Below are 52954 nucleotides of genomic sequence, written 5' to 3' on the forward strand. Positions count from 1 at the left end.
CAGCTTCCTGCTGACCAGGCTGCTCTCCCGCTACCGGGAGCTGGCCGCCGACCGGGCCGCCGCCCAGCTCACCGGCCGGCCCAGCGCGCTCGCCTCGGCGCTGACCAAGGTGACCGGGCAGATCGCCGCGATCCCCACCAAGGACCTGCGCCAGGCGCAGCCGTACAACGCCTTCTACTTCGCCCCCGCGCTGAGCGCCCGGGAGACCGCCACCCAGCTGTTCTCCACCCACCCCTCGCTGGAGCGGCGGCTGGAGCAGCTGGCCCGGATCTCGGCCCGGCTCGGCCGCTGACCCGCCGCTCCGGAAAGGGACCGTCGTGGGAATCCTGGACGCGCTGTTCGGCCGCACCAAGCCGGTCAAGCCCGACCTCGACCAGCTGTTCGGCGTGCCGTCGGCCGCGCTGACCCTGGAGGCGGCCTCCGGCTTCCGCCCGACCGGGCTCGGCTCGGTCTGCTTCGCCTCCGTCGAGGGCGGCGCCTTCGTCGAGGTGGAGCGGCAGGTGCGGGCACTGCTGGACGCCGACACCGGGCGCGGCGGCGTCCCGGTGGAGGCCTCCACGGACGCGTACGGCTACTCCTGGCTGCTGGTGCGGCACCCGCCGGAGGAACTGCCGGAGCTGGTCACCGACCTGCACGCGGTCAACAGCGAGCTGGAGGGGAACGGTTTCGGCCCGCAGCTGCTCTGCTCGATGGTCGGGTTCCGTGACGAGCAGGGCCGCTCGCTGGCACTGGTCTACCTCTACAAGCGCGGCACCTTCTACCCCTTCGCACCGATGCCCGGCGGCGGGGAGAAGCGCAACAGCCCGCTGGAGCTCCAGGTGAACGCCTCGCTCGGGAACGACCTGCGGCTGGAGAAGGACCTCACCCGCTGGTTCCCGGTGTGGGGCGCGCCGGGCCTCTGACGGGCCGTCGGCGCGGCGCGGCGACGCTGCCTATAGTCACCTGCATGCGAAGCCGCCAGAACGGACCCGATCTGACCCCGCCGTGGAAGACGCCGCAGCCCGCCCCCGAGGTGCCCGCCGAGCGGGACCTGGTGGTGGAGGAGGCGGTGACCGGCTTCTGCGGGGCGGTGGTGCGCTGCGAGAAGACCGCCGAGGGCTTCACCGTCACCCTGGAGGACCGCTTCGGCAAGCACCGGGTCTTCCCGCTGGTGCCGCGCGGCTTCCTGCTGGAGGGCCGCACCGTCACGCTGGTGCGCCCCGCCGGGCCGGCCCCGGTCCGGACGCCCGGGCGGACGGCCTCCGGGTCGGTGGCCGTGCCCGGGGCCCGCGCCCGGGTGGCCCGCGAGTCCCGGATCTACGTCGAGGGCCGCCACGACGCCGAGCTGGTCGAGCGGGTCTGGGGCGACGACCTGCGGATCGAGGGCGTGGTGGTCGAGTACCTGGAGGGTGTGGACGACCTGCCGGCGATCGTCGCCGAGTTCGCCCCCGGCCCGGGCAGGCGCCTCGGCGTCCTGGTCGACCACCTGCTCCCCGGCACCAAGGAGCACCGGATCGCGGCCCGGGTCACCGGCGAGGCCGTCCTGGTGGTCGGCCACCCCTACGTCGACATCTGGCAGGCGGTGAAGCCGGCCAGCGTCGGGATCCCGGCCTGGCCCGCCGTCCCGCGCGGGGAGGACTGGAAGGAGGGCACCTGCCGCCGCCTCGGCTGGCCGGTCGACACCCCCGCCGCGTGGAAGCGGATCCTCGCGAAGGTCGACTCCTACAAGGACCTGGAGCCGGAGCTGCTGGGCCGGGTCGAGGAGCTGATCGACTTCGTGACGGAGTAGCCCCGGTCAGCCGTAGGTCCGGAACTCGGTGGTGTCCAGCGTGACGCCGAGCAGGTCGACGGGGACCGGCTCGCCGAACTTGCTGGTCCGTTCGGACAGGTAGTCCGGCAGCCCGGAGGCGGTCGTCCGGCTCGGCTCGGTGAGCAGCACGCAGACCCCCTTGATCGGGTCGACGATCAGGTAGGCCGGGATCGCTCCGCCCGCGTACATCTCCCGCTTGACGTGGTAGTCCCGGTGGACGCTGGTCTTCGACACGACCTCCACGGCCAGGGTCACCGCCGGCGCCGGGAGCAGCTGCGCGGGAGCTTCGACCGAACCCCGCTCGATCACCACCAGGTCCGGCTGGGGTTCACTGGCCTCGTGGGTGAACCCCAGGTCCTGGGTCTGGAGCCGGTTCCAGCGGGCGCGGGGAATCTGATCGACGATCGACTCGACGATGAGGTTGTGGGCCAGATCAGGCCCGGCCATCATCACGATTTCCCCCCGGATGAGCTCGGCCTTGACGCCTTCCGGCACCTCCAGGTTCTCGAAGATCCCGGTCATCCGATCATCGATGGCGGTCATCGCGCGCTCCCTCCGACGGCTGACACCACGCTAACGAATGTCAGTCGACCAGGTCACGTACGACGGCGTCGGCCAGGAGGCGGCCCTGGAGGGTCAGGGCGGCGCGGCCGGCGGCGTAGGGGCCGGCGGCGAGCAGACCGTCGGCGAGGGCCCGGTCGGCGGCCTCCCGGCCGGTGGCGGTGAGCAGGTCGAGCGGGACGCCCTCGGCGAGGCGCAGTTCGAGCAGGATGCGCTCGACGCGGCGGTCCTCGGCGGAGAGGAGCTCGCGCCCCTGCGCGGGCGTGCGGCCCTCGGCGAGCGCCTGCGCGTACGCGGCGGGGTGCTTGGCGTTCCACCAGCGGACGCCGCCGACGTGGCTGTGCGCGCCGGGACCGGCGCCCCACCAGTCGGCCCCGGTCCAGTAGAGCTCGTTGTGGCGGCAGCGGCCCTCGGGAGCGGTGGCCCAGTTGGAGACCTCGTACCAGGAGTAGCCGGCGGCGGCGAGCGCCTCCTCGGCGATCAGGTAGCGGTCGGCGTGCACGTCGTCGTCGATCATCGGCAGTTCGCCGCGCTTGACCCGGGCGGCGAGCCGGGTGCCGTCCTCGACGATCAGCGAGTAGGCCGAGACGTGGTCCGGTCCGGCGCCGATCGCGGCGTCCAGGGAGGCCCGCCAGTCGTCGTCGGACTCGCCGGGGGTGCCGTAGATCAGGTCGAGGTTGACGTGCTCGAAGCCGGCCGCGCGGGCCTCGGCGACGCAGGCCTCGGGACGGCCGGGGGTGTGGTGGCGGTCCAGCAGCTGGAGCACGTGCGGGCGGGCCGACTGCATGCCGAAGGAGATCCGGTTGTAGCCGCCCTCCCGCAGCTCGGCCAGGTAGGCCGGGTCGACGGACTCGGGGTTGGCCTCGGTGGTCACCTCGGCGTCCTCGGCGAGCCCGAACTCCTCCCGGATCGCGGCCAGCATCCGCACCAGGTCGCGGGCGGGAAGCAGGGTCGGCGTGCCGCCGCCGAGGAAGACGGTCCGCACCGGCAGCTCGGCGGAGCCCAGCACCTTCCGCGCCAGCCTGACCTCGGCGACCACGTTGTCCGCGTAGGTCTCCTGCGAGGCGACCGCGCCCGAGGAGCGCAGTTCGGTGGCGGTGTAGGTGTTGAAGTCGCAGTAGCCGCAGCGGCTCGCGCAGTACGGCACGTGCAGGTAGAAGCCGAACGGCCGCGACCCGAGCCCGGTGAGGGCGTGCGCGGGCAGGGAACCGTCGGACGGCACGGGTTCGCCGTCGGGAAGTGCGGAGGGCATGCCCCCATTGTCCCGTACGGCCCGCGGAAGCCCGCGGGCCGTACCGGAGCAGGGCGGATCAGGCCTCGTTGGCCCCCGCGTACATGGCGGTGACGGCGTCGGCGTAGGTCTTCTCGACCACCGGGCGCTTGATCTTCAGGCTCGGCGTGAGCTCGCCGTGCTCGACGTCGAGGTCGCGCGGCAGCAGGTGGAACTTCTTGATCGTCTGCCAGCGCTGCAGGTCGCCGTTGAGCCGCTTGACGAAGCCCTCGATCAGCTGCTGCACCTGGGGCTCGACGGCCAGCTCGGCGTAGGACTTGCCGGCCAGGCCGTGCTCGGCGGCCCACGGCATGATGACCGCCTCGTCCAGGCCGATCAGTGCGGTGCAGTAGTTGCGGCCGTTGCCGATCACCAGGACGTTGCTGACGAACGGGCAGACCGCCTTGAACTTGCCCTCGACCTCGCTCGGCGCGACGTACTTGCCGCCGGAGGTCTTGAACAGGTCCTTCTTGCGGTCGGTGATCCGCAGGAAGCCGTCCGGGCTGAGCTCGCCGATGTCCTCGGTGTGGAACCAGCCGTCCGACTCCAGCACCTCGGCGGTCTTCTCCGGCAGGTCGTGGTAGCCGCGCATGATGCCGGGGCCGCGCAGCAGGATCTCGCCGTCCTCGGCGATCCGCACCTCGGTGCCCGGCAGCGGCCGGCCGACGGTGCCGATCCGGATGTCCTCCGCCCGGTTGACGGTCGAGCCGGCGCTGGTCTCGCTCAGGCCGTAGCCCTCCAGGATCGGCACCCCGGCGCCGAGGAAGAAGTAGCCGATCTCGGGGGCGAGCGCCGCACTGCCGGAGACCGCGCCGCGCAGACGCCCGCCGAACGCGGCCCGGATCTTCGCGTACACCAGCTTGTCGGCGAGCGCGTGCTGCAGCCGCAGCGCGGCCGGGACGCCGTCGCGGCCGGTGGCGATCCGGTTGGCCTGGGTGGTCCGGGCGTAGTCGCGGGCGACCTTGGCGGCCCAGAGGAAGATCTTGTACTTGGCCCCGCCCTCGGCCCGGGCCCGGCCGGCGATGCCGTTGTAGACCTTCTCGAAGATGCGCGGCGCCGACGCCATGATCGTCGGTCGGATCGTCGGCAGGTTGTGGATGATCCGGTCCACCCGGCCGTCCACCGCCATCACGTGGCCGGTCGAGATCTGGCCGGAGATCAGCGTCTTGCCGAACACGTGCGACAGCGGCAGCCACATGAACTGCACGTCGTCGGCGCGCAGCAGCCCGCTGGCCTCCTGCGCCCGGCCCTCGTACGCCCAGCAGTCGTGCACCAGCCGCACGCCCTTGGGCCGGCCGGTGGTGCCCGAGGTGTAGATCAGGGTGGCCAGCTGCTCCTTGTCGAGCCCGGCGACGGTCTTCTCGATCACGTCCGGGTGCTGTTCCAGGTACTCCGCGCCGCGCTGCTCCAGCTCGGCGAGGGTCAGCAGGTCGAGGCCGGCCGTCTCGGGGGCCTCCCCGGGGGCGTCGAAGAGGATCACGGTGCGCAGCTCGGGCAGCTGCTCGATCTGCTCGACGGCCTTGGCCAGCTGCGCGGCGTTCTCCGCGAACAGCGCCTTCGACCCGGAGTTGGCGAGGATGAACGCCGTCTCGTCCGCGTTGGTGCTCGGGTAGACGGTGGTGGTGGCGGCGCCCGCGCACATGTTGCCGAGGTCGGCGATGATCCACTCCACCCGGGTGGAGGAGGCCAGGGCGACCCGGTCCTCGGGCCGGATGCCGAGCGCCATCAGGCCGGCGGCCACCGCTTTCACCCGGACGGCGGTCTGCGCCCAGGTCAGCGAGCGCCACTGCTCGGCGCCCGGGGCACCGTCGGCCGCCTGCTCGTCCACCGGGGCGGGGTAGCGGTAGGCCTCGGCGCCGGGAGTGGCGGCGACCCGCTCGAGGAAGAGGTGGGCGACGGAGGCCGGACGCCCGGCGACGATGTCGGCGCTGCCGGAGCCGATCAGGGACTGCGCGGAACTCAACGAGGACCTCCGGTGGCGGGTGGCCGTCTGAGGGGTGGTCGCGGCTCCCGTGGGGGCGGTCGCCGGGCCCCGGGTTCACCGGTTCGATACCAGCGAGTAACAAGGGGGCCACCAGCAGCCTAGGGGGAAACCGGTCAATGCGTAAGGGGGCAGAGGCAGCTGGCACGCCCCCGCACCCCCGGTGCAGCCCCGTCCCGGCCCCCGCCGAAACATTCGGCAAAGGACTGGACAAACCTCCGGTCGCCGCATGCCCAATGGTCTGGAGAAGACCACCGAAGACCGAGAATTGGGGTGCGAATCCCACCGCCGACGACAAGAGTGTGCCAGTGCTGATCAGATTGCTCAGGGCGTACCTGCGCCCGTACTCCCGCCCGATCACCCTGCTGGTCCTGCTCCAGCTGGTCGCGACGCTCGCCTCGCTCTACCTGCCGACCCTCAACGCCGACATCATCGACGACGGCGTCGTCAAGGGCGACACCGGCTACATCCTGCGCGTCGGCGGCGTGATGATCGGCGTCACCGTCATCCAGGCGCTCTGCTCCATCTGCGCCGTCTACTACGGCGCCCGCACCGCGATGGCCGTCGGCCGCGACGTCCGCGCCGCCGTCTTCGACCGGGTGCAGGGCTTCTCCGCCCGCGAGGTCGGCCAGTTCGGCGCCCCCTCCCTGATCACCCGGACCACCAACGACGTCCAGCAGGTCCAGATGCTGGTCCTGATGTCCTTCACCCTGATGGTCGCCGCCCCCATCATGTGCGTCGGCGGCGTCATCATGGCGCTCAACCAGGACGTGCCGCTCTCCGCGCTCCTGCTCGCCGTCGTCCCCGTCCTCGGCGTCGTCGTCGTCCTGCTGGTCCGCGCGCTACGCCCCAAGTTCCGCGCCATGCAGGTACGGATCGACACCATGAACCGCGTGCTGCGCGAGCAGATCACCGGCATCCGGGTCATCCGCGCCTTCGTCAAGGACGACCACGAGCAGCACCGCTTCGCCGGCGCCAACCACGACCTCACCGACGTCGGCCTCCAGGTCGGCCGCCTGATGGCCCTGATGTTCCCCACCGTCATGCTGGTGGTCAACATCTCCAGCGTCGCCGTGCTCTGGTTCGGCGCCCACCGCATCGACAGCGGCGGCATGGAGATCGGCGCGCTCACCGCGTTCCTCTCCTACCTGCTGCAGATCCTCATGAGCGTCATGATGGCCACCTTCATGTTCATGATGGTGCCGCGCGCCGAGGTCTGCGCCGAACGCATCCACGAAGTCCTCGACACCCGCTCCAGCGTCGTCCCGCCCGCCGCCCCCGTCACCGAGCTGCTGCGCCGCGGCAACCTGGAACTGCGCGACGTCGAATTCCGCTACCCCGGCGCCGAGGCTCCCGTGCTGCGCGGCATCGACATCACCGCCCGCCCCGGCCAGACCACCGCCGTCATCGGCTCCACCGGCAGCGGCAAGTCCACCCTGCTCGGCCTCGTCCCCCGCCTCTTCGACGCCACCTCCGGCCGCGTCCTGCTCGACGGCGTCGACGTCCGCGAACTCGCCCCCGAGGCGATCGCCGAAACCGTCGGCCTCGTCCCGCAGAAGCCCTACCTCTTCACCGGCACCGTCGCCAGCAACCTCCGCTACGGCCGGCCCGACGCCACCGACGAGGAACTCTGGCACGCCCTGGAGGTCGCGCAGGCCAAGGAGTTCGTCGAACAGCTCGCCGAAGGACTCGACGCACCCATCGCCCAGGGCGGCGGCAACGTCTCCGGCGGCCAGCGCCAGCGCCTCGCGATCGCCCGCGCCCTGGTCCGCCGGCCCGACGTCTACCTCTTCGACGACTCCTTCTCCGCACTCGACTACGCCACCGACGCCAAGCTGCGCAAGGCCCTCGCCCGCGAGACCGCCGACGCCACCGTGCTCATCGTCGCCCAGCGCGTCTCCACCATCCGCGACGCCGACCGGATCATCGTCCTCGACGAGGGCGCCGTCGTCGGCAGCGGCACCCACCGCGAACTCATGGCCGACAACCCGACGTACCGGGAGATCGTGCTCTCCCAGCTCACCGAGCAGGAGGCGGCGTGACCACCGCGGACAAGAAGGCACCGGCCAAGCCCGCCAGCGGCCCCGGCCACCTGCCCGGCGACTCCCAGGCCGCCGCCGCCCGCCGCGGCCCGGCCGGCCCCGGCCGGTTCATGGGCGGCCAGGGCGTCGAGAAGTCCATGGACTTCAAGGGCTCCGGCAAGCGGCTGCTCGGCCTGCTGCGCCCCGAACGCCCCCTGCTCGCCGGCGTCCTCGCACTCGGCGTGCTCAGCATCGGCTGCGCCGTCACCGGCCCCAAGGTCCTCGGCGACGCCACCGACCTGATCTTCGCCGGCGTGGTCGGCCGGCAGACCCCGCCCGGCACCACCAAGGAGCAGGTGGTCGACGGCCTGCGCGCCCAGGGCAACGGCGGCGTCGCCGACCTCCTCTCCTCCACCGACTTCACCCCAGGCCAGAGCATGGACTTCGGCGCCATCGGCACCGTCCTGCTCTGGGTGCTCGCCATCTACGTCGCCGCCGCCGTCTTCGGCGTCCTCCAGGGCCGGCTCGCCACCAAGGCCATCCAGCGGGCCGGCTACCGGCTGCGCCAGGACGTCGAGGCCAAGCTGACCCGGCTGCCGCTCAGCTACTTCGACAAGCAGCCCCGCGGCGAGGTGCTCAGCCGCGTCACCAACGACATCGACAACATCAGCCAGTCCATGCAGCAGACCCTGGGCCAGGTGGTGAACTCGCTGCTCACCGTCGTCGGCGTGCTGGCGATGATGTTCTGGATCTCCCCGCTGCTGGCGCTCATCGCCCTGGTCTCGGTGCCGCTGTCGGTGGTCGTGGCCACCCGGGTCGGCAAGCGGGCGCAGCCGCAGTTCGTCCAGCAGTGGAAGTCCACCGGGCAGCTGAACGCCCACATCGAGGAGATGTACACCGGCCACACCCTGGTGAAGGTGTTCGGACGGCAGCAGGAGTCCGCCGCGACCTTCCGCGAGCACAACGAGGCCCTCTACCAGGCGAGCTACCGGGCCCAGTTCATCTCCGGGATCATCCAGCCCGCGATGATGCTGATCGGAAACCTCCAGTACGTGCTGATCGCCGTCGTCGGCGGCCTGCGGGTCGCCTCCGGCGCGCTGTCCATCGGCGACGTCCAGGCCTTCATCCAGTACTCGCGGCAGTTCAGCCAGCCGCTCACCCAGGTCGCCAGCATGGCCAACCTGGTGCAGTCCGGCGTCGCCTCCGCCGAGCGCGTCTTCGAACTGCTCGACGCGCCCGAGCAGACCCCCGAGCCGGCCATGCCGGAGCGGCCCGACGCCATCCGCGGCCGGGTCGTCTTCCAGGACGTCTCCTTCCGCTACGACCCCGAGAAGCCGCTGATCGAGGACCTCTCGCTCAAGGTCGAACCCGGGCAGACCGTCGCCATCGTCGGGCCGACCGGCGCCGGCAAGACCACCATGGTCAACCTGCTGATGCGGTTCTACGAGGTCAGCTCCGGGCGGATCACCCTCGACGGGGTGGACATCGCCGCGATGGCCCGCGAGGACCTGCGCTCCGGCATCGGCATGGTGCTCCAGGACACCTGGCTGTTCGGCGGCACCATCGCCGACAACATCGCCTACGGCGCCGACGGCGCCACCCGCGAGCAGGTGGTCGAGGCGGCCAGGGCCGCGCACGTGGACCGCTTCGTGCGCACCCTGCCGGACGGCTACGACACCGTCATCGACGACGAGGGCACCGGGGTCAGCGCCGGCGAGAAGCAGCTGATCACCATCGCCCGGGCGTTCCTCGCCCAGCCCTCGATCCTCGTCCTCGACGAGGCGACCAGCTCCGTCGACACCCGCACCGAGGTGCTGATCCAGCGAGCCATGGCCAGGCTGCGCAGCGGCCGCACCAGCTTCGTGATCGCCCACCGGCTCTCCACCATCCGGGACGCCGACGTGATCCTGGTGATGGAGAGCGGCTCGATCGTCGAGCAGGGCACGCACGACGAGCTGATCGCGGCCGACGGCGCTTACGCGCGGCTGTACAAGGCGCAGTTCGCGGAGGCGGTGGCCGAGGTCGACTGACCGGGGCGCGACCGGGCGGGGCGGTACCGGGCGACCCGCTACCGGGCGGGGCGGTGCCGGGCGAGGCGCTACCGGGCGGGGCGGTACCGGGCGGGGCGCGCGGCGGATGCACGCAGGAGCCGGAGCGGGAACCGAACACCCCCGCTCCGGCTCCGGCATTCCCGCCGGGGCCGGTCGGGCCGGCCCGGCTCGGGCGGGGTCGCTTCGTCCCAGCGATCGGGCTCGCCCCAGCCCGGTACCCGCTCTTCTTCCCCGGTGGCGGCGGGCGCTACGGTAGGCCTGTGAGTGACCAGCCGTCAGCCCCCGCACCGGATCCGGACGCCTTCGAGGCGAACCGGCGCTACCTGGGCTCGGTCGCCTACCGGCTGCTCGGCTCCTTCACCGACGCCGAGGACGTCCTGCAGGAGGCCTGGCTGCGCTGGCAGTCCGCCGACCGTACGACCGTCGCCGACCCGCGGGCCTTCCTGACCACCGTGGTCACCCGGCTCTGCTACGACCAGCTGGGCTCCGCCCGGGCCCGCCGGGAGTCCTACTTCGGTGAGTGGCTGCCCGAGCCGTCCGTCTCCACCACGGCCGCCCCCGCCTCGCCCGCCGAACTGGCCGAGCTCGGCGAGTCCGTCTCGATGGCGCTGCTCGCCGTCCTGGAGCAGCTCACCCCCGCCGAGCGGGCCGCATTCGTCCTGCACGACGTGTTCGCGGTCGGCTTCGACGAGATCGCCGCCACCCTGGACCGATCCCCCGACGCCACCCGCCAGCTCGCCTCCCGGGCCCGCCGCCGGGTCAAGGAGGGCGGCCGGCGCAGCACCGCCGACCCCGCCGAGCACCGGCAGGCGGTCGAGGCCTTCGCCGCCGCCACCGCCCGGGGCGACATCCTGGGCCTGATGAACGTCCTCGACCCTGAGGTGGTCTGGCACGCGGACGGCGGCGGCATCGTCCGCGCCGCGGCCCGGCCGGTGTTCGGAGCCGACAAGGTCGCCCGTCTGGTGCTCGGGCTGGTCGCCAAGTGGCTCACTCCCGACACCCGCATCGCCTCCGCCCTGGTCAACGACCTGCCCGGACTGCTCTTCCACAGCGCCTCCACGGGCGCCGTGGAGGGCGTGGTCGGCTTCAACGTCAGCCCCGGCGGCCGGATCACCGACGCCTACGTGGTGGTCAACCCGGAGAAGCTCACCCGTGTGACGCCGATCACCGTCACATCCTGACCGGTCGCGTCGTCCCCTTCCCGAGCAGGCGCACAGGGCGCCCCTCGCGGGCCCTTCGAAGGGGAGACGAGCACCATGACCAGCAAGGCGAACGGCAAGCACATCGTCGTACTCGGCGCGGGCTGCGCAGGCCTCCCCGCGGCCACCCGGGCCGGCAAGCACAACCGGGTGACCCTCGTCGCCCCCGAAACCCGCTTCCGGCACCGGGTCCGCCAGCACGAGACCGCGGCCGGCCACCCCGCACGCCGGCCCGCCGTCGCCGAGGTGGTGCGCGGCCGCGGCGTCCGGCACGTCCAGGCCCGGGCCACCGAGCTCGACCTCGCCGGCCGCAAGGTCCTCCTGGACACCGGCGAGACCCTCGCCTACGACACCCTGGTCTACGCCCTCGGCAGCCGCACCGCATGGCACGGCGTCCCCGGCGCCGCGGAGCACGCCTACGGTGCCGAACGGGCCACCGAGATCAGCGAGCGGCTGCGCACCGCGGACCGCCCCGGCACCGTGGCCGTGGTCGGCGGCGGCGCCACCGGCATCGAGATGGCCACCGAGATCGCCGAGGCGCACCCGGAGTGGAAGGTGCGGATCGTCACCGCCGGCCAGGTCGGCGGCTGGTTCTCGGCCCGCGGCCGGGCCCACGTCCTGGCCGTCATGGCCGGGCTCGGGGTCGAGGTGCACGAGCAGGCCACCGTCACCGCGGTCGACCCGGAGGGTCTGGACACCACCGGCGGCCGGATCCCGGGCGACATCGTGGTCTGGGCCGCCTCCATGGAGCCGCTCCCGCTGGCCGCCGAGGCCGGACTCACCGTCAACGCCGCCGGCCGGGCAGTGGTCGACGGGTACCTGCGGTCGGTCTCGCACCCCGACGTCCACGTGATCGGCGACGCCGCCGAGGTCACCGTTCCCGGCACCGGCACCCTCCGGATGGCCTGCGCCACCGCCCTGCCGATGGGCCGCTACGTCGGCCGGCTGCTCGCCGGGCGCACCGGCAAGCCCTTCGCGTTCCGGTACACGGCGCAGTGCCTGAGCCTCGGCCGGCGGGAGGCGCTGGTGCAGCTCATCCACGGAGACGACTCGATGCGGCCGCGCGTGCTCACCGGCCGGACGGGACGGCTCATCAAGGCCCTCATCGTGAACGCCGTGGTCTGGTCGCTGCGGTAGCGGGCGCGCCTGCCTGCGGGCGCGGGCGGGCGTGGGCGGGCCTGCGGGCAGGCAGGCATGCGTGCGGGCGGGGGCGTGCGGGCGGGCGGGCGTGCGGGCGGGCCTGGGGGAATGCGGCCCGCGCTCCTGCGTCACCGGAACGCGGGAGGGCCCGGGGCTGTCCGCCCCGGGCCCTCCCGTCCGTCGCCTGCCGACGCTACTTCTTGTCCTTCGGCGGCTCGGCGTCGGTGGACAGCGCGGCGATGAAGGCCTCCTGCGGGACCTCCACGCGGCCGACCATCTTCATCCGCTTCTTGCCTTCCTTCTGCTTCTCCAGCAGCTTGCGCTTACGCGAGATGTCACCGCCGTAGCACTTGGCGAGAACGTCCTTGCGGATCGCACGGACCGTCTCACGGGCGATCACCCGGGAACCGATGGCGGCCTGGATCGGCACCTCGAACTGCTGGCGCGGGATCAGCTTCTGCAGCTTCCCGGCCATCATGACGCCGTAGCTGTAGGCCTTGTCCTTGTGGACGATCGCGGAGAAGGCGTCCACCGCGTCGCCGTGCAGCAGGATGTCGACCTTGACCAGGTTGGCGCTCTGCTCGCCGATGGGCTCGTAGTCCAGCGAGGCGTAGCCGCGGGTCTTGGACTTCAGCTGGTCGAAGAAGTCGAAGACGATCTCGGCCAGCGGCAGGGTGTAGCGCAGCTCGACGCGGTCCTCGGAGAGGTAGTCCATGCCCTGCAGGTTGCCGCGGCGGGACTGGCACAGCTCCATGATCGCGCCGACGAACTCGTTCGGCGCCAGGATGGTGCCGCGCACGATCGGCTCGTGCACCTCGGCGATCTTGCCGGAGGGGAACTCGCTCGGGTTGGTGACGGTGTGCTCGGTGCCGTCCTCCATCACCACGCGGTAGATCACGTTGGGGGCGGTGGAGATCAGGTCGAGGTTGAACTCGCGCTCCAGGCGCTCCCGGATGATCTCCAGGTGGAGCAGGCCGAGGAAGCCGCAGCGGTAGCCGAAGCCGAGCGCGACGGACGTCTCCGGCTCGTAGACCAGCGCGGCGTCGTTCAGCCGCAGCTTGTCGAGGGCGTCGCGCAGCAGCGGGTAGTCCGAGCCGTCCAGCGGGTAGAGGCCGGAGAACACCATCGGGCGCGGGTCCTTGTAGCCGCCGAGCGGCTCGGTGGCGCCCTTGTTCTGCGAGGTGATCGTGTCACCGACCTTGGACTGCCGGACGTCCTTCACACCGGTGATGATGTAGCCGACCTCGCCGACGCCGAGGCCGTCGGCGACCTTGGGCTCCGGCGAGATGACGCCGATCTCCAGCAGCTCGTGGGTCGCGCCGGTGGACATCATCGCGATCCGCTCGCGCTTGGTGAGCTGGCCGTCGACGACACGGACGTAGGTGACCACGCCGCGGTAGGCGTCGTACACCGAGTCGAAGATCATCGCGCGGGCCGGGGCGTCCTTGACGCCGACCGGGGCCGGGATGGTGTTGACGATGTGGTCCAGCAGGTCCTCGACGCCGAGGCCGGTCTTGGCGCTGACCTGGAGCACGTCGGACGGGTCGCAGCCGATGATGTGCGCGATCTCCGCGGCGTACTTCTCCGGCTGGGCGGCCGGCAGGTCGATCTTGTTGAGCACCGGGATGATCGTGAGGTCGTTCTCCAGCGCCAGGTAGAGGTTGGCGAGGGTCTGCGCCTCGATGCCCTGGGCCGCGTCGACGACCAGGATGGTGCCCTCGCACGCGGCGAGGGAGCGGGACACCTCGTACGTGAAGTCCACGTGGCCCGGGGTGTCGATCATGTTGAGGATGTGCGTCGTGCCGGCGTTCGGCCCGGTCTTCGGCGCCCACGGGAGGCGGACGGCCTGCGACTTGATGGTGATACCGCGCTCGCGCTCGATGTCCATGCGGTCGAGGTACTGGGCGCGCATCTGCCGCGGGTCGACCACGCCGGTGATCTGGAGCATCCGGTCTGCGAGCGTCGACTTGCCGTGGTCGATGTGGGCGATGATGCAGAAGTTGCGGATCAGCGCCGGGTCGGTACGGCTGGGCTCTGGCACATTGCTGGGGGTCGCGGGCACCTTGGTCCGATTCTCCGTTGGTCCGGGGGCCGGGGGTGTCCGGGTCATCGCTGACCGGCCTCCCGGGGACCGGACAGTCGTCCGATCGAAATAGTCCCTCCCATCTTCCCACGAGCGCGGCGTGCGCCGCCGGTCAGCTCTCCGCTCCGTCCACGGACCTGCCCCGGCCGCTCCACGGGCGGCCCCTCCACTGCCGCAGCCGGACGGGCCCGCCGGCGCCTGCGCTGCGGCAGGATGGCGTCGCATGATCCTGGAAAGCGCCCTGCTCGACGTCGTCCCGGGCCAGGAGGAGGCGTTCCTCGCCGCCTTCGCCGAGGCCCGGCCGCTGATCGCGGTCCAGCGCGGCTTCCGCTGCCTGGAACTGCGCCGCTGCCTGGACGCGGGGCGCGGCTCGCGGTTCCTGCTCCAGGTGGAGTGGGAGCACCTGACCGACCACACCGAGGGATTCCGACGCTCCGCCGAGTACCAGCGCTGGCGCGAGCTGCTGCACCACTACTACGCGCCGTTCCCCGAGGTGGAGCACTACGGCGAGCCGGTGCTCAGCGCCTGAGCGGTCGCCCGCACGCGCGTGCGCGGTGCCCGGTCGGTTTGGGGCGAGCCGCGCGCCCCTGGTAGCGTTGGGCGCTGCACCTGGCCTCGGCATGCCCTCTCAGCTGGTCCGACGGCCGCCCGGTGCAGCCCGTTCCAACCAAATGACACAGACTGAGGCACTTTCGTGGCGAACATCAAGTCCCAGATCAAGCGCAACAAGACCAACGAGAAGGCGCGCCTGCGCAACAAGGCCGTCAAGTCCTCGCTGAAGACCGCTCTGCGCAAGGCCCGTGAGGCCGCTGCCGCCGGCGAGACCGAGAAGGCCGTCGTGCTGGCCCGCGCCGCCTCCAAGGCGCTGGACAAGGCCGTGAGCAAGGGCGTCATCCACGCCAACCAGGCCGCCAACAAGAAGTCGGCCATCACCAAGCGCGTCAACGCCGTCCAGGCCTGACGCCACCGGGGCTCCGGCCCCACCCCCTCGGGACGAACCGGCCCTCTACCCGGACTCCCGAGGCGAGATCGAGACTCGCACCGCACGCGGCCTGCGTTCGCCACGCGGGTGCGGTGCACAGGCAGTACGGCAGGCGCCGTAGCGGACCTCTTCCCCAGAGGCTGCTGCGGCGCCTGTCGCGTTCCGTGCTCCGACCGCTATGGTCGGTCACGGGTCACGCCGCCGATCACGTGCCGGTGGTCGAGGTTCGAAGGCTGAGGGGGGCACCACCGATGGCTACGCCACCGCCACCACCGTCCCAGGACGCATCCGGGTTCGCCGGACTTCCGCAGCAGCAACAGCCGCCCGCCGGGAACACCCCCGGATTCGGCCCGCCGCCCGGGCTGCCCGCCGCCCCCGGACTCCCGCCCGCACCGGGCCGGCCGCCGGTCGCCGGCAGCGCGACGCCCGGCGGGCCCGGCGCGCCCCGCCGTAAGGGTGGGAGCCTGCGCCGGAACACCGTCTGGGCGTTCGTCGGCGCCGTCCTCGCCTCGATCGTCTGGTCCGGCGCGGTGGCCCTCGTCCCGGACCTGGTGCAGAGCCGCCCCGCGGCGCAGAGCCTCCACGGCTACCACGCCGTCGACCGGATCTGCGACACCGGCAAGCTCACCGCGTTCCGGGCGAAGTACAAGATGGTCGACAACTACCCGCTGGACCACACCGGCCGCAGCGACTCCATGGACGTGATGCGCTGCTACGCCCTGATGAAGCGCACCGTCAGCGGGAGCGACTCCCCGGACTACGCCACGCTGGACATCCGCGTCGAGCTGCACAAGGCCGTCGACTCCTCGCCCGAGTTCGCCGCCACCCGGCACTACTTCGAGCAGCAGAAGTACGAGGTCGCCGACGTGCCGGACCTCGGCCAGGAGGCCTACTACGCCTACGGCGATGAGCCGACCAGCTCCGACAGGAGCTTCCACGACATCAACTACTACCTGCAGGTCCGCGACGGGGGCATGACCTACTCGCTGTACTGGACGGACAACTACCAGGTCAGCGAGAACCACACCCTGGACCGCGACAGCGTCCGCCGGGCCATGCTCGACGACACCCGGGACATCCTGAAGGCGATCGGCGGGAAGTAGCCGGCGGGGGGCGCGGACCGGAGCTCCGGGCTCGGTGTCGTCGGAGCTCGGTACGGCCCTGGCTCCGCGCCGCCGGAGCTCGGTGCGGGCGGAGCTCCCTGCCGCGGGGCCCCCTACGGCCGTGGTTCCTTACGGCCGCGGTTTCCCTACGGCGGGAGCTCCCTATGGCGGGAGCTCCCTACGGCCGGAGCTCCCTGCCGCCGCGGCTCAGTACTGGCGGGAGCCGGCCCGCGCGGCCCGGGCGACGGCGACGACGGCCCGCTCCAGCGCGAAGGCCGGGTCGTCGGAACCGCCCTTGACGGCAGCGTCCGCCTGGGCGATCGCGGTCAGCGCGGCGGCCACGCCGTCGCCCGTCCAGCCACGCATCTGCTGGCGGACCCGGTCCACCTTCCACGGCGGCATGCCCAGCTCGCGCGCCAGGTCGGCGGGCCGCATGTTCCGCCCGGTGGTCGCCAGCCGGCCGATGCTGCGGACCCCGGAGGCCAGCGCGTAGGTGATGCCGGTCGGCGGCTGCCCCACGGCCAGCGCCCAGCGCAGCCGCTCCAGCGCCTCGGCCGCCCGGCCCGTGACGGCGAGGTCCGCCACCTCGAAGCCGGTCGCCTCGGCCCGACCGCTGTAGTAGCGGGCCACCACGGTCTCGTCGATGGTCCCCTCGACGTCCGAGGTGAGCTGACTGCAGGCGGCGGCCAGCTCGCGCAGATCGCTCCCGAGCGCGTCCAGCAGCGCCTGGCAGGCTTCCGGCGTCGCGGACCGTCCGAGCGTGCGGAACTCGCCCTTGACGAAGGCCAGCCGCTCCGACGCCTTGGCCAGCTTGGCGCAGGCCACCTCCCGGCCGCCGGCCTTGCGCCCGGCGTCCAGCAGCCCCTTGCCCTTGGCGCCGCCCGCGTGGACCAGCACCATGATCACTTCCTCGGCCGGGGCCTCGATGTACGCCTTGACCTCCTTGACGGAGTCGGCGGAGAGGTCCTGCGCGGCCCTGATCACGATCACCTTGCGCTCGGCGAACAGCGAGGGCGTGGTCAGCTCGGCCAGGCTGCCCGGCTGGAGGCTGCCGGGCGCGAGGTCCCGCACGTCGGTGTCCGGGTCCGCGGCCTTCGCGGCCGCCACCACCTGGGCTACCGCGCGGTCCAGCAGCAGCTCCTCCTGACCGACCGCGAGGGTCAGCGGGGCGAGCAGGTCGTCGGGTGCACTCTTCCTGGCCATCGCCTACCAGCATCCCACGCGGCACGGACAGCCCTGCTCGGTGCAGCGCCCCGTGGGGTGCCGGCAGCCGGCCCGGCCCGGGGGTCTCCGTCAGGAGGAAGATCACGCCCTGGAGAATGGCCGGGTGAGTGAAGACCTGACCACCAACCAGCCGGACGCCTTCGACCCGAACGCCCGGCAGCTGCTCGTCCTGCCCGACCGCGATGCCGCCGAGGAGGCCGCCGAGCAGCTCAGCGCCGACCACGCCGACCTCGGAGAGCTGGAGATCGTCCGGGACGCCCTCGCGGGCGAGGACGACGCCGAGGACGCCCAGTGGCTCGTGGTCGTCGAGCCGCCCGAGGAGGGCTGGACCGCCGCCCTGCTGCGCGCCCTGGACGCCGTCGCCGCCGAGTACGACGGCTGGCGCGAGGAGAGCTGACGGCGCTTGCACGAGAAGTCGGACCGGCCGACTTCTCGTGCATGGGTGTCGGCCGGGAGCGAGGCGGCGTGCACGGACCTCGTGGCGCCCCGCGCCACCTGCATCCCCGCTCCGGAGGCCTCCCCGGCCGTCCCTGGCCGTCCCCGGCCGTCCCTGGCCATCCCTGGCCGTCCCGGGGGTCCTGGCCCTGGCGCCTCGCTCCCGGCAGGTCGGGAGCGAGGCGGCCCGTCCATCCGTACCGGGGGCCGCTTCCACCCGCGCCGGCCCCGGGCATCGGCCCGGGGCCGGCGCGTCGTCTCCTTGGGCCCCGCCCCGCCCCCCACCCCCCTCGCCCTCCCTCCCCACCTCCTCTCCTCCTCCTGGTGGGGAGGGCGAGCGAGTGAGCCGGGCGGGTGAACTCAGGCCGGCGGGCCACGCGGCCCGCCGGCCTCGGCAACGTCACGGGCGGCACGGGCACCGCGCGGGCCGTGGAGGGCGTGCGGGTGCACCGACGCGCCGAGGTGGGCCGGGCTGTCGCCCGTCACCGCGATGTCACCGGCCACGTCCGTCCGCAGCACGGTGGCCCCGAGAGAGCGCAGACGATCCACCGTCCGCGCCGACGGATGCCCGTACGGATTGCCCTCCCCGCACGAGATCAAGGCCAACCGGGGGCCCAACGCCGCAGCCAGGTCCCAGTCCTGATGCGCCGAACCATGGTGTGCCACCTTCAAAACGTCCACCTGCATCCCACCTCCCGTTCTCCCCAGCAACGCCGACTGAGCCGGTGGCTCGAGATCGCCCAGCAGTGCCAGCCGCAGCCCGCCCGCCACCGTCGCCAGCAGCGCCACACTGGCGTTGTTGGCGCCCGTCGCCTCCGGCGACGGCACGGTGTCCGGCCACACCACCTCCCATGACAGCCACGGCCCGACCGACCGGCGCTCACCCCGCCGCGCCCGCAGCAGCGGGACTCCGGAGGCCGCCGCCCACCCGGACACCTGGGCCGCCTCACCCGGTGGATCGTCCACCGTGGTCCCCTCGATCGCCCCCACCGCGCGACCCCGTAGCACCCCCGGGACGCCCTCCACGTGGTCGGCATGGAAGTGCGTCACCAGCAGCAGCGGCACCCGGGTGATCCCGAGCTCCCGCAGACACCGGTCGGCCGCGTGCGGATCCGGCCCGGCGTCGACCACGACTGCGCTGTCAGGTGGATCACCCACCGCCCCCGTCGCCGGCAGCACCACCATGTCGCCCTGCCCTACGTCGCACATGACCAGCCGCCAACCCGGCGGCGGCCAGCCCGTGGCCAGCCGCGTGAGCACGGGCGGCCGCAGCAGCACGGCCAGCAGCACCAGGAAGAGCAGCCCTGCCACCGCTGCCCTGGCCCAGCGCCCACCCCCGCGCTGCCCGCCCGCCGCGACCCGCCGCGGCACCAGCAGTGGCACCGTCCAGCAGACCGCCACCGTCCCCAGGGCGAGCGTCACCGTGCCGAGCAACCCACCCGGCCACGACAGTCGGGCCCCCGGCAGGTCCGCCCCGTGCCGGGCCACCGCCGCCAGCCAGCCGACCGGGACACCGGCCACCTCGGCGAGCAGCCGGGCCGGCGCCGGCAGGAGCGGCTCCAGCACCAGCACCGCGAATCCGAGCAGGGTCGCCGGAGCCACCGCCAGCTCGGCCAGCAGGTTGCACGGAACCGCGACGAGGCTGATGTGGCCGGACAGCACCACCGTCACCGGCGCGCAGAGCGCCTGGGCGGCGGCCGTGGCCCCGACGGCACCCGCCAGGTGCTGCGGCCAGCCCCGCGCCCGCAACGTCGCCGTCCAGTGCGGACCGAGCACCAGCAGCCCGGCGGTGGCCAGCACCGAGAGCAGGAAGCCCAGGGACCGTGACAGGTAGGGGTCGAGCAGGACGAGGAGCAGCACCGTCCCCGACAGGGCCGGCAACGCCCGGCGCGGACGGCCGGTGGCCAGCGCGAGGAGCCCGATCAGCCCGGTACCGGCCGCCCTCAGCACACTGGGCTCAGGCCGGCAGACGGTGACGAAGGCCAGCGTGACGCCGGTGCCGAGCAGCGCCGTGCTGCGCAGGGTGAGTCCGAGGAACCCGGCCAGGCCGCGCCGTTCAGGGGTGGCGGCCTGGCCGGGCGCACCGAGCAGGACGCCCAGGACGATCGCGAGGTTGGCACCGCTCACCGCGACCAGATGGGCCATGTCGGTGGCCCGGAAGGCCTCCAGGAGGTCGACGGGCAGGCGCGAGGTGTCGCCGACCACGAGGCCCGGCAGCAGCCCCCGCGCGTCCGCCGGCAGCCCGTCCGCAGCCGACCGCAGGCCCTCGCGCAGCCGCCCGGCGATCCGCTGGGGAAGGCTCGGTGGCTCAAGCTCACGGGGTGGGCCGTGCACGACCAGCAACGCGGCGCTTTCGTCGTCGTGCCCCTCCCCGGGCGGGCGGACATCGACCTCGACGGCAACCCGGGTCGACGGGAGCAGCAGCTGCCACCGGTCGATGTCCGGCCCGCGGGCGAGTACGGTCACCGGCGTGTGCGTCCGGGTCGAAGCTACGCGGGGTGCGGGTGTCGGCACGTCGGGGAAGAAGACCCGGTCCACCACGGCGTCCACGGTGAGGACGGTCTGCCCGGCAGCCGTCCCCCTGGTCCGGGAGGCGTGCGTCCTCGGGTCGCCGGTGACGGTCAGTTCGACGGTCACTTCGGGCGCGGTGCCCCCGGCCCGGGCGAGCGCGGGCACCGGCCCCCGGTGGAGGTCGGCCGTGTGGAGCAGGGTCACGGCCGTCGCGGCGGCAGCGACGAGGAGCACGGCGGCCACGGTGACGCCGGTCCCCGGGCGTCGGGCTCCTTCCCGGGTGGGACGTCCGCCCGGACGCCTGGTGAGCAGGACAGCGGCGAGCAGCACGGCGGCACCCGTGGCAGCGAGCAGCACCGGCCCGTGGCCCGGGCCCAGGCCGAGCACCCCCGCCGTCACGGCCCACGCCGCGACGGCGGGGAGCAGCAGCCGGAGATCCTCGGCGGTCGAAGGGGTGGAGGACGAGTGAGCGGCGGTCGGCTTCGCGGTCACGGACGGGCTGGTGATGAGGCACCTCCCTTCACGGCGGGCGGTCAGTGGGCAATCGGCGGCCGGCGGCGCGCGGCGAGCGGCGAGCGGCGAGCGGCCGGCGGCGGGCGGCGCGCGAACGGTCGACGCAGCGGATGGGCCGAGTCGGTCGGGCGGGGTGAGCCGGCGGGCTCAAGGGGGTCCGGGTACGGGCCGACCGGGTCAGAGGGTCAGCAACGGTCTGATCTCCGCGTAGGTGCGCTCGCCGATGCCGTTGACCTGGCGGAGCTGGTCGACGGAGCGGAAGGATCCGTGGGACAGGCGGAAGGCGATGATGCGCTGGGCGAGCGTCGGACCGACGCCCGGCAGGGTGTCGAGCTGTTCGAGGGTGGCGTGGTTCAGGCTGACCGGCTGCCTCGGCGTCACCGCCGCCGGCCCGCCGCCCGGCCCGCCGGCGGGCGGAGCCCCTTCGACCTCGCCGACCAGGATCTGCTCACCGTCGGTGAGCAGCCGGGCCAGGTTGAGGTTCCTGGTCTCCGTCCCGGGCAGCGGGCCGCCGGCCGCCTGCAGGGCGTCGGCCACCCGCGCCCCGCCGGGCAGCGTGTGGAGCCCGGGAGCGGGCACCCGGCCGCCGATGTCCACGACGACCGTGCCTGCCGGCTCGCCGGGGCCGTCCGTCGACCGGGGTGTGCCAGGGACGGCGTCCGACGGCGGCGCAGCGCCGGCACCGGGTTCCGACGTCGCGACCGCCACGGCGGGGACTTCGACCGGCCGGGGGCGGGCCAGCCAGAAGTGCTGCGCGCCGTAGCCGACGGCCAGCAGCACCAGGACGATCAGCCCCGCCACGGCCCGCCGGTCCAGCAGCACGGCCGGTCCGGGGCGGAACCGTGCGCGACCGAGTGGCCCGACCGCGGCACCCTCGTCGGGCGGCGCCGCGTCCCCCTCGTCGGACGGCAGCCCCGGCAGCGGCTCGGTGAGATGCCCGGACACGAGGTCCTTCCAGGCCTGCGCCGCCCCGGTCGGGAGTCCGGGCCGCGGCGGCCCGGTGGCGGACGGCTCGCCCGCCGCGCCTGCGCCGACGGCCGGAGGGTCGGCCGTCGGCGCGCCCGGAACCGGCCCGAGTGGCGCCAAAGCCTCCGTCACCGGACGTTCCGTCATCGGGCCCTGTGTCGCCTGGCTCTCCGGCGCCGGAACGTCCACCGGCGACGCGGGCAATCCCCCGTCCGCCGACGGGACAGGTGCCGTGTCCGGCTCCGCGGACCGCCCCTGCCCGGGGCCGTCGGCCGCCGGGAGCAGGACCGCCATCCGCGCCCTGGCGGTGCGGCTGATCGCCTGGCGCTTGCTCGCGCTGAATCTCGTGCTCGTCATGCGGGGCACAGTAGGAGCCCGTCCAGGACTGGCGGGGGAATTGGCGAAACCCTGTGGACAACCCAGGGGTTGTGGATAACTCAGGTCACTCACACGAGCGAGGAGAACGGCTCAGCGTTGACCGGGTCCCCCGCCTAGGTGACCGGTCGTCACCACGGACGCGACAGCGGCAGGGCCAACCACAGCACCGAGGACACCAGACGACACCGACCCCAGCACCCGGCACGGGCGCCCGGCCCCAGCGCACGTCACCGCCGCCCGGCACCGGCGCGAGCGCCGCTCAGCGCGGCGAGACCACCACCGCCAGCAGCCCCGGGCCGACGTGCGCGCCGATCACCGCGCCGACCTCACCCACGTACAGCTCGCGCAGCCCCGGCACCCGGGCCCGCAGGCGCTCCGCGAGCGGCTCGGCCCGCTCCTCCGCCGCCAGGTGGTGGACGGCGACGTCGACCTCCCGACCACCCGCCTCCTCGACGGCGATCTCCTCCAGCCGGGCGATCGCCCGGGACGCCGTGCGCACCTTCTCCAGCGGCTCGATCCGCCCCCCGTCGAGGTGCAGCAGCGGCTTCACCGCCAGCGCCGAGCCGAGCAGCGCACGGGCCGCCCCGATCCGGCCGCCCCGGCGCAGGTACTCCAGCGTGTCCACATAGAAGAACCCCGTGGTCGCCTCCGCCCGCCGCGTCGCGGCGGCGGCCACCTCGTCGAGCTCCGCGCCGGCCGCGACCGCCTCGGCCGCCGCCAGCACCCCGTACCCGAGGGCCATGCCGACCAGCCGGCTGTCCACCACCCTCACCGGGACGGGCGACTCCGAGGCCGCCAGCCGGGCCGCCTCCGCCGTACCCGAGAGCTCGCCCGAGATGTGCACCGAGACGATGCCCCGCGCACCCGCTTCGGCGGCAGCCCGGTAGGCGGCGGCGAAGGACTCCGGATTGGGCCGCGAGGTCGTCACGCGCTGCTTGCCGCGCAGGGCCTCGGCGACGTCCTTGGGCGAGATCTCCACGCCCTCGGTGAGCACGGCGTCGCCGACCACGACGCTCAGCGGGACCACGGCGACACCGTGGCGGTCGACGGCTTCCTGCGGCAGGTAGGCCGTGGAATCGGTGACGAGGGCGAGGTCGGCGGGCATGAGGCGGAGGTTACCCCGCGTCCGGCCCGGATGACAGCGGCCCGACCGGGGTGCCCCCGGCCCACCGGCGACGTGGCGCGTGCGGGCGGTTCACCGCGAAACCACCTGCTTCCCCGCCTGCTCAGCCGGCCGACGGACCCGCCGACGGCTTCCGCAGCCGCTCCGCCAGCTTGGCCAGCGGGTCGCCCAGGCCCAGCAGTTCCTCGGCGCTCGGCCGCCCGCTCTTCCCGTCGGTCAGCCCGGCCCGCTGCGGCGACGGCCGGCCGGACGCGGCGCCGCCGGACGCGGCCCCACCGGCAGCCCCGCCACCGGCAGCCGCACCGCCACCACGGGAAGCACCGTCCCCGCCCGGGGCGTCCCAGTGCCGCAGCGCCCCGGCCTCGTTCTCGCACTCCTGGCTGAGCCGGTTCAGCTCGTCGTCCGCGAAGCGGTGCATCCGGTCCTGGGCGGCCCAGCGCATCGTCTCGGCGGAGTGCTTGATCCGCTCGGCCCGCTCCCGCAGCTCGGGCAGCTTGGCCGCGATCCGGCCGGTGTCCGGCTCGCGCTCCAGGATCCGCAGCTCACCGTCGAGCTCGGCCGCGTGGGCGTCCAGCCGGCGCAACAGGGCGAGCGACTCGCCGAGCTGGCCGTCCTGGGCGAGGCCGCTCTCCAGGACCTGCCGGGTGCCGTCGAGCGAGGTGCGCAGGCCCAGCCGGACCGATGCGATCTGGCCCTGCGGGCCGGGCTTGGTGAAGGTCTTCGCCTTGAGCGTGGCGTTCTCCACGGCACGCCGGGCGTTGGCCTCGTGGCGCTCCACCTTCTCGCCGACCGCCTTCGCCGCCTTGACGACGCCGACCACCACCAGCGCCACCATCGCGAGTCCGAAGAGCAGGGCGAGGCCGACCATCACGCCGAGCACGTCCATCACGAGCCACCTTCCGCCAGCCGAACCGGCCCCCACCGGGCCCAACGCGGGCCGGACCGCCTTGGGTTCCACGGTATCCGCCCCACCGGGCCTCCGGCATCGCCAGACGGGTGCGGGCGCCCGAGATCAGGGACAGATCGGGGATCTCCCCCGGGAGCCCCGGAGGAGATCCCCGAGGTCCGGAAGGTCCCCCGAGGCCGCCCGGGCCGGCAGCCGGCCTGCCCCCGGAAACGCCGAAGGGCGGGTGCCCCGAGGAGCACCCGCCCGGCAGACCGTCGACCGACGGCCACAAACGGCCCACCCGGCCACGAACGGCCACGAACGGCCAGCGGCCAACCGTCAGCCGGTGACGACGTTGACCAGCTTCGGCGCCCGCACGATCACCTTGCGCACCGGCGCGTCCCCGATCGCGGCGACGACCGTCGGGTCGGCCAGCGCCAGCGCCTCCAGCTCGGCGTCGGAGATCGACGGCGCGACCTCCAGCCGGGCCTTGACCTTGCCCTTGATCTGCACGACGCAGACCACGGCCTCGTCGACGACGTACGCCGGGTCCGCCACCGGGTAGTCGGTGTGGGCCAGCGAGTCGCCGTGGCCCAGCCGGCGCCACAGCTCCTCGGCGATGTGCGGGGCCAGCGGGGCGACCATCAGCACCAGCTGCTCGGCCACCGCCCGCGGCGTGGAGCCGCGCTTGACCAGGTAGTTGTTCAGCTCGATCGCCTTGGCGACGGCCGTGTTGAAGCGCAGCCCGGCCATGTCGCCGCGGATGCCGTCGACGGCCTTGTGCAGCGCGCGCAGCGTCGCCTCGTCCGGCTCCTCGTCCGTGACCACCAGCTCGCCGGTGGACTCCGAGACGATGTTGCGCCACAGGCGCTGCAGGAAGCGGTAGGAACCGACCACGGCACGCGTGTCCCAGGGGCGGGAGACGTCCAGCGGGCCCATCGACATCTCGTACAGGCGCAGCGTGTCGGCACCGTACTCGTCGGCGATCTCGTCCGGGGCGACGGCGTTCTTCAGGGACTTGCCCATCTTGCCGGCCTCGCGCTTGACCGGCTCGCCCTGCCAGAAGTACCCGCCGTCGCGCTCCTCGACCTCGGCGGCCGGGACGGGGAAGCCCCGCTCGTCGCGGTAGACGTCCGCGGTGATCATGCCCTGGTTGAACAGCTTGTGGAACGGCTCGACCGAGGCGACGTGGCCCAGGTCGTGCAGCACCTTGTGCCAGAAGCGGGCGTACAGCAGGTGCAGCACGGCGTGCTCGGCACCGCCGACGTACAGGTCGGCGCCGCCGCCCGGCTTGCCGGCCGTCGGGCCCAGCCAGTACTGCTCGTTGGCCGGGTCGACCACGGCGGCGCCGTTGGTGGGGTCGATGTAGCGCAGCTCGTACCAGCAGGAACCGGCCCAGTTGGGCATGGTGTTGGTCTCGCGGCGGTACTTCTTCGGCCCGTCGCCGAGGTCCAGCTCGACGTTGACCCAGTCCTCGTTCCGCGACAGCGGGGTCTTCGGCGAGGAGGTGGAGTCGTAGGGGTCGTAGGTGTGGGGCGAGTAGTCGTCGACCTCGGGCACCTGCACCGGCAGCATCGACTCGGGCAGCGCGTGCATGACGCCGTCCTCGTCGTAGACGATCGGGAAGGGCTCGCCCCAGTAGCGCTGACGGCTGAACAGCCAGTCGCGCAGGCGGTAGTTGACGGTGCCCTCGCCGATGCCGCGCTCGGCCAGCCAGGCGGTGACGGCGGCCTTGGCGTCGACGACGCTCAGGCCGTTCAGCGAGATGCCGTCGGCGGTGCCCTCGTCGTGCGCCGAGTTGACGATGACGGAGTCGTAGGTGTCGAACGCGTCGTCCCAGGCGGCCGGGTCGTCGCCGCGGCCGTCGGTCGGGCGGACGACGCAGCGCATGGGCAGCTCGAAGGCGCGGGCGAACGCGAAGTCGCGGTGGTCGTGGGCGGGGACGGCCATGATGGCGCCGGTGCCGTAGCCCATCAGCACGTAGTCGGCGATGAAGACCGGCACGGGCTCGCCGCTGACCGGGTTGACGGCGTGGGCGCCGGTGAAGACACCGGTCTTGACCTTGGCCTCGACCTGGCGCTCGACGTCGGACTTGGCGGCGGCCGCGGCGCGGTACGCGGCGACGGCCTCACCGGGGGTGGCGGCGCCGCCGGTCCACTCCTCGCGGGTGCCCTCCGGCCAGGCGGCCGGGACGATCGCGTCGACCAGGCCGTGCTCGGGGGCCAGCACCATGTAGGTGGCGCCGAACAGGGTGTCGGGGCGGGTGGTGAAGACGGTGATCTTCTCGCCGTCGACGGCGAAGTCGACGCGGGCGCCCTCGGAGCGGCCGATCCAGTTGCGCTGCTGCAGCTTGATGGCCTCGGGCCAGTCCAGCAGGTCCAGGTCGGAGATCAGGCGGTCCGCGTAGGCGGTGATCCGCATCATCCACTGGCGCAGGTTGGACTTGAACACCGGGAAGTTGCCGCGCTCGGAGCGGCCGTCCGCGGTGACCTCCTCGTTGGCCAGCACGGTGCCCAGGCCGGGGCACCAGTTGACCGGCACCTCCTTGGCGTAGGCCAGGCGGTACTCGCCCAGCAGCTCGTCGCGCTCGGTGGCGGTCAGCGCCGCCCAGGCGCGGCCGTCCGGGGTCGGCCGGGAGCCGTCGGCGAACTGGGCGATCAGCTCGTCGATCGGACGGGCCTTCTGCGCGGCCTCGTCGTACCACGAGTTGAAGATCTGCAGGAAGATCCACTGGGTCCAGCGGTAGTACTCCGGGTCGATCGTGGAGATCGAGCGGCGCGGGTCGTGGCCCAGGCCCAGCCGGCGCAGCTGGCGCCGCATGTTGGCGATGGCCGCCTCGGTGGTGATCCGCGGGTGCTGGCCGGTGGCGACGGCGTGCTGCTCGGCGGGCAGGCCGAAGGCGTCGTAGCCCAGGGTGTGCAGCACGTTGTGGCCGGTCATCCGCTGGTAGCGGGCGTAGACGTCGGTGGCGATGTAGCCCAGCGGGTGGCCGACGTGCAGGCCCGCGCCCGAGGGGTACGGGAACATGTCCATGATGAAGCTGTGCGGCTTCGCGGAGACGTCGCCGGCGGCCGGGTCGGCCAGGTCACCGGTGGGGTTGGGGGCGTGGAAGGTGCCCTCCTTCTCCCAGATGTCCTGCCAGCGGGACTCGATCTCCGCCGCCAGGGTGGCGCTGTACCGGAACGGCTCGGTTGCGGCCTCGGCCGCGCCGGAAGCAGGGGTCGTCTCGCTCATGGTCCTTCTGGCTCCGTCGATGTAGTGGGCGAACCGCACACTCGGCCGGCCGGGCCCGGGAGGGCGGTGGCGAAGGCGGTGGAAAACAAAAAAGCCCCTCGCAGGAGGGGACGCCACGCCGACTCCGGCAGCCGCCCGAGAGCGGGGCCGGTCCTGGTCAGCGCGGCCGGCTAAGGAGCAGGCGCACGGTTCGCATGGGCTCAGGGTACCGCAAGGGTGTCAGGCCCCTCCCGGCAATACCGTCCGGGAGGCCGCGTCGAAGTCGCGCAGGGCACGGGCGACCCGCTCGGACTGCATGCCGGCGGCCAGCGCTCGCGCGCGGTCGGCGGTGGCCGCCGCCTCGCGGTCGCGGCCGGTGCGGCGCTGGGAGTCGGCGAGCCGGACCATCAGCAGCGCCCGCGCCCGGGCCCGCCCGGCCCCGAGGCCGGCCACCGCCTCGGCGAGCAGGGCCTGGGCGCGCCGGTGGTCGCCGAGGAAGAGGTAGCCCTCCCCCACCATCCCGGCGAGATCCGCCCGCACCTCCCCGCGGTCCCGGGCCGTGCCCGTGGCGTCGCCCCCGGCCGCGCCGGCCGCGCCGCGTTCGCCGCCTCCCACCCCGACGCCGCCCCCGGCAGGTCCGCCGGCCCCGGCGCCGCCCACCGGGCCAGCTGCCACGTCCAGCTCCGCGAACGCCCGCTCCGCCACCTCCCGCACCGCGTCCTTCTCACCGCGCCGCCCGTACGCGCGCGCGATCCGCCCGAGCTGCAGCGCCCGGTCGGCCGGGTCGAGGGCGTCCCCGGCCGCCTCCAGGGCGCCGGCCAGCGCGCTGACGGCCTCCAGCCCCCGCCCGCCGGCGCTCTGGGTGGCCAGCACCACCAGCCCGCCGACCACGCCGACCCCCAGCCGCCGGTCACCGCTGAGGTGGGCGGCCCGCAGGGCCGCGACGAAGGCCCGCTGCGCGGCCGCGTCGTGCCCGAGGTCGTACGCCGCCCAGCCGGCCAGCCGGGCGAACCGGCCGGCCGTGCCGTACAGCGCCCGGCCGAGCGGCTCGTCGTAGGCGCCGAGCTCCAGCAGCTTCGCGACGAGGGCGAGCTCGGCCCGGGCTGGTCCGAGCACCAGCCCGCCTCCGCAGGCCTGTTCCAGCCGCAGCTTGCTCCGGTGGGAGAGCCGGAGCTCCTCGACCAGGGCCGGGGCGATCCTCAGCGCGCCCTCTCCCCCGCCGACCGGGGGCGGCGGGGTGGCCAGCCGGCCGGCGGCCCGGTCGAGGTCGGCGCTGCGGAAGAGGTCGGTCAGACGGACCGGTCCGGCGTCGGTGGCCGCATCGCGCAGGGCGGTCTGGGCGGTGTCGGCCGTCCACGGATCGGTGAGCAGGTGCGGGGAGAGGATCTTGGCGCCCCGGTTGCCGCCCATCCGGCCCCAGAGCTGCTCGTAGGTGACGGCGATGCCGAGGGCGCGGCCGAGCACCTCGCAGACGGTCTGGTCGTGCGGGCTGCGCGGGACCATGCCGCGGTCGCGCCACTTGTAGGGGGCGGTGGAGCTGATCGCCAGGCCGGGCGGCAGGGTGTGGTTCACCTCGCGGGCGAGGCGCTCCGGGCTCCAGCCGAGCTGGTGCAGTATCCGGGCCAGCTCCTCGTTGCGTCTGCGCTCCAGGTCGGCCATGGGACGACGGTAGCGGTCCGCCGGGGCCGGCCGCCGGGGCCTGCCGGAAAACGGGTCGGGGCCCGGGACGTGGCCGCGGGCCCGACCGGGTCCCCACCGCCCACCGCCACCTGTCACCCGCCGGTCACCGGCGACCCGCGACCCGCGACCCGCGACCCGCGACCGGCGACCGGCGACCGCCCACCGCCGACTACCGGTCACAACGCCGAGGGCCGCCTCCCGAAGCGGGAGGCGGCCCTCGATTCCTGTGGAGCTACGGGGAATTGAACCCCGGACCTCTTGCATGCCATGCAAGCGCTCTACCAACTGAGCTACAGCCCCTTGACCTGCAGTGTCACCGGAGGTTTCCTGCGGTTTCCCTCGGCGACATCGACTACTTTACACGGTCGACGGGGTGCTCCACGAATCCGTATTCGGATGCCACTCGCCGGCCCTCCGGCAGCCCCCTCGACGGAGACCGGCCGGCGCCCGTGCCAGCCGCCCGCCGCCCCGAGCCGCACCGCGCGCGTGTGCCGCCGGGGCTCCCGGCGGCACACGCGCGGCCCGGCACTGCGCTACCCCCTCGCCGTCCGGCGGATCCGGCCAGCGGCGACCGCGGCCACCGCGACGGCAGCTGCGATCGCGGCCGTGGTCACCAGCAGCGCGTGCCCGGACTCCCCGGCGGGCGCCGGCAGGTCGACCCCGCCGAGGAACACCGAACCGAGCACCGCCACCCCGACCACCTGGCCGAGCTGGACGACCGTCACCATCACCCCGCTGGCGTCGGCCGCGTCGGCCGGGTCCACCTTGGCCAGTGCCCGGGCGAACAGCGGCGAGTACGCGCAGCCCGCGATCAGCCCGAGCACCGCCGTCACCGTCAGCGCCTGCGCGCCGATGTCCGCGCCGTCCCGCAGCAGCACGCCGAGCAGCAGGTAGCCGGGGGCGAGCAGGGCGGCGGCGATCACCGGCAGCACTCCGTGCAGCCGCGCGGGCAGCCGGTGCCAGTGCAGGCTGGAGAGACCGAAGCCGAGCGCGACCGGCGCCGAGCAGAGGCCGGCCCGCAGCGCCCCGTGGCCGAGGCCGGCCTGCTGGTGCAGGGCGAAGGCGAACAGGAAGCCCGCGAACGCGGCCATGATCATGAAGAGGGCGAGGGCCGCCGGGCGCAGGCTGGGCGCCCGCAGCACCCGGCCGGAGATCAGCGGCTGCCCGCCGCGCCGGGCGATCCGGCGCTCGACCTCCACGAACAGGGCGAACAGGGCCGCGCTGGCCGCCAGCATCGCCCAGCCCCAGGCCGGCCAGCCCAGTTCGTGGCCGAGCACGAGCGGCACCACCAGCAGGCCGAGGGCCGCGCCGAGCACCACCAGGCCGGGCACGTCGAAGCCGCGGTTCCGGTCGCCGGGCAGGTTCGGCAGCAGCCGGGCCCCGGCCGCCAGCAGGGCGAGCCCGATCGGCACGTTGACCAGGAACACCGGGCGCCAGCCGGTGCCGAACAGGTCGGCGCTGACCAGGACCCCGCCCAGCACCTGGCCGATCGCCATGCCCCCGGCGAGGACCGCCGAGTAGAGGCCGAGCGCCCTGGTCCGGGCGGCGCCGGTGAAGGTCCGCTGCAGCAGGCTCATCACCTGGGGCACCATCAGGGCCGAACCGGCCCCCTGGAGCAGCCGGAAGGCGATCAGCCAGCCGGTGGCGGGAGCGAGGCCGCAGGCCAGCGAGGCGGCGGTGAAGCCGGCCAGGCCGACCCGGAAGAGCCGGCTGTAGCCGTAGCGGGCGCCCAGCCGGGCGCCGGTGATGAGCAGCACCGCGTAGGCGATGGTGTAGCCGGCGATGACCAGCTGGAGGGCCGCGCCGGAGGCGTTCAGGTCGGTGCGGATGGTCGGCACCGCGACGTTGACGATGGAGACGTCCAGGATGGCCATGAACTGGCCGCAGAGGACGAGGGCGAGGAGCAGCCCGGGGCGTACCGCCCGGGCCTCGGTACTGCTGCCGACCGCGCTGGGCCGGGTCTGAAGATCCGTCATGGAGTCAGGTTCGCCCGCGGCGGGTACTGGTGGTTAGAGCCTGGTGATCCTGGTACTGGCAGCACCTGTTTCCGCACCGCGCTGTGCGGCAGGCTGGTGGCATGACCGTCCTGGACGACCTCACCGCCGCCGACGCCGAGCCGGGCCGCAGGGAGCAGAAGGAGCGCCGCCGGACCGAGCTGGCCAGGTTCCTGAAGGCCTGCCGGGCCCGGGTGGCCCCGGAGGACGTCGGTCTGCCGCCCGGGGTGCGCCGGCGCACGCCGGGGCTGCGCCGCGAGGAGGTGGCGCAGCTCGCCGGGGTCGGCGTCACCTGGTACACGTGGCTGGAGCAGGGGCGGCCGATCAACGCGAGCGAGCAGGTGCTGGCGGCGGTGGCCCGGGCGCTGCGGCTGGACGGCACCGAGCGGGAGCACCTGTTCCGGCTCGCCGGGCTGTCCCCGGACTTCTCGGAGCCGGACCCGCCGGTGCTGGACCCGTCCACCCAGGTGATCCTGGACGCGCTGGCGCCGCTGCCCGCGGCGGTCTCCAACACCCGGTTCGACGTGCTGATGTACAACCGGCCGTACGAGTCGCTGTTCGGTGCCGCCCGGATCACGACGGCCAACGGGCGGTTCAACAGCATCTGGTGCACGGTGCTCGCGCCGCCCTGCTGCAACCCGTTCGTGAACCGCGCGGAGGCACTGCCGCGGATGGTGGCGGTGCTGCGGTCCGCGTACGGCAAGCACGTCGGCGAGCCGGCCTGGGAGGAGCACGTCCAGCGGCTGTCGGCGCGCAGCGAGCTGTTCCGGGAGCTGTGGGAGCGCCAGGAGGTGGCGCCGCCGGAGGTGTGGCTGCGGGTGTTCAGGCATCCGAAGGTCGGGGTGCTGCGGCTGAACGCCTCGTACCTGACGATGCCCGGGGTGCCGGAGACCTACGTGGTGGTCTACCTCCCGGAGGGGCCGCAGGACCAGGAACGGATCGAGCGGCTCGCCGCGCTGCCGCCCGGCGGCTGGCTGGACCCCTGCCACGAGTGCGGCTACCCGGACCGCCACGGCCCCCGCTCGGGCGAGGCCGGCGAGACCACTGAGGTCGGCGAGGCCGCTGAGGCCGGCGAGGCCACCGGGGGAAGCGAGGCACCCGGGGCCGGCGAGGTCGCTCGGGCCGGCGGGGCCGGCAGGTCCTGAGCCCCCGGCCCGCCCCGGGCGAGCGGGGCGGGAACGCCGAAGGCCGTCACCCGACGGGTGACGGCCTTCGTACGGTCTGTGGAGCTACGGGGAATTGAACCCCGGACCTCTTGCATGCCATGCAAGCGCTCTACCAACTGAGCTACAGCCCCGCGACACGCACGGTCCTCGCGGACCGCAGGTGCGGAGTGGAGCTACGGGGAATTGAACCCCGGACCTCTTGCATGCCATGCAAGCGCTCTACCAACTGAGCTACAGCCCCGCACTCACCGGATCTCCCGCTTCCCTTCCGGGCCGCGTTCCCTCCGTGCGAACGAGGAAGACTCTAGCCGGTCAGGCCCGGAACTGCGAAATCCGCCCCCGCGGACCCCCTCGGGGGCCTTGCCCGACCGCCCGGTGCGGGTGCCTTCGGCGGCCCGCCCGGGTGCCGCCGACCGCTCCCCCCGGGCGCCGTCTCAGGTGTCGTCGCCGATCACCGGCTGCGGCAGGGTGCCGGCGTTGTGCTCCAGCAGTCGCCAGCCGCGCGCGCCCCGGCCGAGCACGGACCAGCAGCAGTTCGACAGGCCTCCGAAGCACTCCCAGAGCGGCGGCTCCAGGCCGAGCAGCCGCCCGAGCATGGTGCGGATGGTGCCGCCGTGGCTGACCACGACCAGGGTGCCGTGCTCCGGCAGCTTGGCGGCCGCCTCCAGCACCACGGGCACGGCGCGGTCGGCCACCTCGGTGGCGAGCTCGCCGCCACCGCCGCGCCGGACCGGCTCGCCCTGCGACCAGGCCGCGTACTCCTCGGGGAAGCGCTCGCGGATCTCGGCGTTGGTCAGCCCCTGCCAGGAGCCCGCATAGGTCTCGCGCAGCCCCTCGTGGTGCTGCACGTCCAGGCCGGTGACGGCGGCCAGCTCCTCGGCGGTGCGCCGGGCGCGCTTCAGGTCGGACGAGATCAGCAGGTCGGGCCGCAGGCCCGAGAGCAGCCGGGCCGCCCGCTGGGCCTGCAGGACGCCCTGGCCGGTGAGCTCGATGTCCGTGGTGCCCTGGAACCGCGATTCGAGGTTCCAGGAGGTCTGACCGTGCCGCCAGAAGACGATGCGCGGGCCCCGCGCCTCCCGGCTCAGCTGTAGTCCTCGGCGCCGAAGTCGTCCGCCGGGGCGGCCTCGGCCGGCGAGACGGCGTTGCCGTCCGCGTCGGTGAGCGCGTCGGGGCGGTTGCGCGAGGCCAGCGCGTCGGCCGGCAGCGGCAGCTCGGGGCAGTCCTTCCAGAGCCGGTCGAGCGAGTAGAAGGAGCGCTCCTCGGAGTGCTGGACGTGCACCACGATGTCCAGGTAGTCGAGCAGGATCCAACGGCCTTCGCGCTCGCCCTCGCGGCGCACCGGCTTGACGTCCAGCTGCTCGCGCAGCTTGTCCTCGATCTCCTCGGCGATCGACTTGACCTGGCGGTCGTTGTTCGCGGAGGCGATCAGGAAGGCGTCGGTGATCGACAGCACCTCGCTGACGTCGAACGCGATGATGTTGTGCGCCAGCTTGTCGGCCGCCGCCTGGGCGGCGACGGTGATGAGTTCCTGGCTGTGCTCGGTGGCGGTCACGGTGTACTTCCGGCTCGGCGGCTTGGGGGCGCGCCCGGCGCACGGCCGGGCATCGCCTTCCAGGATCTCACGCCGCCCGGGCGGCCCCGGAACCGATTTCCGGGACCGCCCGCCGCGCCGGGCACGGGCCTACTGCGACTTCGGCGGCTGGTAGTCCTTGCCGAGGACGACCACCAGGTCGGCGTTCTGCGCGTCGGTGACCTTCTTCACCGCCGTCTCGGGCAGGTTCAGGCTGGTGGCCAGCGACTTCGCCGCGGCCTGCCGGGCGTCGTCGGTGTAGCGGATCTCACTGGCGGCCTGCGGGGCGCTCTTGGCCCCGCCCGGGACGAAGGTCAGGCCCGCGTTGACCACCTGGACCTGCGCGGCGGCGGCCGCCTGGTCGTTGCCGGTGGCGTCCTGGATCGATACCCGGGCCGGCGCGTCGGTGGTGCTGGCGGACTTCACGGTGCCGCCCAGGACGTCCTTGACCTGCTTGCCGGCGGTGGCCTCGTCCAGCGTGCCGTCCGGCTTGACGGTCAGCGCGGTGGTCCCGAGGTGGCCGTCCTTGCCCTGCTGGGCGAGCTGCGCCAGCACCCCGGCCAGCGCGTCCTCGGGCAGCGACGGGTCGAGCACCGCGTTCATCCGGTGCACGTCGTCCTTGGCGTCCTTGAAGTCGGTCGGCATGGTGCGCAGCACCGCGTCCATCACCTGGCCGAACCTGGCCAGCTGGGCGTCCCGGCTCTCGCCCTGGCCCTGCAGGGTGGCGTAGGCGACCGCGGCCTTCCCGCCGAGCAGGGTGTTCTTGCCCGCGGCGGAGAGCAGCTTGCCGTCCGGCTTGCCGCCCTCGTGGGTCTCGGCGTTGGTGTCCACCCGGACGCCGCCGAGCTGGGCGACCAGCAGTTCCAGGTAGGGGGTGTCCAGCCGCCAGGTGCCGGCCACCGGGGCGCCGAGGACGGTGGCCAGGCCGTCGCGGGTGGAGGACGGGCCGATGGCGTCCATCGCCTGGCCGACGGTGGTCACCGGCGGGTCGCCGGGACCGGGCAGCCGCAGGGTGTCGGGCAGCAGCAGCACGGTGCCCTTCTTCCCGGCGGCGTCGTTGACCAGGAGCGCGCTGGAGACCTTGCCCTGCAGGTCGCGCAGGTGCACCACGTTGACCTGGCGCGGGCCGGCCGCGGTCGCCGCGGTCTGCTTGTCGCCGGTGAACCAGAGGTAGCCGCCGGCACCGGCCGCCGCGAGGGCGGCCACCACGCCGACGCCGATCAGCCGGTTGCGCAGCTTGCGGCGGCGTTCGGCGCGCACCTCGCTGCGGGACTCGGCGAACTTCAGCCAGTCGATGACGTCCTCGGTCTCCTCCGCCTCCTCGTCGACGAAGGTGAACTGGCCGGTGGCGTAGGAGGCCTTGGGGTCCTTGGCCTTGGCGGCGCGGCTGCCGCCGACCTGCTCGGACGGCGGTTCGGGCCGGGTCGGCGCGGTGGCGGCGGCAGCAGTGGCGGCGGCCGGCCGGGGCGTGCGGGGGCGCGGCGGCGCCGGGGCGGCGGGCTCCGGTGCGGGCTCGGGGTCGGCGACCGCCGGCTGCGGCGCGGTCGCGTACTGCTGCGCCTGCTGCCGGTAAGGGTCGTAGGTCTGCTGGTACGGCTGCTCCTGGTAGCCGTAGCCGCCCTGCTGCTGGTACCCGTGCTGGACCGGCTGCCCCTGCTGGACCGGCTGCCCGTACTGGTCGTACTGCTCGTAGGACTGCTGGTCGTACGACTGGTAGCCCTGCTGCTGGTACGGCTGCTCCTGGTAGCCGTAGCCGCCCTGCTGCTGGTACCCGTGCTGGACCGGCTGCCCCTGCTGGGCCGGCTGCCCGTACTGGTCGTACTGCTCGTAGGGCTGCTGGTCGTAGGACTGCTGGTCGTACGACTGCTGCTCGTAGGGCTGCTGGTCGTAGCCGCCCTGCTGCGGACGGCCCGGGTACGGCTGCCGGTGCTGCTGGTACTGCCCGGTGGACCAGTCGTCGGGCTGCTGTCCGCCGCCCCTGCGGTCACTCATGCGCACGCCCCTCCGGGACTCAGGTCCGGTCCGGCGCGTAGAGCGCCCGCTTGTCGATGTAGCGGACCACGCCGTCCGGGACGAGGTACCAGACCGGCTCGCCCTTGGCGACCCGGTCGCGGCAGTCCGTGGAGGAGATGGCCAGCGCGGGGACCTCCACCAGGGAGACCCCGCCCACCGGAAGCCCGGCGTCCGAAAGAGTGTGCCCCGGCCGGGTGCAGCCGATGAAGTGGGCGAGCGAGAAAAGCTCGTCGGAGTCCCGCCAGGAGAGGATCTGGGCGAGCGCGTCGGCGCCGGTGATGAAGAAGAGGTCGGCGTCCGGGTGCAGCGCGCGCAGGTCGCGCAGGGTGTCGACGGTGTACGTCGGCCCCTCGCGGTCGATGTCGATCCGGCTGACCGAGAACTGCGGGTTCTCCGCGGTGGCGATGACCGTCATCAGGTAGCGGTCCTCGGCCGGGGTGACGTGGCGGTCGGTCTTCTGCCACGGCTGTCCGGTCGGCACGAAGATCACCTCGTCCAGGTGGAACGCGCTCGCCACCTCACTGGCGGCGACCAGGTGTCCGTGGTGGATCGGGTCGAAGGTGCCGCCCATCACGCCGAGGCGCCGCTTCACCGGTGCCGGTCCGCCGGGATTCCCGGTCTGTTCTCCCATGTCGCCACACCATACGCGACGCCCGTTGCGGTGCGGGAACGGCCGGGTGACGGCCCCGGAGTCCCGGCCGGGGGCCGGCCGCGGGCCGGGTCGGAACCGGCGGACGCGGCCCGCAGATGCGTGAGGGAGCGGCCGGCGCGGTCGCCGGACGCTCCCCGAGCCGTCCCCGGAGGCGGGCTCAGCGGTCCCGGTTGAAGCGGGTGGTCACGTAGAGCAGCAGCAGCAGGATGAACAGCGCGCCACCACCGGTCAGGTAGGGGTTGAGGCTGTCGTGGTTGCCCCCCTCGCCCTCGGAGGCGAGCAGGTTCAGGACGGGAAGTGCGGCGGCAGTGCTCATGGTCGGCGGGACCTTCTCGGCTCGGATGACGGACCAGGGGGTGTGCAGGCCGGTGAGGGCCCACCCGTCATCGTACGGGGGGTTACACGGCAACCGCTCGGCGGCCCACCGCGTCTGATCCGGCGTGAGCGGGGCCCGGCCGGAGCCGGGCCGGGAGGGGGCCGCTCAGCTCTTGCGGCCGGCCCGCAGCAGGATCCAGGCGAGCAGACCGACGCCCACGAACGAGGCCACCACGATGATCCGCAGGAACAGGCCCGGGCCGCCCTCCTCGGAGATCGGTCCGGCCAGGCTGACAAGGGCGTCGGTGGACATCTGCGGGCTCCTCGGACGTACGCGTACCGCGGCCAGGCTGGTCCCGGCTCTCCAGGGCATTCAGGGTAAACCGCCCTCACACCGCCGCCGCCCACGGCCCCCTCCGGCCCCGTCCGGGTGCCGTGGAGGAGCCCGTCCGGGGACGAGTACGCAACCGCGGACGTTGGACTGACAGTCGTTGCAGGCGAAGACCAGCGGGGGCCGGCCACCGGCCGGGGCCGCCGTCGACCAGGAGGGTACCCACACCATGACCGACATCACCGCGAAGGCCCCGAGCCGGCGCCGCCAGCGCTTCCCGGAGATCTCCACCCGGGCCTGGGAGCACCCGGCGGACCGTTCCGCCCTGGTCGCGCTGCGGAAGCTGACCGGCTTCGACGACGTGCTCAAGAAGCTCGCCGGGCTCGTCTCCGAGCGCGCGATCCGGCTGATGTTCCTGGCCACCGCCGTCAAGACGTCCGAGCGGCAGTTCCCCGAGCTCCACGAAATGGTGCGCGACGCGGCCTACGTACTGGACCTCGACAAGGTGCCGGACCTCTACGTCAGCCAGGACCCGACGGTCAACGCGTACTGCATCGGCATCGACTCCCCGATCATCGTGGTCACCAGCGGGCTCGTCGAGCTCCTGGACGAGGAGGAGCTGCGCTCGGTCATCGGCCACGAGGTCGGCCACGCGATGTCCGGCCACGCGGTCTACCGGACGATGCTGCTGATCCTCACCAACATCGCCGCCCGGATCGCCTGGGTGCCGCTGGGCAACATCGCGATCATGGCGATCGTCACGGCGCTCAACGAGTGGTTCCGCAAGGCCGAGCTCTCCAGCGACCGCGCGGGACTGCTCGCCGGCCAGGACCTCCAGGCCTCCATGCGGGCCCTGATGAAGCTGGCCGGCGGCCACAACACGGCCGAGATGAACGTGGACGCCTTCCTGGAGCAGGCCGAGGAGTACGAGAAGGCCGGCGACCTCCGCGACGGCGTGCTCAAGCTGCTGCAGGTGCTGCCGCAGAGCCACCCGTTCGCGGTGGTGCGGGTCGCCAAGCTGAAGAAGTGGGCGGAGAGCGACGAGTACCGCTCGATCCTGGCCGGCGCCTACCCGCGCCGCACCGACGACCCGGACGCCTCGGTCGGCGAGCAGTGGAAGGCCGCCGCCGAGCACTACAGCAACTCGGTGAAGGAGAGCAAGGACCCGCTGATGGGCCTGATCCGCGACATGGCCGGCGGCGCGGCCAACGTCGGCGGCAAGCTCCGTGACACCTTCGCCAACGCCGCCCGCGGCAACGGCGGCGGCAGCAGCAAGGGCACCGGCGACGCCGACGTTCCCGGCCCCCGCGACGGCCGGGACGACCGCGACCGGGACTGACCCCGGCTCGTCCCGACGGCCCCCGGCCCACCCGCCGGGGGCCGTCGGCGTCTCCCGGCCGGCGGCTGCGGCCCCTGCCGGCTCCCGGACCCGCGGCCCCGGGCACCGGGACGTCGGCCCGCCGGCACCCGGACGCCAACCCGCCGGGCCGGACGCCGGGAGGTCAGCCCGCCAGCACGCCGCAGACCTGCCAGGCCGGGTGGGCGTGGTTGCCGGGGTCCACGGCCGTCGGCGACGGCGGCTGGGTGCCGTCCGGACCGGCCAGCACCGGCTGCAGGTACGCGGCCATCGAGCCGGCGCAGTTGGCCGGACCGGCCTGCAGCACCGAGTCCACCAGCCGCAGCTGGGCGGCGGCCAGGTCGATCCGGTCGAACTGGAAGGTCAGCTGGCGCCGCACGGTCTCCAGGGTCACCGGCGCACCGCTCGGCGCACCGGCCTGCTTCAGCGCATAGACGAAGGTGTGGTCGGTGGTGATCTGCAGCGTGCCGCTGTCCGCCTCGTCGATCCGCATCGCGCCGGCCACCTTCACGGTGTCGGCCGCCAGCGCGACCTGCGCCGGGTCGAAACGGACCACCCAGCCGGTGGCCGCGTTGTGGCGGTCGTCCACCGGGTGGGCCACGCTCGCGTCGAAGTGCGCCTGCTCGCCGGGGGTGACGAAGGCCCGCACCTCCGCGGTGGCCCCCTGGGTCAGCGCCGCCGGCGTCAGCGAGGAGGCGACCAGGTAGCGCTGGACGGTGTCGAGCGCCTTGGTGACCTCGACCCGGCTGAAGTGCTGGGTGGCGGCCCCCGCGGGCGTGCCCAGGCCGATCGCGCCGTCGCTGTAGCCGGCGGGCAGCGAGGCGAACGGAGCGGCCGGGTCGGCGACCGGGCGGACCACCGAAGCCGGGCTCAACGCCACCAGGCTGACGGTCAGTTGACTGCCCTCCGGCCGCGCCGACTGTCGGTTCGGCGAGCTGACGCCGAAGTACACGGCGGCCGCGAAGGCCAGGAGGATCAGCAGCAGCAGCGCGAGCGCCTGCCGCGGCACGCTGCCCAGCGGGCCGAGCCGCACCCGCGGCCGAGTGGCCCGGCCGAACGGGCCGGCCAGCCGCTCCCGGGCGGACAGCTCCTGGATCCGGGCAGCCCGGACGAACGATTCGTCGAAGACGACGGACCGGTACTCGTCCTCGTTTCCCGAACCACCCTCGGGCGCACCCTCCGGAGGCTCGCGCGGGTCACCCATGACACCAGGGTAAGGCGCGCCCGGCCCCGCCACGAGGGTGCTCGCGCACTTTCCCCGGGCGCCCGACGACCGTCCCGCGGCCCCGGGCGCGCCGCCCCGGCAGGTCAGCCCGCCGGCGCCGTGACGACCAGCGAGGGCTCGGCCGGCGGCGGTGCGGGGTCGAGCCCCGCGCTGCTGCTGCCGGACTCGGGCCGCCGCGGCGTACCGCCGCCCGACCCGCCCACGCCCTGGTAGACCGCCGCGACCGCCACCGCGACCAGGCTCACGCCCATGATCACGGCGAGCACCCAGGCCACCGGGCGGTGCCAGCGCTGCTGGGCGACGTAGCGCCCGCGCCGGGCCCTCGCCGGGTCGAAGCCGCCGCCCCGGCCCCACCTGCGGCTCCGGCGCCCGGCCGCCCGGCCGGGGCCCGACCACGGATCGGGGTAGAGGTGGTCGTCGTCCAGCCCGCCCGGGTAAGGCCGCAGCTCCAGCGGCAGCCCGTCACCGGCCGGGACGTCATAGCCCCAGCCCGCCCCCGCCGTGTCCGGCTCGAACCTGGCCTCGGCGGCGGCGAGCTGCCGCTCCTTGGCCGTCGGCTCGTGCACGGCGGCGGAGCGGACGAAGGCCTCATCGAAGACCACGGTGGCGAACTCGTCGTCCGCACCACCGTGGTCGGCGCCGTCGGGGTACGGCAAGCCCCCCACATCCTCAGCCACGGGATTCAGCGTATTACCGGGCGGGCGATTTGTCTGTGGCTCCTCGCAGTTGGTCCGTCACACGTGTGACGGACCGCTCTGCGGCCGGGCTCAGCAGGCGTCGCCCGCCCCGCCCACGGTCTGCGCCGCCTCGCCCCGGACATGGCCGTCACCAGTGACGATGTACTTGGTGCTGGTCAGCTCCGGCAGGCCCATCGGGCCGCGGGCGTGCAGCTTCTGGGTCGAGATCCCGATCTCGGCACCGAAGCCGAACTCACCTCCGTCGGTGAACCGGGTCGAGGCGTTGACGGCCACCGTGGTCGAGTCGACCAGCTGGGTGAAGCGGCGGGCGGCCGCCTGCGAGGGGGTCACGATCGCCTCGGTGTGACCGGAGGACCAGCGGCGGATGTGCGCGACGGCGGCCTCCAGGGAGGGCACCACGGCGGCCGCCAGGTCGTACGAGAGGTACTCGGCCTCCCAGTCCTCCTCGGTGGCCGGCACCACGGTGGCCGGCGACCCCTCGGCGGCCTTGAGCACCGCCTCGTCGCCGTGCACCGTGACCCCGGCCTCGGCCAGGGCGGCGAGCGCGAGCGGCAGGAAGGCGTCCGCGACGTCCTGGTGCACCAGCAGGGTCTCGGCCGAGTTGCAGACGCTGACCCGCTGGGCCTTGGAGTTCAGCAGGATGCCGACGGCCATCGCCAGGTCGGTCTGCGCGTCCACGTAGACGTGGCAGTTGCCGGTGCCGGTCTCGATCACCGGGACCGTCGAGCCCTCCACCACGGTACGGATCAGCGAAGCGCCGCCGCGCGGGATCAGCACGTCGACCAGGCCGCGGGCGCGCATCAGCTCCCGAACGGAGTCACGGCTCTCGCCCGGGACGAGCTGGACGGCGTCGGCCGGCAGTCCGGCCGAGACCACGGCGTCGCGCAGGACGGCCACCAGCGCGGTGTTGGAACGGTAGGCGGAGGCCGAGCCGCGCAGCAGCACGGCGTTGCCGGACTTCAGGCAGAGCGCGGCGGCGTCCACGGTGACGTTGGGGCGGGCCTCGTAGATGATGCCGACCACGCCGAGCGGGACGCGGACCTGCCGCACGTCCAGGCCGTTGGGCAGGGTGTAGCCGCGGAGCACCTCGCCGACCGGGTCGGGCAGGCCGGCCACCTTGCGGACGTCCGCGGCGATCGCGGCGATCCGGTCGTCGTCGAGGGTCAGCCGGTCGATCACCGACTCCGCGGTGCCGGCCTCGCGGGCGCGTGCGACGTCCTCGGCGTTGGCTGCGGTGATCTCGGCGCTGCGGGCCACCAGGGCGTCCGCGATCGCCGCCAGCGCGTCGTCCTTCGCCCGGCGCGGGAGCGGGGCGAGCGCGGCGGCGGCCTCCCGGGCTCGGCGCGCTACGGCGAGGACGGGGCTGTCGGCGGTGGCGAGGTCGCTGGTCATGCGCCAAGGGTAGCGACTGCGCCCCCACCCTCCGACCGCCATTTCGCCCGGTGAGACACCCCGGCCGGCCGCCGAGCCGAGGCGCCGAGGATCAGTACGGGTGCACGCCGCCGAGCTGTGGGGGCGGGTCGCCGAAGCCCTCGGCGACCCGCTTGTGGTACGTCGCCCGGTCCACCACCTCCAGGCCGACGATCTCCCACGGAGGCAGCTTCGCCGTCGCCTTGTGCTCGCCCCAGAGCCGCAGCGCGATCGCCGCCGCGTCGTGCAGGTCACGGGCCTGCTCCCAGTAGCGGATCTCGGCGTGGTCGGCCGCGTAGCGCGCGGTCAGGAAGAACGAGTGGTCGTGGGCCAACCGCTCCAGCCCGGCCCGCAGCTCGGTGAGCGGGGTGACCGGCCCGGAGACGCTGAGCACCACGTGCCAGAGCCGGGCCTGCTCGGGGGCGGCGGGCGGCTCGCCCTCGCCCCGCCGGTCCGGCCGGGCCCCGCGCACCGCGGTCGGCCCGTGCGGCGGCGGACCGGCCGGACCGGCCGGATCCTCGCTCGCGCGCCCGCCGTCGATGCTGGTCAGCCGTCGACCCGCCGTTCCTCCGGTCAGCGCTGCTTCGCGCCTGCGTTCCACCGGCGGCCTCCTGTTCGGCGATGTCGTGTCGTCGTACCCGCCGGCCCCGGCCGGAGCGTACGGCTGCGCCCCTCCTCGCCCGTGGCCGGGCCTCCACCCCGTGCGGAGCCGTCCGTGGCGCCCTCGGGCCGGTCAGCCGCGCAGGACGACGAGGTCGTCGCGGTGGACGACCTCCCGCTCGTAGGCTGCGCCGAACTCCTGGGCCAGGTCGCGGGTGGACCGGCCGAGCAGGCGGGGCAACTCCCTCGCATCAAAGTTGACCAGTCCGCGCGCCACGATGTGGCCGTTTTCGGCAAGAAGGTCCACCGGATCACCCGCGGCGAACTCGCCGTCGACCTTGGTGACCCCGGCCGGCAGCAGCGAGGCGCCCCCGGAGACCACCGCGGCGACCGCGCCCTCGTCCAGGTGCAGGGCGCCGCGCGGGCTGCTCGCGTGGGCCAGCCAGAGCAGCCGGTCGGACGAGCGGCTGCCGGTGCGCCGGAACAGCGTGCCGGTGGGCCGGCCCGCCAGCGCGTCGGCGGCGTGGCTGGCCGCGGTGAGCACCACCGGAATGCCCGCACCGGTGGCGATCCGGGCCGCCTCGACCTTGGTGACCATGCCGCCGGTGCCGACCCCGGCCTTCCCGGCGCTGCCGATCTCGATGCCGTCCAGGTCGTGCGGGCCGGCCACCTCGGCGATCCGGCTGGTGCCGGGCCGGCTCGGGTCGCCGTCGTAGAGGCCGTCGACGTCGGAGAGCAGCACCAGCAGGTCGGCCCGGACCAGGTGGGCCACCAGCGCGGCCAGCCGGTCGTTGTCACCGAACTTGATTTCAGCGGTGGCGACGGTGTCGTTCTCGTTGACGATCGGCATCGCGCCCATCGCCAGCAGCTGGTCCAGCGTCCGGTACGCGTTGCGGTAGTGGGCGCGGCGGCTGGCGTCCTCGGCGGTCAGCAGCACCTGGCCGACCCGGATGCCGTACCGGGCGAAGGAGGCCGTGTAGCGGGCGACCAGCAGGCCCTGGCCGACGCTGGCCGCGGCCTGCTGGCGGGCGAGGTCCTTGGGGCGCTTCTCCAGGCCGAGCGGGGCGAGGCCGGCCGCGATGGCGCCGGAGGAGACCAGCACCACCTCCGGGGCGTCCGGGCGGCTGCGCACCTTGGCGAGCGCGTCGACCAGGGCGTCGACCCGGTCGGCGTCGAGGCCGCCGGCCGCCGTGGTGAGTGACGAGGAGCCGACCTTGACGACGATCCGGCGCGCGGTCAGCACCTCCTCCCGCAGTGAGTCGTCGCTCATCTCGCTGTTCGCCCTTCCGGTGTGGTGCGGGTGCGGCGGGCGCGTGCCCCGCCGTCCCCCCGCAATCTACGCGATCGGGGCAGCGCGCCCGCAGCGCGTTTCACCGGCTGGACCCGGGCCGGTCACGGCTCCGCCACAGCGCGGCCGGCAATCCGGGCGACTGGTATGGTCCCTGACCGCAAGCCAGATCGGGGGACGGCTTCTTGCCCGCTGTACCCATGTCTCCAACCATCTTGGACGGGCAGCACCGCACGGGCAGGCCGGAAACGGTTTCGCGGGCGCGTGCCCAGGAGTAAGCGCACAGATGCGTTCGAACACCATGAAGCTCACGGTCGCCGCGCTGGCGACCGCCACCGCCTTCTCGCTCGCCGCCTGCGGCCCGGACAACGCGGACGCCGCGGCCGGGGCCGGCGCGGGCGCCGGGGCGGCCGCGACCACGCCGGCGGGCGGTGCCGCCGGTGCGGGTGCCGCCGCGGCCGGCGGTACCGCCACCTCGCCCGCCGGCGGCGCTGCCGCGGGTGCGGCGGCGGGTGCCGCGGCGGGTGCGGGTGCCTCCGCCGGTGCGGGCGCTGCGGCCGGCGCCGCGGCCGGCGCCGCGGCGGGTGCCGGTGCCTCCGCCGGTGCGGGCGCTGCGGCCGGCGCGGGTGCTGCGGCCGGCGCCGCCGGGGGCGCGGGCGCCCCGCCGAAGGCCGCCACCGCGGTCAAGGTCGGCCAGAAGGCGACGGTCGACTTCACCGACAAGCAGAGCCAGAAGAGCGCCAAGCTGGAGGTCACCGTCACCGGCTGGGAGACCGGGTCGGTCGAGGACCTCAAGGCCGCCAAGATCAGCACCACGGGTCTGGACGGCCGCACCATCGTGTACCTCAGCTACACGATGAAGAACCTGAGCGACACCACGCTCTCCTTCACCGCCCCGGACTCGAAGTTCGTCGCCTACGACCAGAACGGCAAGAACGGCATCTTCGTCATCAACGCCGCCACCCCGCTGCCCAAGTGCACCGGCGCGAAGTTCCAGGGCTTCGCGAAGGGCTCCGAGGTGAAGGGGTGCCAGATCGTCTCGCTGCCGGGCAACGCCGTCAGCGCGGTCGGCTACACCGACCTGAACGACCCGCTCAAGCTCCAGGCCTCCTGGAGCAAGTGACACCGCGACACCACGCGGACGGCCCCCGCCACCTCAGGGTGGCGGGGGCCGTCTCCGTCGGGCCCGGCAGTCCGTCGGGTTCGACGGACCGTCAGGGTCAGTAGTCCTCGTCGTCGCCCTCGATGGCCGCCTGGCGGCCGCTGGAGAGCGCCTCGAAGGCGAGGAACTCGGCCTCGGCCGCGTCCCGGCCCTTCTGCTTCTCGCGCCGGCGGTCCACCGCCGGGCGCGGGCTCTCGAAGCGGTGGTCCTCGCCACGGCGGCCGAGCATCTCGGCACCGGCGGCCATGGTCGGCTCCCAGTCGAAGACGACCGCGTTCTCGTCCGGCCCGATGATGACGGTGTCGCCCTCGTGGGCGCCGATCTTCCAGAGCTGGTCCTCGACGCCGAGGCGGGCCAGCCGGTCGGCGAGGTAGCCGACGGCCTCGTCGTTGGAGAAGTCGGTCTGGCGGACCCAGCGCTCCGGCTTGCTGCCGCGGATGCGGTAGGCGCCGTCCTCCTCGGTGATGGTGAAGCCCGCGTCGTCCACGGCCTTGGGCCGCAGCACGATCCGGGTGGACTCCTCGACCGGCTTGGCGGCCCGGGCCTCGGCGACGATCTGCGCCATCGCGAAGCTCAGCTCGCGCAGGCCCTTGCGGGAGGCCGCCGACACCTCGAAGACGCGGTAGCCGCGCTCCTCCAGCGAGGCGCGGGTGAGGTCGGCGATGTCCTGGCCGTCCGGCACGTCGACCTTGTTGAGCGCGACCAGGCGCGGACGGTCCTCCAGACCGCCGTACTCGGCCAGCTCGGCCTCGATGGTCTCCAGGTCACTGAGCGGGTCGCGGCCCGGCTCCAGGGTCGCGCAGTCCAGCACGTGCACCAGCACCGAGCAGCGCTCGACGTGCCGCAGGAACTCCAGGCCGAGGCCCCGGCCCTGGCTGGCGCCCGGGATCAGGCCGGGCACGTCCGCGATGGTGTAGACGGTGTCGCCCGCGGTCACCACGCCGAGGTTGGGGATCAGGGTGGTGAACGGGTAGTCCGCGATCTTCGGCTTGGCGGCGGAGAGCACCGAGATCAGCGAGGACTTGCCGGCGCTCGGGTAGCCCACCAGGGCCACGTCGGCGACGGACTTGAGCTCCATCACGATGTCGCGGGCCTCGCCGGGCTCGCCGAGCAGGGCGAAGCCGGGCGCCTTGCGGCGGGCCGAGGCCAGCGCGGCGTTGCCGAGGCCCCCGCGGCCGCCGGCGGCGGCGACGAAGCTGGTGCCGTGGCCGACCAGGTCGGCCAGGACGTTGCCCTGCTTGTCCATCACCACGGTGCCGTCCGGTACGGCGAGCACGAGGTCCTGGCCGTCGGCGCCGGTGCGGTGACCGCCCGCGCCCGGCTTGCCGTTGGTGGCCTTGCGCTTGGGCGAGTGGTGGTACTCGAGCAGGGTGGTGACCTGGGCGTCCACGGTGAGGATGACACTGCCGCCCTCGCCGCCGTTGCCGCCGTCCGGCCCGCCCAGCGGCTTGAACTTCTCACGGTGCACGGAGGCGCAGCCGTGGCCCCCGTTACCCGCGGCGACGTACAGCTCGACGCGGTCCACGAAGGTGGTCATGGGGAGTGCCTCCAGTGCGAAGTCAATGGGTCTGCCTGCGGTAAAGCCGAAGGGTGGACCGGAACATTCCGGCCCACCCTTCATTGTGAGTCTTGTCGGACTCAGGCCTCGGTGGCCACGATGTTGACGACCTTGCGGCCGCGGCGGGTGCCGAACTGCACGGCACCGGCGGTCAGCGCGAACAGGGTGTCGTCGCCACCGCGGCCGACACCGGCACCCGGGTGGAAGTGGGTGCCACGCTGGCGGACGAGGATCTCGCCGGCGGAGACGACCTGGCCGCCGAAGCGCTTCACGCCGAGGCGCTGGGCGTTCGAGTCACGGCCGTTGCGGGTAGAGCTTGCGCCCTTCTTGTGTGCCATCTCGCTATCCCCTTACTTGCTGACGGAGTCGATGCTCGTGATCCGCACAGCGGTGTGCTGCTGGCGGTGACCCTGGCGGCGACGGTAACCGGTCTTGTTCTTGTAGCGCAGGATGACGATCTTGTCGCCCTTGGTCTGGTCGACCACCTCGGCGTGAGCCTTCACGCCGGCCAGCACCCACGGGTCGGAGGTGACAGCGTCACCGTCGACGACCAGGATGGTGGACAGCTCCACCGAGTCACCCGGCTTGGCCTCGATACGGTCGATCTCCAGCACGTCGCCGACGGCGACCTTGTGCTGGCGGCCGCCTGCGCGAACGATCGCGTACATGCGGTACCCCATTTCTAACTCGGTCGGAGCTCCAGATGCCAGCCGCCTGGGTACGGACACAGGGGCCTCTCCCGGGCTCGGTTAGGGGCCCGGAAGGTGAAAGTGCTCGGGAGCATGGCGTAGACACGCCGAGGGTCAAGAATACGGACCGGCCGCCACGGGGGCAAACCGGACCGTACGGCCCCGGGGGCGGGCGATCGCCCGCCCCCGGGACACGGGCACTACTCGGCTGCCGGTTCACCCTCGGCGGCCGCGGCCTTCTTGGCCGCCGCGCTGGTCCGCTTGGTCGCGGTCTTGCGGGCGGTGGTCTTCTTCGCGGCCGCCGCCGTGGTCTTCTTGGCGGCCGTCTTCTTGGCGGCGGTCTTGCGCGCGGCCCGCTTCTTCGGCGCCGGCGCCTCCTCGGCGGGTGCCTCGGCAGCGGCGTCGGCCGGGGCCTCGGCGGTCTCCGCAGCGTCCTCGGCCGGGGCCTCGGCGGCCGGCTCGGCGACGACCGCCTCGACGGCCTCCACCGGCGCCTCGACCGGAGCCTCGGCGACGACCTCCGCCGGCGCCTCGACCGGAGCCTCGGCCGGCGTGGCGGCCGGAGCCTCGGCGGCGGCGAAGGCCGCCTCCAGGGCCGCGTCCGCGCGGGCCTGCAGCACCACGATCTCCGCCTCGGCCGGCGCGCCGGCCGGAGCCGTCGCCTTGCGCACCGCCCGGCGGCGGGTGCGGCCGGCGGGCGCCGCGGCGGCGGCCGGGATCTCGACCAGGCTGGGCTGGGCGGGGACCTCGCCGATCGGCTCGGCGACCTCGGCGACCTCGACCTCGGGCTCGACCTCGGCAGCCGGCAGCGCCTCGACCGGCTCCACGACCTCGGCGGACTCGAGCTCCGCCGGGGCCTCGACGACCGCCTCGGCGGCCTCGATCGCCTCGACGACCGCCTCGGCGACGGCCTGCGGCTCCTCGGGGGCCGCACCGCCCTTGCCCCGGCGCCGGCGCTTGCCGCCGCCCGAGCCCGCCTCGCCGGCCGCGGCGGCCTGGCTGGCCGTCGCGTGGACGTGGGCGCTCGGCTGCTCCATGTGGACGATCACGCCGCGCCCGTTGCAGTGCACGCAGGGCTCGGAGAACGACTCCAGCAGGCCCTGGCCGACCCGCTTGCGGGTCATCTGCACCAGGCCCAGCGAGGTGACCTCGGCCACCTGGTGCTTGGTCCGGTCACGGCCCAGGCACTCCAGCAGGCGGCGCAGCACCAGGTCCCGGTTGGACTCCAGCACCATGTCGATGAAGTCGATCACGATGATGCCGCCGAGGTCGCGCAGCCGGAGCTGGCGCACGATCTCCTCGGCCGCCTCGATGTTGTTCCGGGTGACCGTCTCCTCCAGGTTGCCGCCCTGGCCGACGAACTTCCCGGTGTTGACGTCGATGACGACCATCGCCTCGGTGCGGTCGATCACCAGCGAACCGCCGCTGGGCAGCCAGACCTTGCGGTCCAGCGCCTTCATCAGCTGCTCGTCGATCCGGTAGGTGGCGAACACGTCCACCTCGGAGGTCCACCGCTGGAGCCGCTCGGCGAGGTCCGGGGCCACGTTGGACACGTAGTCGTGGATGGTGTTCCACGCCTCGGTGCCGGAGACGATGACCTTGGTGAAGTCCTCGTTGAAGATGTCGCGGACGACCCGGACGGTCATGTCCGGCTCGCCGTACAGCAGCGCCGGGGCGTTGCCGCTGGCGGCCTTCTTCTGGATGTCCTCCCACTGCTGCTGCAGGCGCTGGACGTCGCGGGTCAGCTCCTCCTCGGAGGCGCCCTCGGCGGCGGTGCGCACGATGACGCCCGCGTCGTCCGGGACGATCTTCTTGAGGATCTGCTTCAGCCGGGCGCGCTCGTTCTCGGGCAGCTTGCGCGAGATGCCGGTCATCGAGCCCTCGGGCACGTAGACCAGGTAGCGGCCGGGCAGCGAGATCTGGCTGGTCAGGCGGGCGCCCTTGTGGCCGATCGGGTCCTTGGAGACCTGCACCAGCACGGACTGGCCGGACTTCAGCACCGACTCGATCCGGCGCGGGCCGCCGTGGCCGCCCAGCGCACCGAAGTTGACCTCACCGGCGTAGAGCACGGCGTTGCGGCCCTTGCCGATGTCGACGAAGGCGGCCTCCATCGACGGCAGCACGTTCTGGACCTTGCCCAGGTAGACGTTGCCGACGTACGAGGTGGCCTGCTCCTTGTTGACGTAGTGCTCGACCAGCACGCCGTCCTCCAGCACGCCGATCTGGGTGCGCTGGCCGTTCTGGCGCACCACCATGACGCGCTCGACCGACTCGCGGCGGGCCAGGAACTCGGCCTCGGTGATGATCGGCACCCGACGGCGGCCGAGCTCGCGGCCCTCGCGGCGGCGCTGCTTCTTCGCCTCCAGACGGGTCGAGCCCTTGATCGACTGCACCTCGTCCGGGTCGAACGACGGCTCGGTGGAGCGGCGGCGCGGCTCGCGCACCTTCACGACCGTACGGACGCCGTCCTCGGTGGTCTCGGCGGTCTCGACCGCGCCGGCCTCACCGCTGCGGCGGCGACGGCGGCGACGGCGGCGGGACGAGGCCAGGCCGGCGGACAGCTCGTCGTCGTCCTCGTCGCCCTCCTCCTCGTCGACGACCGCGGCCGGCTCCTCGGCGGGCTGCTCGGTCTCGGCGGTCTCGGCCTCGAACTCCTCGGCCTCGCCGCGGCGGCGGCGACGGCCGCCCCGGCGGCGACGGCGGGACGGACGGCCGTCCTCCTCCCACTCGCCCTCGGTCTCCGGGCCGGCGGCGGCGGGCGCCTCGACGGCGGCCGGGGCCTCGGCGGCGGGCGCCTCCGCCGGCTCCTCGACGACGGGCTTGCGGCGGGCCGGTGCCTGCACCCGCACCTGGGTGCGGGTACGGCGGCGGCGGCCGACACCGCTGTACTCGTACTCGTCGTCCTCCCCGGGCTGGACGGCGGGCGCGGCGGCCTCGGTCGGAGCGGCCGCAGCGGCGGCGGCCGGCTGCGCGGCGGGCGGGGCGACGTAGGGGGCCGGCTCCTGGAAGACGGGAGCCTGGAAGATCGCGGTGGACGGGCGGACCGCGCGGCGGCGCACCCGTTGCGGCGGCTCGGCCTCGGCGGCGGGTGCCGGGGCGGGCGCGGCGGCCTCGGCCTCGGCGGCCTCCTCCTCGACGGCGGGCTCCTCGGCCGGCGTCTCGGCGGCGGGCTCCTCGACCGGCGCCTCCGCGACGGCCGGGGTCTCCTCGACCACCCGGCGGCGGCGGGTACGGCGGGCCGGCGCAGCCGGCGCCTCCTCGGCGGCAGGAGCGGCCGGGGTCTCGGCCGGCGTCTCGACGGGCGTCTCGACGGGCGCGGCCTCGGCGGCGGGTGCCCCGGCGGGGGCCTCGGCGCGCTTGCGGGTGCGGCGGGCCCGGACCGGCTTCTCGGCCACCGGCTCGGCGGCCACCGGTTCGGCGGGCGCGGCCTCGGCGGCCTGCGCCTCGGCGGCCTGCGGGGCCTCCGGCGCGGTGACGACGATCGAGGTGGCCTCCGGTGCCCCGGCGGGGGCCTCGGCACGCTTGCGGGTGCGGCGGGCCCGGACCGGCTTCTCGGCCACCGGCTCGGCGGCCGGGGCCTCGGCGGGCGCAGCCTCGGCGGCCTCGGCCACCGGCGCCTCGGCCGGGATCACCGTCTCGGCGGCCTCCGCGGCCGCACCCTGCGGGGTGCCCGCCGGGCGGGACACCGCACGGCGACGGCGGCGCGGCGGCGCGGCGGACGCGCCCTCGCCACCGGTGGCGGTGGAATCGTTCTGTTCCGGCGCCGCAGACTGCTGCGGATCGGTGTTATCGAGCATGCGGGTGGATCTCCCGTCAGGCCCCCGGGCTCCGCATCCGGGCACGGCGCGGCACCGGTGGCCGGCCGGCATCGCGACGATGCTCGGGCCGGACCCTTTCACGGTGCCGCCGTGCGGACGCGAGGCCGCACAGGGGCTCGTAGTCTCGCTCGGCGCCCCGCGCTCGGCGGGGTGTCGAAAGTCTTCTGGTCTGACCAGTCTTCTGAGGTTTTCCCAAGCTGCGCCGTCCCCCAACCCCGGGTGGCTCCCGGACGGGGTCCTCGGGCCCACCGACCATCGGGGTCGGCGGGCCGCAAGAGGCCGGCCTGTGCTTCGACGACGCTCGCTCCCCTGGGGAGCCGCGGGGGCCTGGAGGACCAGCGTGCCCAGTGGTTACCGGGCCCGGCCTCCGCCCGCTAGGCGGACGCGGTTGCGCGCGGCTCGGCGGCCGCCACAGGGCCGGCCGGGGCCGCGGCGCGGTCGAGCGCCAGCGGGTCGGTCACCGTGCCGGTCCCCTCGTCGAGCGGCCCCTGCGCCAGCCTGGTCACCTCTGCGGGGACCGGCGGCGCCAGGTCGGCCGTCGCACGGAGACCGGACAATACGTCGTCGGGTCGTACGGCGGGTGTGGCGTGTCGTACTACCAGGCGCAGTATCGCACAGGGACGGGCCGTCCGAACATCGCGGCCCCTTTCGCCCACCGTGTCCGCACCGGCGTCGACCTGCGACGGGAGGATCTCCAGCGCCGCCACGGCGCCGCGCGCGTCGAAGACCCGGACGCCGTTCTTGGTCAGGCGTTCGACCTCCACCCGCTCCTCGGCGAGGAAGAGGGCGGCCGCACGGGCGGCCTCCTCCGGAGTGACACCGTCCAGCCGGACCTGCCACTCGGAGGCCTCCAAGCGCTCCACGAAGTTCGGCGTCCGGACCTCGACCGCGTCGATGACGTCCAGCCCGTTCGGCAGCGACGCGTCCAGCTGCGCACGCAGCTGCTCCGGGTCGCGGACGTCGGCGAGGCCGATCTCCAGGTACTCCGCCTCGCTCGCCACCCCGGTCGGAGCGGCGTTGGCGTACGACACCTTCGGGTGCGGGGTGAAGCCGGCCGAGTAGGCCATCGGCACCGCCGACCGGCGCAGGGCGCGCTCGAAGGCGCGCTGGAAATCGCGGTGGCTGGTGAAGCGGAGCCGGCCGCGCTTGGTGTAGCGGAGACGGATCCGCTGCACCGTCGGCGCGGGCGGCGGACCGTCGGGCGTACGGCGTGCCAGGGTCGCTCAGTCCTTAGTCAGTTGTCCCCGTCCGGCGCGGCGGTCGTGCGCCACTGTCCGGACTCTGTCACCTCAAAGGGTACGCGCCCGCACGCCCGGCTCGCTCCGCCCCTGGTCGGGCCCCCTGCCGCCCGGGCCGGGGGCCTGACACGCCGATGCCCCCGCCGGAGCACTCCGACGCTGTTGGTTAATCCGGGGGCTGCGTGACGTCGGCCTGTCCGACCCCGTTGGGGTTGGGCAGGCCGACGTTGCGTTTTGGGAGGGACTGGGGTGTCGCTGCGAGGGGTGGGGCTGGGCGAGGTGCCGGAGGAGACCGCTCGGCTGGCGCGGGCGGTGTTCCCGAAGGGGTGCCTGGCGATGCGGCTGCGGGACGACCTCCAGGTGGTGATCGCGGACGCGGACTTCGCGGGGCTGTACGCGGTCCGGGGCCGCCCTGCGGTATCGCCGGCCCGGCTGGCGGTGGTGTCCGTGTTGCAGTTCACCGAGGGGCTGACGGACCGGCAGGCCGCCCATGCGGTGCGCTCGCGCCTGGACTGGAAGTACGCGCTGGGGCTGGAACTGGCGGACACCGGGTTCGACTTCTCGGTCCTGAGCGAGTTCCGTGCCCGGCTGGCCGCGTCGGACACGGGTCAGCGGGTGTTCGACGCGCTGCTGGACGCGGCCCAGCGGGCTGGGCTGCTCAAGAGCGGAGGGCGTCAGCGCACCGACTCCACGCATGTCCTCGCGGTCACCCGGGACCTGAGCCGGCTGGAGTTCGTGGTCGAGACGCTGCGGACGGCGTT

General features: G+C 73.9%; 43 protein-coding genes and 3 tRNA genes (1 of these 46 only partly in view). 15 read left to right on the forward strand and 31 right to left on the reverse strand.

Annotated features, from left to right (window positions below; translation table 11 throughout):
• The 3 genes in view from htpX to MCM47_RS04145 are tightly spaced (at most 44 nt apart) and all read left to right on the forward strand, a layout consistent with a single transcriptional unit that may run on beyond the window.
• Positions 1–292 carry the 3' portion of a zinc metalloprotease HtpX gene (htpX, locus tag MCM47_RS04135; protein WP_238741080.1) on the forward strand. Its footprint begins 626 nt before the window's first position, so the window shows 292 of its 918 coding nt (coding positions 627–918); the start codon falls outside the window, past its left edge; the stop codon is at positions 290–292.
• 25 nt (positions 293–317) lie between these two features.
• The gene (locus MCM47_RS04140) at positions 318–902 is read left to right on the forward strand and encodes a hypothetical protein (RefSeq protein WP_238741087.1); all 585 of its coding nucleotides are present in this window, start codon (positions 318–320) and stop codon (positions 900–902) included.
• A gap of 44 nt (positions 903–946) precedes the next feature.
• A complete protein-coding gene (locus MCM47_RS04145; protein WP_238741089.1) occupies positions 947–1768 on the forward strand; it encodes a DUF3097 domain-containing protein in 822 nt (273 codons plus the stop codon).
• A 6-nt stretch (positions 1769–1774) separates the two neighbouring features.
• Here MCM47_RS04145 and MCM47_RS04150 read toward each other — a convergent pair whose 3' ends face one another.
• Genes MCM47_RS04150 through MCM47_RS04160 form a run of 3 tightly spaced genes read right to left on the reverse strand, consistent with a single transcriptional unit; the run spans position 1775 to position 5583 of the window.
• Positions 1775–2332 (reverse strand): Uma2 family endonuclease, encoded by a 558-nt coding sequence (locus MCM47_RS04150; protein WP_238741091.1) that lies wholly within the window; start codon positions 2330–2332, stop codon positions 1775–1777.
• Positions 2333–2372: 40 nt separating this feature from the next.
• Positions 2373–3602 (reverse strand): radical SAM family heme chaperone HemW, encoded by a 1230-nt coding sequence (gene hemW, locus MCM47_RS04155; RefSeq protein WP_238741093.1) that lies wholly within the window; start codon positions 3600–3602, stop codon positions 2373–2375.
• Positions 3603–3660: 58 nt separating this feature from the next.
• On the reverse strand, positions 3661–5583 hold the full coding sequence (locus tag MCM47_RS04160; RefSeq protein WP_238741096.1) for a long-chain fatty acid--CoA ligase: 1923 nt from the start codon (positions 5581–5583) through the stop codon (positions 3661–3663).
• Between the two features lie 326 nt (positions 5584–5909).
• On the opposite strand from MCM47_RS04160, the gene MCM47_RS04165 reads away from it, so the two are divergent.
• The 4 genes from MCM47_RS04165 (at position 5910) to MCM47_RS04180 (ending at position 12009) form a co-directional block, all read left to right on the forward strand.
• Positions 5910–7643: an ABC transporter ATP-binding protein gene (locus MCM47_RS04165; RefSeq protein ID WP_238741097.1), complete on the forward strand. Its 1734-nt coding sequence runs from the start codon at positions 5910–5912 to the stop codon at positions 7641–7643.
• Between the two features lie 110 nt (positions 7644–7753).
• Complete coding sequence (locus tag MCM47_RS04170; protein WP_238741518.1) at positions 7754–9652, forward strand: ABC transporter ATP-binding protein; 1899 nt, start codon at positions 7754–7756, stop codon at positions 9650–9652.
• Positions 9653–9933: 281 nt separating this feature from the next.
• Positions 9934–10854: an RNA polymerase sigma factor SigJ gene (gene sigJ / locus MCM47_RS04175; protein WP_238741099.1), complete on the forward strand. Its 921-nt coding sequence runs from the start codon at positions 9934–9936 to the stop codon at positions 10852–10854.
• 75 nt (positions 10855–10929) lie between these two features.
• On the forward strand, positions 10930–12009 hold the full coding sequence (locus tag MCM47_RS04180) for an NAD(P)/FAD-dependent oxidoreductase (protein ID WP_238741101.1): 1080 nt from the start codon (positions 10930–10932) through the stop codon (positions 12007–12009).
• A 196-nt stretch (positions 12010–12205) separates the two neighbouring features.
• On the opposite strand, the gene lepA is transcribed toward MCM47_RS04180, so the two are convergent.
• Entirely contained in the window at positions 12206–14074 is a 1869-nt protein-coding gene (lepA, locus tag MCM47_RS04185; protein WP_238741107.1) for a translation elongation factor 4, read from the reverse strand.
• Positions 14075–14318: 244 nt separating this feature from the next.
• Here lepA and MCM47_RS04190 point away from each other — a divergent pair, with 244 nt between their 5' ends.
• From MCM47_RS04190 to MCM47_RS04200, 3 genes are all read left to right on the forward strand, one after another.
• Positions 14319–14624, forward strand: coding sequence for an antibiotic biosynthesis monooxygenase (locus MCM47_RS04190; RefSeq protein WP_238741109.1), 306 nt, complete (start codon positions 14319–14321; stop codon positions 14622–14624).
• A gap of 165 nt (positions 14625–14789) precedes the next feature.
• Positions 14790–15056 (forward strand): 30S ribosomal protein S20, encoded by a 267-nt coding sequence (gene rpsT, locus MCM47_RS04195; RefSeq protein ID WP_238741111.1) that lies wholly within the window; start codon positions 14790–14792, stop codon positions 15054–15056.
• Between the two features lie 272 nt (positions 15057–15328).
• A complete protein-coding gene (locus MCM47_RS04200) occupies positions 15329–16180 on the forward strand; it encodes a hypothetical protein (RefSeq protein WP_238741113.1) in 852 nt (283 codons plus the stop codon).
• Between the two features lie 207 nt (positions 16181–16387).
• Here the strand turns inward: MCM47_RS04200 and holA are convergent, their stop codons facing one another.
• The gene (holA, locus tag MCM47_RS04205) at positions 16388–17383 is read right to left on the reverse strand and encodes a DNA polymerase III subunit delta (RefSeq protein WP_238741115.1); all 996 of its coding nucleotides are present in this window, start codon (positions 17381–17383) and stop codon (positions 16388–16390) included.
• A gap of 181 nt (positions 17384–17564) precedes the next feature.
• Here holA and MCM47_RS04210 point away from each other — a divergent pair, with 181 nt between their 5' ends.
• Positions 17565–17801: a hypothetical protein gene (locus MCM47_RS04210; RefSeq protein ID WP_238741520.1), complete on the forward strand. Its 237-nt coding sequence runs from the start codon at positions 17565–17567 to the stop codon at positions 17799–17801.
• 398 nt (positions 17802–18199) lie between these two features.
• Here MCM47_RS04210 and MCM47_RS04215 read toward each other — a convergent pair whose 3' ends face one another.
• From MCM47_RS04215 to MCM47_RS04250, 8 genes are all read right to left on the reverse strand, one after another.
• Complete coding sequence (locus MCM47_RS04215) at positions 18200–20842, reverse strand: ComEC/Rec2 family competence protein (RefSeq protein ID WP_238741117.1); 2643 nt, start codon at positions 20840–20842, stop codon at positions 18200–18202.
• A gap of 198 nt (positions 20843–21040) precedes the next feature.
• Complete coding sequence (locus MCM47_RS04220; protein WP_238741119.1) at positions 21041–21808, reverse strand: ComEA family DNA-binding protein; 768 nt, start codon at positions 21806–21808, stop codon at positions 21041–21043.
• A gap of 658 nt (positions 21809–22466) precedes the next feature.
• A complete protein-coding gene (locus MCM47_RS04225; RefSeq protein WP_238741121.1) occupies positions 22467–23312 on the reverse strand; it encodes a DegV family protein in 846 nt (281 codons plus the stop codon).
• Between the two features lie 121 nt (positions 23313–23433).
• A complete protein-coding gene (locus tag MCM47_RS04230; protein WP_238741557.1) occupies positions 23434–24216 on the reverse strand; it encodes a hypothetical protein in 783 nt (260 codons plus the stop codon).
• 339 nt (positions 24217–24555) lie between these two features.
• Complete coding sequence (gene leuS / locus MCM47_RS04235; protein ID WP_238741123.1) at positions 24556–27450, reverse strand: leucine--tRNA ligase; 2895 nt, start codon at positions 27448–27450, stop codon at positions 24556–24558.
• A gap of 219 nt (positions 27451–27669) precedes the next feature.
• Positions 27670–29088 (reverse strand): hypothetical protein, encoded by a 1419-nt coding sequence (locus MCM47_RS04240; RefSeq protein WP_238741125.1) that lies wholly within the window; start codon positions 29086–29088, stop codon positions 27670–27672.
• Between the two features lie 248 nt (positions 29089–29336).
• Positions 29337–29409, reverse strand: a tRNA-Ala gene (locus MCM47_RS04245).
• A 233-nt stretch (positions 29410–29642) separates the two neighbouring features.
• Positions 29643–31085, reverse strand: a complete 1443-nt coding sequence (locus MCM47_RS04250; RefSeq protein ID WP_238741127.1) for an MFS transporter — start codon at positions 31083–31085, stop codon at positions 29643–29645.
• Positions 31086–31186: 101 nt separating this feature from the next.
• Between MCM47_RS04250 and MCM47_RS04255 the strand changes: the two genes are divergently transcribed.
• Positions 31187–32248 carry a helix-turn-helix transcriptional regulator gene (locus MCM47_RS04255; RefSeq protein ID WP_238741129.1) on the forward strand — a complete coding sequence of 354 codons (1062 nt, stop codon included), beginning with the start codon at positions 31187–31189 and terminating at the stop codon, positions 32246–32248.
• Between the two features lie 79 nt (positions 32249–32327).
• Here the strand turns inward: MCM47_RS04255 and MCM47_RS04260 are convergent.
• The 8 genes from MCM47_RS04260 to MCM47_RS04295 form a co-directional block, all read right to left on the reverse strand.
• Positions 32328–32400: transfer RNA gene (locus MCM47_RS04260), tRNA-Ala, on the reverse strand.
• 37 nt (positions 32401–32437) lie between these two features.
• A tRNA-Ala gene (locus tag MCM47_RS04265) sits at positions 32438–32510 on the reverse strand.
• Between the two features lie 193 nt (positions 32511–32703).
• The gene (locus MCM47_RS04270; RefSeq protein ID WP_238741522.1) at positions 32704–33354 is read right to left on the reverse strand and encodes a histidine phosphatase family protein; all 651 of its coding nucleotides are present in this window, start codon (positions 33352–33354) and stop codon (positions 32704–32706) included.
• Entirely contained in the window at positions 33351–33821 is a 471-nt protein-coding gene (gene rsfS, locus MCM47_RS04275; protein WP_238741131.1) for a ribosome silencing factor, read from the reverse strand. Before rsfS ends, MCM47_RS04270 begins: the two co-directional genes overlap by 4 nt.
• 129 nt (positions 33822–33950) lie before the next feature.
• Entirely contained in the window at positions 33951–35831 is a 1881-nt protein-coding gene (locus MCM47_RS04280; RefSeq protein ID WP_238741135.1) for an LCP family protein, read from the reverse strand.
• 19 nt (positions 35832–35850) lie between these two features.
• Complete coding sequence (gene nadD / locus MCM47_RS04285) at positions 35851–36483, reverse strand: nicotinate-nucleotide adenylyltransferase (protein ID WP_238741137.1); 633 nt, start codon at positions 36481–36483, stop codon at positions 35851–35853.
• Positions 36484–36661: 178 nt separating this feature from the next.
• Positions 36662–36820, reverse strand: coding sequence for a hypothetical protein (locus MCM47_RS04290; RefSeq protein ID WP_238741139.1), 159 nt, complete (start codon positions 36818–36820; stop codon positions 36662–36664).
• Between the two features lie 165 nt (positions 36821–36985).
• Positions 36986–37132 (reverse strand): hypothetical protein, encoded by a 147-nt coding sequence (locus MCM47_RS04295; RefSeq protein ID WP_238741141.1) that lies wholly within the window; start codon positions 37130–37132, stop codon positions 36986–36988.
• Positions 37133–37379: 247 nt separating this feature from the next.
• Here MCM47_RS04295 and MCM47_RS04300 point away from each other — a divergent pair, with 247 nt between their 5' ends.
• A complete protein-coding gene (locus tag MCM47_RS04300; protein ID WP_238741143.1) occupies positions 37380–38489 on the forward strand; it encodes a M48 family metallopeptidase in 1110 nt (369 codons plus the stop codon).
• A 163-nt stretch (positions 38490–38652) separates the two neighbouring features.
• Here MCM47_RS04300 and MCM47_RS04305 read toward each other — a convergent pair whose 3' ends face one another.
• From MCM47_RS04305 to proB, 5 genes are all read right to left on the reverse strand, one after another.
• Entirely contained in the window at positions 38653–39711 is a 1059-nt protein-coding gene (locus MCM47_RS04305) for a hypothetical protein (RefSeq protein WP_238741145.1), read from the reverse strand.
• Between the two features lie 104 nt (positions 39712–39815).
• Entirely contained in the window at positions 39816–40409 is a 594-nt protein-coding gene (locus tag MCM47_RS04310; RefSeq protein ID WP_238741147.1) for a hypothetical protein, read from the reverse strand.
• A gap of 90 nt (positions 40410–40499) precedes the next feature.
• Positions 40500–41822 carry a glutamate-5-semialdehyde dehydrogenase gene (locus MCM47_RS04315; RefSeq protein ID WP_238741149.1) on the reverse strand — a complete coding sequence of 441 codons (1323 nt, stop codon included), beginning with the start codon at positions 41820–41822 and terminating at the stop codon, positions 40500–40502.
• 91 nt (positions 41823–41913) lie between these two features.
• Entirely contained in the window at positions 41914–42441 is a 528-nt protein-coding gene (locus MCM47_RS04320; RefSeq protein ID WP_238741151.1) for a hypothetical protein, read from the reverse strand.
• 132 nt (positions 42442–42573) lie between these two features.
• Positions 42574–43710, reverse strand: a complete 1137-nt coding sequence (gene proB, locus MCM47_RS04325; RefSeq protein ID WP_238741156.1) for a glutamate 5-kinase — start codon at positions 43708–43710, stop codon at positions 42574–42576.
• Positions 43711–44014: 304 nt separating this feature from the next.
• Here proB and MCM47_RS04330 point away from each other — a divergent pair, with 304 nt between their 5' ends.
• On the forward strand, positions 44015–44851 hold the full coding sequence (locus MCM47_RS04330; RefSeq protein WP_238741158.1) for a hypothetical protein: 837 nt from the start codon (positions 44015–44017) through the stop codon (positions 44849–44851).
• Positions 44852–44948: 97 nt separating this feature from the next.
• Here the strand turns inward: MCM47_RS04330 and obgE are convergent, their stop codons facing one another.
• From obgE to MCM47_RS04355, 5 genes are all read right to left on the reverse strand, one after another.
• Positions 44949–46427, reverse strand: coding sequence for a GTPase ObgE (obgE, locus tag MCM47_RS04335; protein ID WP_238741160.1), 1479 nt, complete (start codon positions 46425–46427; stop codon positions 44949–44951).
• A gap of 101 nt (positions 46428–46528) precedes the next feature.
• Positions 46529–46786: a 50S ribosomal protein L27 gene (gene rpmA, locus MCM47_RS04340; protein ID WP_209416555.1), complete on the reverse strand. Its 258-nt coding sequence runs from the start codon at positions 46784–46786 to the stop codon at positions 46529–46531.
• A 12-nt stretch (positions 46787–46798) separates the two neighbouring features.
• On the reverse strand, positions 46799–47116 hold the full coding sequence (gene rplU, locus MCM47_RS04345; protein ID WP_045696828.1) for a 50S ribosomal protein L21: 318 nt from the start codon (positions 47114–47116) through the stop codon (positions 46799–46801).
• 221 nt (positions 47117–47337) lie between these two features.
• Positions 47338–50934 carry an Rne/Rng family ribonuclease gene (locus MCM47_RS04350; protein WP_238741161.1) on the reverse strand — a complete coding sequence of 1199 codons (3597 nt, stop codon included), beginning with the start codon at positions 50932–50934 and terminating at the stop codon, positions 47338–47340.
• A 395-nt stretch (positions 50935–51329) separates the two neighbouring features.
• A complete protein-coding gene (locus tag MCM47_RS04355; protein ID WP_238741163.1) occupies positions 51330–52130 on the reverse strand; it encodes a TIGR03936 family radical SAM-associated protein in 801 nt (266 codons plus the stop codon).
• A gap of 312 nt (positions 52131–52442) precedes the next feature.
• Between MCM47_RS04355 and MCM47_RS04360 the strand changes: the two genes are divergently transcribed.
• The coding region (locus MCM47_RS04360; RefSeq protein ID WP_238741165.1) for a transposase at positions 52443–52954 on the forward strand (512 nt) is incomplete at its 3' end.

Source organism: Kitasatospora sp. A2-31 (assembly GCF_022288725.1).
Classification (GTDB): domain Bacteria; phylum Actinomycetota; class Actinomycetes; order Streptomycetales; family Streptomycetaceae; genus Kitasatospora.

Excerpts from the sequence above, each read along its gene's own strand:
- MCM47_RS04145 (WP_238741089.1), top strand. The coding sequence starts at position 947 with ATGCGAAGCCGCCAGAACGGACCCGATCTGACCCCGCCGTGGAAGACG.
- MCM47_RS04150 (WP_238741091.1), bottom strand. The coding sequence starts at position 2,332 with ATGACCGCCATCGATGATCGGATGACCGGGATCTTCGAGAACCTGGAG.
- hemW (WP_238741093.1), bottom strand. The coding sequence starts at position 3,602 with ATGCCCTCCGCACTTCCCGACGGCGAACCCGTGCCGTCCGACGGTTCC.
- MCM47_RS04170 (WP_238741518.1), top strand. The coding sequence starts at position 7,754 with ATGGGCGGCCAGGGCGTCGAGAAGTCCATGGACTTCAAGGGCTCCGGC.
- MCM47_RS04180 (WP_238741101.1), top strand. The coding sequence starts at position 10,930 with ATGACCAGCAAGGCGAACGGCAAGCACATCGTCGTACTCGGCGCGGGC.
- MCM47_RS04190 (WP_238741109.1), top strand. The coding sequence starts at position 14,319 with ATGATCCTGGAAAGCGCCCTGCTCGACGTCGTCCCGGGCCAGGAGGAG.
- MCM47_RS04200 (WP_238741113.1), top strand. The coding sequence starts at position 15,329 with ATGGCTACGCCACCGCCACCACCGTCCCAGGACGCATCCGGGTTCGCC.
- holA (WP_238741115.1), bottom strand. The coding sequence starts at position 17,383 with ATGGCCAGGAAGAGTGCACCCGACGACCTGCTCGCCCCGCTGACCCTC.
- MCM47_RS04225 (WP_238741121.1), bottom strand. The coding sequence starts at position 23,312 with ATGCCCGCCGACCTCGCCCTCGTCACCGATTCCACGGCCTACCTGCCG.
- MCM47_RS04230 (WP_238741557.1), bottom strand. The coding sequence starts at position 24,216 with ATGGACGTGCTCGGCGTGATGGTCGGCCTCGCCCTGCTCTTCGGACTC.
- leuS (WP_238741123.1), bottom strand. The coding sequence starts at position 27,450 with ATGAGCGAGACGACCCCTGCTTCCGGCGCGGCCGAGGCCGCAACCGAG.
- MCM47_RS04240 (WP_238741125.1), bottom strand. The coding sequence starts at position 29,088 with ATGGCCGACCTGGAGCGCAGACGCAACGAGGAGCTGGCCCGGATACTG.
- MCM47_RS04250 (WP_238741127.1), bottom strand. The coding sequence starts at position 31,085 with ATGACGGATCTTCAGACCCGGCCCAGCGCGGTCGGCAGCAGTACCGAG.
- MCM47_RS04255 (WP_238741129.1), top strand. The coding sequence starts at position 31,187 with ATGACCGTCCTGGACGACCTCACCGCCGCCGACGCCGAGCCGGGCCGC.
- MCM47_RS04280 (WP_238741135.1), bottom strand. The coding sequence starts at position 35,831 with ATGAGTGACCGCAGGGGCGGCGGACAGCAGCCCGACGACTGGTCCACC.
- nadD (WP_238741137.1), bottom strand. The coding sequence starts at position 36,483 with ATGGGAGAACAGACCGGGAATCCCGGCGGACCGGCACCGGTGAAGCGG.
- MCM47_RS04290 (WP_238741139.1), bottom strand. The coding sequence starts at position 36,820 with ATGAGCACTGCCGCCGCACTTCCCGTCCTGAACCTGCTCGCCTCCGAG.
- MCM47_RS04295 (WP_238741141.1), bottom strand. The coding sequence starts at position 37,132 with ATGTCCACCGACGCCCTTGTCAGCCTGGCCGGACCGATCTCCGAGGAG.
- MCM47_RS04300 (WP_238741143.1), top strand. The coding sequence starts at position 37,380 with ATGACCGACATCACCGCGAAGGCCCCGAGCCGGCGCCGCCAGCGCTTC.
- MCM47_RS04305 (WP_238741145.1), bottom strand. The coding sequence starts at position 39,711 with ATGGGTGACCCGCGCGAGCCTCCGGAGGGTGCGCCCGAGGGTGGTTCG.
- MCM47_RS04315 (WP_238741149.1), bottom strand. The coding sequence starts at position 41,822 with ATGACCAGCGACCTCGCCACCGCCGACAGCCCCGTCCTCGCCGTAGCG.
- proB (WP_238741156.1), bottom strand. The coding sequence starts at position 43,710 with ATGAGCGACGACTCACTGCGGGAGGAGGTGCTGACCGCGCGCCGGATC.
- MCM47_RS04330 (WP_238741158.1), top strand. The coding sequence starts at position 44,015 with ATGCGTTCGAACACCATGAAGCTCACGGTCGCCGCGCTGGCGACCGCC.
- obgE (WP_238741160.1), bottom strand. The coding sequence starts at position 46,427 with ATGACCACCTTCGTGGACCGCGTCGAGCTGTACGTCGCCGCGGGTAAC.
- rpmA (WP_209416555.1), bottom strand. The coding sequence starts at position 46,786 with ATGGCACACAAGAAGGGCGCAAGCTCTACCCGCAACGGCCGTGACTCG.
- rplU (WP_045696828.1), bottom strand. The coding sequence starts at position 47,116 with ATGTACGCGATCGTTCGCGCAGGCGGCCGCCAGCACAAGGTCGCCGTC.
- MCM47_RS04350 (WP_238741161.1), bottom strand. The coding sequence starts at position 50,934 with ATGCTCGATAACACCGATCCGCAGCAGTCTGCGGCGCCGGAACAGAAC.